At 37.9% G+C, this 57671-nt stretch carries 58 protein-coding genes, 4 tRNA genes and 1 pseudogene (2 of these 63 running past the window's edge); 25 read left to right on the top strand and 38 right to left on the bottom strand.

What is annotated here, in order from left to right:
* Positions 1-860 carry the 5' portion of an ornithine--oxo-acid transaminase gene (gene rocD, locus IPP61_07740; GenBank protein MBL0325055.1) on the bottom strand. The gene continues 382 nt to the left of window position 1, outside the view, so only the first 860 of its 1242 coding nucleotides appear in the window; it begins with the start codon at positions 858-860; the stop codon falls past the left edge of the window.
* Positions 861-982: 122 nt separating this feature from the next.
* Between rocD and IPP61_07735 the strand changes: the two genes are divergently transcribed.
* The 3 genes from IPP61_07735 (at position 983) to IPP61_07725 (ending at position 3095) form a co-directional block, all read left to right on the top strand.
* Positions 983-1435: an Lrp/AsnC ligand binding domain-containing protein gene (locus IPP61_07735; GenBank protein ID MBL0325054.1), complete on the top strand. Its 453-nt coding sequence runs from the start codon at positions 983-985 to the stop codon at positions 1433-1435.
* Between the two features lie 39 nt (positions 1436-1474).
* Positions 1475-2611 carry a cysteine desulfurase gene (locus IPP61_07730; GenBank protein ID MBL0325053.1) on the top strand — a complete coding sequence of 379 codons (1137 nt, stop codon included), beginning with the start codon at positions 1475-1477 and terminating at the stop codon, positions 2609-2611.
* 178 nt (positions 2612-2789) lie between these two features.
* Positions 2790-3095 carry an isoamylase early set domain-containing protein gene (locus IPP61_07725; protein MBL0325052.1) on the top strand — a complete coding sequence of 102 codons (306 nt, stop codon included), beginning with the start codon at positions 2790-2792 and terminating at the stop codon, positions 3093-3095.
* A gap of 115 nt (positions 3096-3210) precedes the next feature.
* Here IPP61_07725 and IPP61_07720 read toward each other — a convergent pair whose 3' ends face one another.
* The 3 genes from IPP61_07720 to IPP61_07710 all read right to left on the bottom strand — a co-directional run bounded on the left by IPP61_07720 (position 3211) and on the right by IPP61_07710 (position 6467).
* A complete protein-coding gene (locus IPP61_07720; protein ID MBL0325051.1) occupies positions 3211-4560 on the bottom strand; it encodes a deoxyguanosinetriphosphate triphosphohydrolase in 1350 nt (449 codons plus the stop codon).
* On the bottom strand, positions 4560-5225 hold the full coding sequence (locus IPP61_07715; GenBank protein ID MBL0325050.1) for a VTT domain-containing protein: 666 nt from the start codon (positions 5223-5225) through the stop codon (positions 4560-4562). Before IPP61_07715 ends, IPP61_07720 begins: the two co-directional genes overlap by 1 nt.
* 312 nt (positions 5226-5537) lie before the next feature.
* Positions 5538-6467 (bottom strand): GDP-L-fucose synthase, encoded by a 930-nt coding sequence (locus IPP61_07710; protein ID MBL0325049.1) that lies wholly within the window; start codon positions 6465-6467, stop codon positions 5538-5540.
* A 69-nt stretch (positions 6468-6536) separates the two neighbouring features.
* Between IPP61_07710 and IPP61_07705 the strand changes: the two genes are divergently transcribed.
* Complete coding sequence (locus tag IPP61_07705; GenBank protein MBL0325048.1) at positions 6537-7511, top strand: hypothetical protein; 975 nt, start codon at positions 6537-6539, stop codon at positions 7509-7511.
* Positions 7512-7764: 253 nt separating this feature from the next.
* Positions 7765-8964: a TlpA family protein disulfide reductase gene (locus IPP61_07700; GenBank protein ID MBL0325047.1), complete on the top strand. Its 1200-nt coding sequence runs from the start codon at positions 7765-7767 to the stop codon at positions 8962-8964.
* A 106-nt stretch (positions 8965-9070) separates the two neighbouring features.
* Here IPP61_07700 and IPP61_07695 read toward each other — a convergent pair whose 3' ends face one another.
* The 4 genes from IPP61_07695 to IPP61_07680 are packed head-to-tail and all read right to left on the bottom strand — an operon-like array spanning position 9071 to position 11684.
* Positions 9071-9607 carry a type VI secretion system tube protein Hcp gene (locus IPP61_07695; protein ID MBL0325046.1) on the bottom strand — a complete coding sequence of 179 codons (537 nt, stop codon included), beginning with the start codon at positions 9605-9607 and terminating at the stop codon, positions 9071-9073.
* 15 nt (positions 9608-9622) lie between these two features.
* Positions 9623-10201, bottom strand: a complete 579-nt coding sequence (locus IPP61_07690; protein MBL0325045.1) for a type VI secretion system tube protein Hcp — start codon at positions 10199-10201, stop codon at positions 9623-9625.
* 25 nt (positions 10202-10226) lie between these two features.
* A complete protein-coding gene (locus IPP61_07685) occupies positions 10227-11351 on the bottom strand; it encodes a hypothetical protein (protein ID MBL0325044.1) in 1125 nt (374 codons plus the stop codon).
* Positions 11352-11357: 6 nt separating this feature from the next.
* Positions 11358-11684, bottom strand: a complete 327-nt coding sequence (locus IPP61_07680) for a LytTR family transcriptional regulator (GenBank protein MBL0325043.1) — start codon at positions 11682-11684, stop codon at positions 11358-11360.
* Positions 11685-11838: 154 nt separating this feature from the next.
* On the opposite strand from IPP61_07680, the gene IPP61_07675 reads away from it, so the two are divergent.
* Together IPP61_07675 and IPP61_07670 are read left to right on the top strand one after the other, a co-directional pair.
* The gene (locus tag IPP61_07675) at positions 11839-13344 is read left to right on the top strand and encodes a hypothetical protein (GenBank protein MBL0325042.1); all 1506 of its coding nucleotides are present in this window, start codon (positions 11839-11841) and stop codon (positions 13342-13344) included.
* Between the two features lie 147 nt (positions 13345-13491).
* Entirely contained in the window at positions 13492-15291 is a 1800-nt protein-coding gene (locus IPP61_07670; protein ID MBL0325041.1) for an acyl-CoA dehydrogenase family protein, read from the top strand.
* 181 nt (positions 15292-15472) lie between these two features.
* Here IPP61_07670 and nusG read toward each other — a convergent pair whose 3' ends face one another.
* The 11 genes from nusG to IPP61_07615 form a co-directional block, all read right to left on the bottom strand.
* Positions 15473-16024: a transcription termination/antitermination factor NusG gene (gene nusG / locus IPP61_07665; GenBank protein MBL0325040.1), complete on the bottom strand. Its 552-nt coding sequence runs from the start codon at positions 16022-16024 to the stop codon at positions 15473-15475.
* A 17-nt stretch (positions 16025-16041) separates the two neighbouring features.
* Positions 16042-16233 carry a preprotein translocase subunit SecE gene (gene secE, locus IPP61_07660; GenBank protein ID MBL0325039.1) on the bottom strand — a complete coding sequence of 64 codons (192 nt, stop codon included), beginning with the start codon at positions 16231-16233 and terminating at the stop codon, positions 16042-16044.
* Between the two features lie 42 nt (positions 16234-16275).
* Positions 16276-16346 (bottom strand) — tRNA-Trp (locus tag IPP61_07655).
* Between the two features lie 50 nt (positions 16347-16396).
* On the bottom strand, positions 16397-17611 hold the full coding sequence (locus tag IPP61_07650; protein ID MBL0325038.1) for a TCR/Tet family MFS transporter: 1215 nt from the start codon (positions 17609-17611) through the stop codon (positions 16397-16399).
* Between the two features lie 139 nt (positions 17612-17750).
* A complete protein-coding gene (gene tuf / locus IPP61_07645; GenBank protein MBL0325037.1) occupies positions 17751-18938 on the bottom strand; it encodes an elongation factor Tu in 1188 nt (395 codons plus the stop codon).
* 102 nt (positions 18939-19040) lie between these two features.
* Positions 19041-19112: transfer RNA gene (locus IPP61_07640), tRNA-Thr, on the bottom strand.
* Between the two features lie 14 nt (positions 19113-19126).
* Positions 19127-19199: transfer RNA gene (locus IPP61_07635), tRNA-Gly, on the bottom strand.
* Positions 19200-19213: 14 nt separating this feature from the next.
* A tRNA-Tyr gene (locus IPP61_07630) sits at positions 19214-19296 on the bottom strand.
* Positions 19297-19506: 210 nt separating this feature from the next.
* Positions 19507-20565 (bottom strand): outer membrane beta-barrel protein, encoded by a 1059-nt coding sequence (locus IPP61_07625; GenBank protein MBL0325036.1) that lies wholly within the window; start codon positions 20563-20565, stop codon positions 19507-19509.
* Between the two features lie 101 nt (positions 20566-20666).
* Entirely contained in the window at positions 20667-21482 is an 816-nt protein-coding gene (locus IPP61_07620; protein MBL0325035.1) for a hypothetical protein, read from the bottom strand.
* A gap of 2 nt (positions 21483-21484) precedes the next feature.
* Positions 21485-22048, bottom strand: coding sequence for a sigma-70 family RNA polymerase sigma factor (locus IPP61_07615; GenBank protein MBL0325034.1), 564 nt, complete (start codon positions 22046-22048; stop codon positions 21485-21487).
* Positions 22049-22124: 76 nt separating this feature from the next.
* On the opposite strand from IPP61_07615, the gene IPP61_07610 reads away from it, so the two are divergent.
* The 7 genes from IPP61_07610 to IPP61_07580 all read left to right on the top strand — a co-directional run bounded on the left by IPP61_07610 (position 22125) and on the right by IPP61_07580 (position 27748).
* Complete coding sequence (locus tag IPP61_07610; GenBank protein ID MBL0325033.1) at positions 22125-22703, top strand: Crp/Fnr family transcriptional regulator; 579 nt, start codon at positions 22125-22127, stop codon at positions 22701-22703.
* Between the two features lie 24 nt (positions 22704-22727).
* A complete protein-coding gene (gene trpC / locus IPP61_07605) occupies positions 22728-23525 on the top strand; it encodes an indole-3-glycerol phosphate synthase TrpC (protein MBL0325032.1) in 798 nt (265 codons plus the stop codon).
* 29 nt (positions 23526-23554) lie between these two features.
* On the top strand, positions 23555-24163 hold the full coding sequence (locus IPP61_07600) for a phosphoribosylanthranilate isomerase (GenBank protein MBL0325031.1): 609 nt from the start codon (positions 23555-23557) through the stop codon (positions 24161-24163).
* A 24-nt stretch (positions 24164-24187) separates the two neighbouring features.
* Positions 24188-25375, top strand: coding sequence for a tryptophan synthase subunit beta (gene trpB / locus IPP61_07595; GenBank protein ID MBL0325030.1), 1188 nt, complete (start codon positions 24188-24190; stop codon positions 25373-25375).
* Between the two features lie 30 nt (positions 25376-25405).
* Positions 25406-25777, top strand: a complete 372-nt coding sequence (locus IPP61_07590) for a Dabb family protein (GenBank protein MBL0325029.1) — start codon at positions 25406-25408, stop codon at positions 25775-25777.
* 187 nt (positions 25778-25964) lie between these two features.
* Positions 25965-27158 (top strand): ATP-binding protein, encoded by a 1194-nt coding sequence (locus IPP61_07585; protein MBL0325028.1) that lies wholly within the window; start codon positions 25965-25967, stop codon positions 27156-27158.
* A gap of 5 nt (positions 27159-27163) precedes the next feature.
* Complete coding sequence (locus IPP61_07580) at positions 27164-27748, top strand: alpha-ketoglutarate-dependent dioxygenase AlkB (GenBank protein MBL0325027.1); 585 nt, start codon at positions 27164-27166, stop codon at positions 27746-27748.
* Here the strand turns inward: IPP61_07580 and IPP61_07575 are convergent.
* The 16 genes from IPP61_07575 to pyk form a co-directional block, all read right to left on the bottom strand.
* Positions 27743-28636, bottom strand: coding sequence for a DNA-3-methyladenine glycosylase 2 family protein (locus tag IPP61_07575; protein MBL0325026.1), 894 nt, complete (start codon positions 28634-28636; stop codon positions 27743-27745). The two genes, IPP61_07580 and IPP61_07575, sit on opposite strands and share 6 nt — an antisense overlap.
* Before the next feature lie 11 nt (positions 28637-28647).
* Entirely contained in the window at positions 28648-29082 is a 435-nt protein-coding gene (locus IPP61_07570; GenBank protein MBL0325025.1) for an NUDIX hydrolase, read from the bottom strand.
* Positions 29079-29519 (bottom strand): hypothetical protein, encoded by a 441-nt coding sequence (locus IPP61_07565; protein ID MBL0325024.1) that lies wholly within the window; start codon positions 29517-29519, stop codon positions 29079-29081. Before IPP61_07565 ends, IPP61_07570 begins: the two co-directional genes overlap by 4 nt.
* A gap of 6 nt (positions 29520-29525) precedes the next feature.
* The gene (locus tag IPP61_07560) at positions 29526-29996 is read right to left on the bottom strand and encodes a MarR family transcriptional regulator (GenBank protein ID MBL0325023.1); all 471 of its coding nucleotides are present in this window, start codon (positions 29994-29996) and stop codon (positions 29526-29528) included.
* 118 nt (positions 29997-30114) lie between these two features.
* Positions 30115-30594: a hypothetical protein gene (locus IPP61_07555; GenBank protein ID MBL0325022.1), complete on the bottom strand. Its 480-nt coding sequence runs from the start codon at positions 30592-30594 to the stop codon at positions 30115-30117.
* A gap of 8 nt (positions 30595-30602) precedes the next feature.
* Positions 30603-31934 (bottom strand): RIP metalloprotease RseP, encoded by a 1332-nt coding sequence (rseP, locus tag IPP61_07550; protein MBL0325021.1) that lies wholly within the window; start codon positions 31932-31934, stop codon positions 30603-30605.
* 273 nt (positions 31935-32207) lie between these two features.
* Positions 32208-32960 (bottom strand): succinate dehydrogenase/fumarate reductase iron-sulfur subunit, encoded by a 753-nt coding sequence (locus IPP61_07545; protein MBL0325020.1) that lies wholly within the window; start codon positions 32958-32960, stop codon positions 32208-32210.
* Positions 32961-33073: 113 nt separating this feature from the next.
* Positions 33074-35062, bottom strand: a complete 1989-nt coding sequence (locus IPP61_07540; protein ID MBL0325019.1) for a fumarate reductase/succinate dehydrogenase flavoprotein subunit — start codon at positions 35060-35062, stop codon at positions 33074-33076.
* Between the two features lie 21 nt (positions 35063-35083).
* On the bottom strand, positions 35084-35863 hold the full coding sequence (locus tag IPP61_07535) for a succinate dehydrogenase cytochrome b subunit (GenBank protein MBL0325018.1): 780 nt from the start codon (positions 35861-35863) through the stop codon (positions 35084-35086).
* A gap of 291 nt (positions 35864-36154) precedes the next feature.
* Positions 36155-37426, bottom strand: a complete 1272-nt coding sequence (gene serS / locus IPP61_07530) for a serine--tRNA ligase (protein ID MBL0325017.1) — start codon at positions 37424-37426, stop codon at positions 36155-36157.
* Positions 37426-37872, bottom strand: a complete 447-nt coding sequence (locus IPP61_07525; protein ID MBL0325016.1) for a DinB family protein — start codon at positions 37870-37872, stop codon at positions 37426-37428. Before IPP61_07525 ends, serS begins: the two co-directional genes overlap by 1 nt.
* A 3-nt stretch (positions 37873-37875) precedes the next feature.
* Entirely contained in the window at positions 37876-39204 is a 1329-nt protein-coding gene (locus IPP61_07520; GenBank protein ID MBL0325015.1) for an aspartate kinase, read from the bottom strand.
* Positions 39205-39345: 141 nt separating this feature from the next.
* Entirely contained in the window at positions 39346-39825 is a 480-nt protein-coding gene (locus IPP61_07515) for a 6,7-dimethyl-8-ribityllumazine synthase (protein MBL0325014.1), read from the bottom strand.
* Positions 39826-39907: 82 nt separating this feature from the next.
* The gene (locus IPP61_07510) at positions 39908-40603 is read right to left on the bottom strand and encodes a tetratricopeptide repeat protein (protein ID MBL0325013.1); all 696 of its coding nucleotides are present in this window, start codon (positions 40601-40603) and stop codon (positions 39908-39910) included.
* A 129-nt stretch (positions 40604-40732) separates the two neighbouring features.
* A complete protein-coding gene (pdhA, locus tag IPP61_07505; protein ID MBL0325012.1) occupies positions 40733-41752 on the bottom strand; it encodes a pyruvate dehydrogenase (acetyl-transferring) E1 component subunit alpha in 1020 nt (339 codons plus the stop codon).
* Positions 41753-41916: 164 nt separating this feature from the next.
* A complete protein-coding gene (gene pyk, locus IPP61_07500) occupies positions 41917-43374 on the bottom strand; it encodes a pyruvate kinase (GenBank protein ID MBL0325011.1) in 1458 nt (485 codons plus the stop codon).
* A 252-nt stretch (positions 43375-43626) separates the two neighbouring features.
* Between pyk and IPP61_07495 the strand changes: the two genes are divergently transcribed.
* The 6 genes from IPP61_07495 (at position 43627) to IPP61_07470 (ending at position 48723) form a co-directional block, all read left to right on the top strand.
* Positions 43627-44790: a 2-isopropylmalate synthase gene (locus IPP61_07495; protein ID MBL0325010.1), complete on the top strand. Its 1164-nt coding sequence runs from the start codon at positions 43627-43629 to the stop codon at positions 44788-44790.
* 140 nt (positions 44791-44930) lie between these two features.
* A complete protein-coding gene (locus IPP61_07490; protein MBL0325009.1) occupies positions 44931-45416 on the top strand; it encodes a hypothetical protein in 486 nt (161 codons plus the stop codon).
* A gap of 346 nt (positions 45417-45762) precedes the next feature.
* A complete protein-coding gene (gene rplM / locus IPP61_07485) occupies positions 45763-46209 on the top strand; it encodes a 50S ribosomal protein L13 (GenBank protein ID MBL0325008.1) in 447 nt (148 codons plus the stop codon).
* Positions 46210-46234: 25 nt separating this feature from the next.
* Entirely contained in the window at positions 46235-46621 is a 387-nt protein-coding gene (gene rpsI, locus IPP61_07480; protein ID MBL0325007.1) for a 30S ribosomal protein S9, read from the top strand.
* Between the two features lie 215 nt (positions 46622-46836).
* Positions 46837-47784, top strand: a complete 948-nt coding sequence (gene rpsB / locus IPP61_07475; GenBank protein ID MBL0325006.1) for a 30S ribosomal protein S2 — start codon at positions 46837-46839, stop codon at positions 47782-47784.
* Between the two features lie 105 nt (positions 47785-47889).
* A complete protein-coding gene (locus IPP61_07470) occupies positions 47890-48723 on the top strand; it encodes an elongation factor Ts (GenBank protein MBL0325005.1) in 834 nt (277 codons plus the stop codon).
* A gap of 59 nt (positions 48724-48782) precedes the next feature.
* Here IPP61_07470 and IPP61_07465 read toward each other — a convergent pair whose 3' ends face one another.
* Positions 48783-49754 carry a DUF4382 domain-containing protein gene (locus tag IPP61_07465; GenBank protein MBL0325004.1) on the bottom strand — a complete coding sequence of 324 codons (972 nt, stop codon included), beginning with the start codon at positions 49752-49754 and terminating at the stop codon, positions 48783-48785.
* Positions 49755-50037: 283 nt separating this feature from the next.
* Between IPP61_07465 and IPP61_07460 the strand changes: the two genes are divergently transcribed.
* Positions 50038-51615, top strand: coding sequence for an amidohydrolase family protein (locus IPP61_07460; GenBank protein ID MBL0325003.1), 1578 nt, complete (start codon positions 50038-50040; stop codon positions 51613-51615).
* A 31-nt stretch (positions 51616-51646) separates the two neighbouring features.
* On the opposite strand, the gene IPP61_07455 is transcribed toward IPP61_07460, so the two are convergent.
* Together IPP61_07455 and IPP61_07450 are read right to left on the bottom strand one after the other, a co-directional pair.
* Positions 51647-52189, bottom strand: coding sequence for a T9SS type A sorting domain-containing protein (locus tag IPP61_07455; protein ID MBL0325002.1), 543 nt, complete (start codon positions 52187-52189; stop codon positions 51647-51649).
* A gap of 39 nt (positions 52190-52228) precedes the next feature.
* Entirely contained in the window at positions 52229-54694 is a 2466-nt protein-coding gene (locus tag IPP61_07450; protein ID MBL0325001.1) for a hypothetical protein, read from the bottom strand.
* 189 nt (positions 54695-54883) lie between these two features.
* On the opposite strand from IPP61_07450, the gene IPP61_07445 reads away from it, so the two are divergent.
* From IPP61_07445 to IPP61_07430, 4 genes and pseudogenes are all read left to right on the top strand, one after another.
* Positions 54884-55075: a hypothetical protein gene (locus tag IPP61_07445; protein MBL0325000.1), complete on the top strand. Its 192-nt coding sequence runs from the start codon at positions 54884-54886 to the stop codon at positions 55073-55075.
* The gene (locus tag IPP61_07440; protein ID MBL0324999.1) at positions 55072-55521 is read left to right on the top strand and encodes a hypothetical protein; all 450 of its coding nucleotides are present in this window, start codon (positions 55072-55074) and stop codon (positions 55519-55521) included. The genes IPP61_07445 and IPP61_07440 overlap by 4 nt, the downstream gene beginning before the upstream one ends.
* 93 nt (positions 55522-55614) lie before the next feature.
* Positions 55615-56480, top strand: a pseudogene (locus IPP61_07435) (helix-turn-helix transcriptional regulator).
* A 281-nt stretch (positions 56481-56761) separates the two neighbouring features.
* Positions 56762-57671, top strand: the 5' portion of a protein-coding gene (locus IPP61_07430) for a TolC family protein (GenBank protein MBL0324998.1). 551 nt of this gene lie beyond the right edge of the window; the window shows 910 of its 1461 coding nt (coding positions 1-910); its start codon is at positions 56762-56764; the stop codon falls past the right edge of the window.

Raw genomic sequence — 57671 nt, 5'->3', positions numbered from 1 at the left:
TGACCGGGTTTGATGCATAGCATGATGGGGTCGTTGGCCAGTACTGCCGATACCGGTAATACTCCTCCCGAAAGTGCTTTACCCAATATCAAAATGTCAGGTTTTACATTTTCATGATCGACACAAAGCATCTTGCCAGTGCGGGCTATCCCGGTCTGAATCTCGTCGGCGATAAACAGCACATTGGCGGCTTTGCAAAGTTTGGCCACTTCTTTCAGATAGCCCTCATGTGGCACTTTTACCCCCGCTTCACCCTGGATGGGCTCTACAATAAAACCCGCCACAAAAGGATCTTCAAGCAGAACATTTTCAAGAGCTTCTATGTCATCATAGGCAATCACCTCGATTCCCGGTAAAAATGGCCCAAAACCATTTGTACTGCTGCTGTCAGTGGATGCCGAAATCACACCCAAAGTTCTTCCATGAAAATTTTCACTGGCAAAAATGATCTTGGCTTTTCCTTCCGGTACACCTTTCTTTTCGTAGGCCCATTTGCGGCATATTTTGAGTGCTGTCTCCACGGCTTCTACGCCGGTATTCATCATCAGGACTTTATCATATCCAAAAAGATCGGTGATAAACTGCTCAAACCTTCCCAATGCCGCACTATGAAAAGCCCTGGAAGTTAGAGTCAGTTTCTGAGCTTGTTCGGTAAGTTTTGCGATGATTCTCGGATGACAATGCCCTTGATTTACCGCAGAATATGCTGACAAAAAGTCAAAATATTCTTTGCCTTCCATGTCCCACACTTTGGCTCCCCGGCCTTTTTCCAGCACCACAGGCAGTGGGTGGTAATTGTGAGCACCATGTTTTTCTTCTAGTTCAATATAATGTTCTGAAAGGCTAAGGGTCTGATTCATAAATAGTAAAGATTTGTTCAAAAAAACTTTATATTTCTTTTTTTAACAATAATTAAGTGAATATTTTTATATTTAATAATATTTAAGAAAATAATAAGGTTTATTTATAAAAAAAAGAAAATATGGATTTGGACGAATACGATATTCTGATTTTGAAAGAGCTGGAAAAAGACGGCAGAAAACCTTATTCTGAAATCTCGAAAAAACTGGAAATATCCAATACTATGGTTAACCAGCGGGTCAACCGCATGAAAGAGGCCGGTTTAATCAAAAAAATGGCTCTGGAACTCGACGAACGCAAGATGGGCTATGAATGGAGTGCTTTTACAGGAATTATCCTGAAAGAAGATTCCAATTCGGAACATATCATTGAGCTTTTGAAAGAAATCCCCGAAGTAGTAGAATGCTATTATATTACCGGCCAATATACATTATATATAAGGATAGTGGCCAAAAACAGTGAGCACATGCGTAGGATTCTTTATGAAAAGATAGACCATATTCCGGGAGTGCTCAAAACCGAGTCGCTGATTGACTTCGGAAGGGCATTTAAGCGAAATGTGCCTATAGAATGAGGGATTTTTTGTAATTTTGCATTCTTATTTTGAAAAAAAATGCCAGAAAGAATTTATCTCGACAATGCCGCCACCACACCACTTGACCCAGAAGTGCTACAGGCTATGTTGCCTTATATGACAGAGTTTTATGGTAATCCATCCTCTATTCATGCTCAGGGGCGAAAAACCAAATCGGCAATCGAGATGGCCCGTAAAAGCATTGCGTCTTTGTTGGGGACCTCACCGGGAGAAATATTCTTTACATCATGCGGCACCGAAGCCGACAACATGGCACTGATCAAATCGGTCGAAAATCTGGGTGTAAAACATATCATTTCCAGCCCCCTGGAGCATCATGCTATATTGCATACACTTGAATATCTGAAAGAGAGGTTTGGAATTAAAATTACTTTCTTAGAGCACGACCGAAATGGGGTTCTGAATCTGGAGCAATTGGAGGGCCTTTTGGAAAACGCTGAAGACACGCTGGTAAGTCTGATGCATGGCAACAATGAGATTGGAAATTTGCTGGATATAGATCAGGTAGCCGAAAAGTGTGCTGCCCATAAAGTTCTTTTTCATTCAGATACGGTGCAGACCATGGGTCATCATATATTTGATTTGAAAAACAGCCCCATTGACTTTATAGTAGGTTCAGCCCATAAATTTCACGGACCAAAAGGCACAGGCTTTATTTACATCAATGCCAAAAACCGTCTGCATCCTCTGATTCATGGCGGTGCTCAGGAGCGAAACATGCGTGGAGGCACCGAAAATCTTTATGGTATCGTGGGCATGGCCAGGGCTTTGGAGATGGCTTATCAGAATTTTGAGCAGGACAAGAACCATATTTTAGGTTTAAAGGAATATCTGAAAGATGAATTGATGAAGAAAATTCCCGGGGTAAGTTTCAATGGGGTATCCGGGGAATTGGAAAAAAGTCTTTATACAGTATTAAATGTGAGTTTCCCTCCTCATCCCGACAACGAAATGATTCTTTTCAAACTCGATATTGAGGGAATCTCCTGCTCGGGTGGCAGTGCCTGTGCCAGTGGAACCAATCTGGGTTCACATGTTTTGAATGCCCTTCAGATTCCGGAAGAAAGAGCCAATGTACGGTTTTCTTTCAGCAAGTTTAACACCCGGGCCGAAGTCGATAAAACGATTGCCACGCTATTGCAGGTTTTTGGATAATTGAAAACAAATAAATCAGTGTTTTTGGTAAAAAATTGAATCTAAAACTGAGTAGTTTTGAATTCAACTACCGAATTATTGTATTTTTTCAAGAATTTTAATATTTAAGGGTTTAATTTACATGGACTTACGAATCATGTAATAGTAAATTTGCAATGTAATCAAACGAAATACTTTAATGGCATTAGCAAAACAGTTTTTGAAATCAAAGCCGGTATGTAAAGTTACCTTCGAACTTTCGGCTGATCAGGTGCAAGGAAAAGAGGTTTCTCTTTTGGGAGATTTTAACAATTGGAATTCGACTGACACGCAGTTGAAAAAACAAAAAGGTGGTACATTTAAAACTACGATTGAATTGCCGGTTGGGCAAGAGCTTCAGTTCAGATATCTGATTGACGGAGCCAACTGGATCAACGATGAGGCAGCAGACAAATATGTTCCTTCGGGAGTTTCTGCCGAACAAAACAGCGTAGTGGTTTTATAAAGATTTTTTATTTAAGGTTGAATAGATTTTAAAAATAGCGGTCAATTGATCGCTATTTTTTTTTTGCTTTTTTCACTCTGTATGAAAATTTATACCCTAAGAAATAATCAGCCTCTCAAAATCCGGGCGACTGAATCCCTCTGATTTTTCGGAAAAGATCGAGAGCATAGACGTCTGTCATGCCTGAAATGAAGTCCACCACCTGGAGGAAATTATGATAGGTGTTTTCAGAAAGGGTAAATTGGTATTCTTCGGGTATCAACTTCCGGATTTTCTGAGAACGAGCTCCTTCGGGCATGGTAATGGCCCCAATGAAATCTTCCAAAAGGCCGTTGATTACATGATACCCCGCCAACTCTTTCTCAATAACAGAAGAATGATTATAAATTTTATCAAAAGAAAACCGGTCGATTTGTTTCAGCACTCCGATAGAATGTTCATCAATCAAATCAATCAGGGATTTATTGAGTTGACCGCTCAATAGCTCCGCCTCATGGGCAATGAATGCATCGGTGCATTTTTGGGTTAGCAGATTAATCAACATTGCCCTTAATAGGGAAAGTTTTCTGCCTTCATCGGCAATTTGTGGTAGCTTGCCAACAATATATGCTTTACTGGTGTCATGCTCAAACAAGGGCAGCAAAAGATTTTCGGCCTCCTGATAACTGATCACGTTGAGCCTGAATGCATCCTCCAGGTCAATAATCCGGTAGCAAATATCATCCGCAGCCTCCACCAAATATACAAACGGATGTCTTGAATAAACTTCCTTCCCGGCGTCTTCTTTTAGCAAACCCAGTTCCTGAACGATATTTCTGAAATGCTCAATTTCCGCATCAAAAAACCCGGATTTTTTGGTCTTCAATTGTTTTTTATCAAAACCCGAAACCGAATCTGATGGATATTTAATGATTGAAACCAGGGAAGTATAAGTAAGCTTTAAGCCCGATTGCAAAAAAATGTTGGTCAATATTCTGAAAGCATTGGCGTTACCTTCAAATTTTGTCAGATCATATTTTTGTCTTTCCTTAAAATCTACCGCACTATTGTCTTCAAAATATTTCTTAAAAAAAGCTCTGATGGCTTCCTCTCCGAAATGCCCGAAAGGCGGATTTCCAATGTCATGGGCCAGGCAGGCGGTTTGAATCACATCTGAAAGCTCAAATCTATAAAAATCGGCAACATTTTCCGTAAATAAACTTTTATGCATTTTTGCCAATTTCTCTCCTACTGCTTTTCCAAGCGAACGACCCACTGAGGCCACTTCGAGACTGTGCGTCAATCGGTTATGTACAAAAACTGCCCCGGGAAGGGGAAAGACCTGTGTTTTGTTTTGTAGTTTTCTAAACTGCGAACTAAACACCACCCTGTCATAATCACGCATATAATCTCCACGGATTTCATCCCGGGGAGTGGTGTTTTGAGCACCCAGACGTTTGTTGGAATAGAGGGTCTGCCAGTTCATCATGAGGGTTTGAAATATTTTTTCAGTACAAAAATAAGCCCAAAAACTGAAACTATTACCAATCCGAACACTATCACTTGAGCGGTAAGGTCACCTGTTGGGTTTTTAATGATTTCGCTAAATTCTCTGGCCTGAGTGCCGGTATAAATTGCTAAAAGTGTACGTGGGAGCATTCCGAGGAATCCTCCGAGAATAATATGTTTGATAGAAGCCCCCGAAACCGCAAAGGTGAGGTTAGTTAAGGCAAAGGGTAATACAGGAGAGAGCTTTGCAAAAAAAATGATTTTGAGCTCGTCCTTTTTTATGTTTTGTAAAAGGTTTTGCACTTTTTGGTGTTTTTGCAGATAGTTATCTACCCAGCTAAAATCCAGATATTTATACAAAACATAAACCAGATAGATGGCCCCGAAGTTGATAAAAAGCAAAAAAGGGATGGAAATAAACCCTAAAAAATATCCGAATATCACTGCCAGGAAGGTTGGAGGACTCAAAGCAATTGCGGAAGTAAAAGTGAAAAGTATTGTAATCAAAATCCATTGAACGCGACCAAAGCTTTGGATTAGCTCCTGATTATTTATCAAAAAATAACTTAAAACAGAAGTACTAAACAGCGGCAACACCGTAAAAGCCAGAAAACTGAGCATGGAAGAAATCGGGTATTTCATTTATTTCTGAACTTCAAAATTTCAGTTTAACAGGTTAAAATTAGTTTAGATAAAAAGCAATTAGAGGGGTTGCTAACGATACTTCAAGGTAAAATTTCTTAATTTTCTTAATGCCTTAATGCCCTTCATGTAAAAATTTTACTCCTATTTTTTTCTTAAACAATAAGATAGATTAAGATATGAAGAGCATTAAGATGGGATGCTAATGATTTTTCCAGGTAAAATTCCTTAATGTCCTTCATGTTTAAAATTAAACTCCAATTTTTCTTAACCTTAAAGAATACAGGACATTAATATTTTCCGGGAAATCTATTATGCATGCAAAGCTTTGTATTCCTGGTACACCGTCGCAATACCTTCTTTCAGATCAATAGTATGCTTCCAGCCCAAAGAATGAAGTTTATCTACGTTCATCAATTTTCTCGGGGTGCCATCAGGTTTATCGGTGTTCCAGTTGATTTGCCCTTCAAATCCTACTGTAGCTTTTATGGTCTCGGCTAATTCTTTTATGGTCACATCCACTCCTGTTCCGATATTCACAAACTCTTTTTGATCGTATGTTTTCATCAGATAAACACAGGCATCTGCCAGATCATTTGCATGTAAAAACTCCCGCATAGGTGAGCCCGTACCCCATAGTTCCACCGCAGGTTTACCTTCCATTTTTGCCTCATGAAATTTCCTGATCATAGCCGGCAAAACATGGCTGGTATTTAAGTCATAGTTATCATTTGGACCATAGAGGTTGGTAGGCATCACCGAAATAAAATTGCTGCCATACTGATCCCGATAAGCCTCACACATTTTTATACCGGCAATCTTTGCAATTGCATAGGGCTCATTGGTAGGCTCCAATAGTCCGGTCAAAAGATACTCCTCTTTCAAGGGTTGAGGAGCCATTTTTGGATAAATACATGATGACCCCAAAAACATCAGTTTCTTAACGCCATTGACATGAGAGGCATGAATAATATTGTTCTGAATCTGCAGATTTTCGTAGATAAACTGTCCGCGGTAGGTGTCGTTAGCGATGATACCTCCCACTTTGGCTGCAGCTAAAAATACGAAATCCGGCTTTTCATTTTCAAAAAAATCAAACACCGCCTTTTGGTCTCTGAGGTCAAGTTCTTTGGATGTTCTTTCTATTATATTTTCGTAACCTTCACTTTTTAGTTTGCGAACAATGGCCGATCCAACCATCCCCCGATGCCCGGCTACATATATTTTGTCGGATAATTCCAATTTTTTACTGAAATTTACGTTTTAAAAAATTAATTAAGAAATACAAAAGTACTACAGAAGGCCCGATAAATGAAAAGAATCGCCATCATATTGCTCCTCACATTTAGCCCATTACTCTTTACTTATGCTCAGGATGTGGTGCCAAAAGCCAAAACCAAAGCAGAGAAAAAAGCGGAAAGAAAAAACATGACTTTAGAGCAAAAAATAGAAAGTACTTTGCCGGTAGATGTTAATCTTCCAACGGCCAAAGGATCAGTAAAAGTTGGTGACCAGGAGATAAATTCTATAGCTGATGCCAAAAAGTTTTTGAATGAGACCCTGCCGAGTGTAAGTGAAAATGCCAAAAAGAAATCAAAAAAAGCTAAAAAGGAGATTGCCAAAGCTAAAGCAGCCATTTTTGATGGTAAATCTTATGAAAAAATAGCCATTGAAAAGAAAATTTGGAAAAGAGGATCCGGAGCAAGATTGGAATACAAAGAATTTTATCTGCTTAAAAATCATCAAAAACCAAATCCATATCTGAGAAGCTACACCTGGTTTGATAAAAAAACCAATAAAATAGTGGAAGCACTCACACGTGACACACGCACCAATGTGCTGCTTCATGGTCCTTACAAAGAATATCGAGGAGAAAACCTGATGGCCGAAGGATATTATTATCTGGGAGCAAAAGATGGTCGCTGGCTCACTTATGATAAAGATTTTAATCTGCTGGACAAGGTTTATTACAAAAGAGGTTTTTTGCAGGAAGCGGAAATATCTTATTTTGCCGACAGTGTAAAAATCAAAGAGATTTTGCCTAAGCAATATGGCAAGGTTGCGGGGAATTATTACAGGTTCTTTGAAGACGGCACACTGGCAGAAGAAGGCAAGTATGATGAAGGAAAAAAAATAGGGAAATGGATTGAGTATTACCCGGGCAACCGCCGCAAGAAAGAAACTCTTTTTACCAATGATCCATTTGTCGAGACCCAACCCGTAGTCCTTACCGAATTTGATGACAAAGGCAAAATAATCTACCAGGCACCTGCAGCGAAGAATTGAATGATTAAATTTTTTGTTGACGTAAATTTCGTTTTTTGAAACATTTAGATTTGAAGAAAATTAAGAAGGCAGAAACAGGAAATCTTAAAAATAACAATCCTTAATAATCTTAATATCTAAATGGACTTAATGGTTAATTTTTTTATTTTAAATATCATAAAAAACAGGCTATGAACTTTCAAATACTGTAAATGGTTTTGCCCTTGAGTTTATTCCCAATAAATTTGCTAAAAATAGTTTGAAACCAAAGAATATGAAAAAGATATTGCTACTTGTATTTATAAGCCTAAATGCTTTCGCTCAGGACATTACCGGAGTTTGGCGGGGGGAATTCCCAACGGTGATTGGTCAAATGCCCTTCAATCTGAAATTTGAAAAAAACAGTGGTAAGTTGATGGCTTATTCGCTCAATGCCGAAGAAAAAATTCCATTTGATGAAGCCCGCATTTCGGGGGATTCTTTATTTCTCAGAATGGAATTGTATGATGCTGAAATTCACGCCAAAATAGAAGGTGATAAAATGACGGGCTATTTCAAGAAAAAACCTTACAATGCACCGCTTCGTCAGGCCAATTTTGTGGCTCAGAAAAATGATTCAAGAAGATTCATAAACCCCTCCCCTTCTAAAAAGAATATTTCAGGAAAATATCTGGTGAAGTTTTTTGATGGAAAAAGCACCGACGAAGTTTTGGGAGTTTTTGAACAAAAAGGCACAGAAGTTACAGGCTCTATCCTCACTCCTACCGGTGATTACCGATTTTTGCAAGGAAATACCAGAAACGACAGCCTGCTACTTTCAGCTCTTGACGGCAATCATGTATATCTTTTTTCTGCCAAAATTAAAGGTGATAGCCTGGTGGGCGGACGTTTCTGCTCTTCGTTTACCGTAACCGAAGACTGGAATGCAGTGCTAGACCCCAAAGCCGAGCTGCCCGATGCAGAAAAACTCACTTACCTGAAACCCGGCTTTACTTCTGTTGATTTTTCTTTTAAAGATACCAAAGGAAATGTAGTTGCCTCGACCGACGAAAGATTTAAAAACAAGGTTTTGGTGCTGCAAATCATGGGTAGCTGGTGCCCCAACTGCATGGATGAGACCCAATTTATGACGCAGTTCTACAAAAAATACAACAAAAAAGGCTTTGAAGTGGTGGGTTTAAGCTTTGAAAGGACCGAAGACCCTGCAATTGCACATCCAAAAATCAACCGCATGGTGGAGCGTTTCAAAATCCAGTACCCGGTGGTATTGGCCGGAAAAACAACCGACAATGACCCCTCCAAAAAACTCCCGATGCTCAACAAAGTGATGGGTTTCCCGACTACTATCATTATCGACAAAAAAGGAGTTGTCAGGAAAATCCATACCGGCTTCAGCGGGCCGGGAACGGGCGTTTATTATGAGAAATACATTGCCGGGTTTGAGAATTTTATCAATAAACTAATCAAAGAATAGCAGCAGGTATTTCAGATTTTGTTGAAATCCTCCTGCCTTCTAAGCTAAATTATATTGTCCTTATTTGAAACCGCCTTTTGTACTGTTAAAACAAGTTTTTGAAACCTCAATTATTTGCTGTATTGGTTAAATAATCCCAGCCTTTTACCACATTGGGCTGAGCTTGACTAAAGTTATTGTACGGGGTATATGTAAATTTGATTCTTGGGGAATAAATCTGTATTTTTTCTTGATATTGACTTACACTTTGTATGGAGGTTATTATTGCATCTTCTAATTCTATTAGAAAATATTCCAACAATGGGTTATTTCCTTTGGTCATCCTGATTTCAATTTTATTAAATTCTGTACCTCTGAAAAATTCGGCTCCCACTGCAGGGCTTGATTTCTCTATTAAATTATAAAAAGTTATCAAACCCGGGCTGGATGGCTGACTTACTATCGGGCCAGCACCAAATGAATTTTGATTGACGACATTATAGATATTATAGGATAGATTTAAGATTTCTACCTGACCAGCATACCCCGAGACCACTGAACTACCAACTATATCGGGACCTGTGTATTTTAAAAAAATGCGACCTTGGGCAAATAATCCAAAGTTAATGATTGTCAAAAAGAATAAAATTAAATATTTTTTCATAAAAATTTGAATTTATCAGTCAACGCTATTAGTATCATAATTGAAATTGAAGTTTCCTGTGTCAATTAACACATTATAGTTATCACGCAAAGCAAACGACCTTTTAATTTTCTCAAAAGTAATGGTCATACTAAAAACCGGTGCACTTTCTTCTGAGGACTGCATAGAGATGCTTTTTATAAAAACATCAGTGAGTTCGGTTTTGATAAACTCATCCTGATTTAGTCCGTTGTTATACAGGCGGTCAGTATAGATTTTGATACTAGAAATGAGTTGCCTCTGCCACATTTTCTCCAGCAACAATGGCGTAGCCTTATCCAAAATGAAAGAAATTTCCATTTCTCTAATCAAATTAGGATTTCCAGGCTCCATGGTATTATTATTCTTAGCAATTGTGCGGCTTTCAATAAAGTCACTTGATAATATAGCAATGGTTTGTGCATTTGGAGCAGGTGTAAAAACACTTGCCCTATTTGGGTTGGTGACGTATTCGCCGGGTATTCCGTCCACATCCATAAACATTTCAAAATCCTGAGCTTGTATTTTAAACCCCGTCAGAATTACCAAAAATATCAGTTTGAAAATTTTTTTCATAAGAATTAAGTTTAATAATTTTTTATTAATGAGCTATTTTCTTTGCATTCAAAACACCTCTGTTAGCAGGAAGATCATAAGCTTCAGGATGAAGGTAATATCCCTTTTCGTCATCAGGTTTTTCCACTTCTGTTTTAATCCGGTTTTTTTCAGCATAAGCATCTTTTCGCACTCCGGTTACTTGCCAGCTGACCTCCACATTGGGCTTTTGGGTTTGAATTTTAAATTGATTCTTTTTTACTTTTTCCGCCACAATCGCCTGGCTAAAAGCACCTATTACGGTCAGCTGATACCGGAAATCCATATTCAAAGCTTCAAAGTAATCAGGCAATTTGATAGTTGCGTACCCTTTTGAGTCCGTTATAATGTTGCCATTATAGATATTCATCATGTCGGGGCTTTCTACAAAACTATGTAGGAGATATTTGTTCTCAGGATCCTGCGGATGATCGATTTTGAATGTCCCACTTCCTTTGCTTAGATTACCGCCTACGGTGAGATTACCAGACACAGCGGAAGAACCCGCTACATTCATGTTCCCTGTAATACTAACAGCAGAAGGAAACACCGAAAGGGTGTTCTGAACTTCCAGCAAGCCATTGAGTCTGGTTGAGCCATTTACATTGAGAGCATGACCTCCACCAGTATTAAAAGCGTCTATATATACCCCGTTGGGAAATCCACTGCTGCTGACCACCAATTTGGCGATATTTGAATTTGTAATACCTATCTGCACATTGGCAGTATCTGATGTTTCGGTCAAAATCGTACTTCCATTAACCTGAAAAAAGCGGCTTGGTGTAACGGTATTTATTCCTATGTATCCATTATTCAGAATACTTAATCTATCGCCGCCATTCACTTTAAAATTCATGAAATGAGGATTTACTGACTCAAATTGCAATCTGTCGTCAAATGTACTTATCCTTCCTACTTCTGTACCGGTCAATCCAATGCCATTTGACGGCTCGCTTCTCCTGAAAAATAAATCTGCACCACCGGAGGAGGTAGTTGAAATATTCCCATAAACAAACTGGGGGCTTTTAATGAGTAAATTACCGTTACTACTATTAGGCTGAATGGTAATTGACTGTGCCAGTAATTGGCCGGAAGTAATAATAAGGAATAGGGCTGTATATACTTTTCTCATATTTTTTCAATATTTTACTTTAAACAAATTGGGATAATTTTCTTTGAGCTTAGCTATTCTTCGACGAGAAACTATCACTTCCTTACCATTTGAAAGTCTAAACATCCAGTTTTTATCAATCAACATAGCGTTTTTGATTGATTTTACATTAATCAGGTCAGAGCGGTTCACCTTAATAAAATCGTCCAAACACAATTCCTCAAAGACTTTAATATTATATCCAGATATATAAGACTTCCCATTTTCAAGATGCAAAACGGTGTAATTGATGTCAGACCTAAAATGGCAGATTCTGGCTTCTTCCGAAACCTTAAGTATTTTTGGAGTTTTCATGGTAAATTAAGTTTTAGGCCAATCAGTAAGCTAATTAAGGAAAATCTTGATGTATTTTTTTTGCAAAAGTGATTTTGCAAAATCAAAAAACTTTTGCAAAATGATTTGCAAATCAATATATTTAAGACATTATCCTGAAAACTAAGAATTTACAATGCATTTACAGCTACAAAACCAGCTCTTTCTCACGGAGCTCAGAGAACAGTTTTTTCAAAAAATAATAGACAATTGGCAGGCATTAGGACTGGATATTTTTGGTGAACTTGAGTCTTTTGATGCCATAAAAAATAAGAATGGATTCCTCGAAACCCTGATACAGGGTATTGAGGCAGATATAAAATCAAAAGTCGGCAATCAAAGCTCCAGGTATCTTTTCAGTAAGGACTTTTTGAGAAGGTATATTTTTGAGCATAATCTTAAGTCGGTACGAATTCAATCCCACACCCGCACTGCTATTGTTTTGTTTTTGGGATATGATAGCTGGGAAGATTTTTTGGAACAAAATAAAGATCTTGAAAACTCCAATGTACAGGTCAATTATTTCAATGTTTCAGAAAGCTTGCTTCCGTCACTACGAAATACCGAAATCGTTCAGATAAATGAACCTACCTATTTAAAATTTAAGGTGATTTCATCATTAAAAAAGAGATACAAAATTGCCGGACTTATTCTGGGTTTTATTTTGCTCATTTGGGGTGCAAAATATTGGTGGACCAACCTACCATTTTCAGAAAGAGCATTGGAAACTATCGAATTTAGAGTGATCAAGACTGTGGGTCAATATCCGCAATCAGTTCGTATTGCGTATGATATTTCCAAATTACGAAATGTCAAAAAAGTAGAAGTTGAATTAGGTGTTGGAAAAATCCTTTCTTTAAGCTCCAACCAATCCTATTTTTTTTCATCTTCAAAAACCAAAGACACGATTTCACAAACATACTTTTATCCGGGAATCTACCGGCTTAAACTCATTGTCAACGATCAGATTATCAAAACTATTTATCATACGGTATTTTCCAAACCCAACCATTGGGTAGCATGGGGTTATGGAATCTTCAATGACAACAACTGGATAACCAATATATCTGAAGAGAAAAATTATTTCCAAAACGGCAGTTTTCATTTCAATCCGGCTGACCTTCCTGATGAAATCAAAGATGAAAACGATATCCGGAATACGGTGGCAGTTTTGACTCAAATTTTCCCGGTCACTTTAGACAGCTTAATGTTTGAAGCCAGAATCAAAAACCCGGAAGCCAGTGGTGGCGAAACCTGCTATGACATGAGTTTTAACATTTTTGATGAAGAATTCAATATTTTAGAAAGCAATTTTGTAATGAAAGGTTGTACCGACTATGCCAAGTTGGTCATTGGCAAAACTATTTTCAGAAGACCCCATGCACCCACTAGTTTAGATGTTGATCTGGACTTATTTGGCATAGATCAAAACCAATGGAATGATATAAAAATAATAACCAAAACTGGAAAAATATCTGTTTTTGTCAATGAAAATCAGGTTTTCTCAGGAAAGTATAATCCCATATTAAGTGGCAAAAAAATAACGGATATCAGATACATGACCAAAGGAACCGGATGGCTAGACAGGGTTAAAGTTTCAAATTCCTACACAAAGAATGTCATCTACGAAACCGATTTTTGAATACAGATTGCCCTTTTTTATCTTCTTTTAATACAGTTTTACCAAAAAATAATATTAGTATGCTTGCATAACATTATTTTTCTTTTTTAATTTGCAAAATGGTATGCTTGCATACTGTTAATTCATCTTTTAAATTTCGTACAAAAAATGTCAACCGTAGCTGAAAAATCATCCCTTAAAGGTGGCGAATTCTTAATCAAAGAAACCACTGCTGATCAGGTATTTGTGAGAGAAGAATTTAACGAGGAGCAGCAAATGATAGCCGATACCTGCCGTGATTTTCTTCGAACTGAAGTACATCCGATTTTGTATGAAATAGATCATGCCAAGTCACCCGATTTGATTTCATCATTGATGGACAAGGCCGGAGAACTTGGTTTATTGGGAACGGCAGTTCCGGAAGCTTACGGTGGTTTTGGGATGAATTTCAATACTTCTATGTTGGTTGCAGAAGTTTTGGGTGCGGGTTATTCATTTTCTGTGGCTCAGTCGGCACATACGGGAATCGGCACGCTACCCATTTTATATTATGGAAACGAAGAACAAAAACAAAAATATCTTCCCAACCTGGCTTCTGGTGTTTGGAAAGCCGCTTATTGCTTAACCGAACCTGATTCCGGTTCTGACGCCAACAGTGGTAAAACCAAAGCCGAACTCACTGCCGACGGTAAATTCTATAAAATCACTGGTCAGAAAATGTGGATCACCAATGGTGGCTTTGCTGATGTTTTTATAGTTTTTGCAAAAATCGAAGACGACAAAAACCTTACAGCATTTATTGTTGAAAAATCTCATGGAGGCATCACAATGAATGAACCTGAGCATAAAATGGGAATAAAAGGCTCAGATACCCGTCAGATTTTCTTCAACGACTGCATGGTTCCTGTTGAAAATATGCTTTCTGACAGAGAAAATGGTTTCAAAATAGCGGTTAATATCCTGAATATTGGTCGTATTAAATTGGGAATCGCAGCCATTGGCGGATCAAAAGGTGTGTTGAATCACGCCGTAAACTATGCCAACGAACGCAAACAATTTGGTATTTCTATTGGTAGATTCGGTGCTATTAAACATAAACTGGGACAAATGGCCATAAAAATATGGGCATCGGAGTCAGCTTGTTATCGTGCGGGACAAAATATTGATGATCTGATTGATACCTTTATTTCGGAAGGAATGACTGATGCCAAGGCTAAGCTCAAAGCTCTGGAACAATACGCTATCGAATGTGCAATTTTGAAAGTTCATGGCTCTGAGGCCCTTGATCTGGTAACTGATGAGGGTGTTCAGATTTACGGTGGAATGGGCTATTCGGCCGATGCCCCAATGGATCGTGCTTACCGAGATTCCAGAATCAACAGGATATTTGAAGGCACCAACGAAATCAACAGACTTTTGATACTCGACATGTATCTTAAGCGTGCCATGAAAGGTGAACTCGACCTTTTGGGACCGGCCACGTCTGTAGGAAAAGAGATTCTTTCAATTCCTGATTTCAGTCTTAATGATGATGATGTGGTTTTTGCAGCTGAGAAAAAAGTATTGAAAAATCTTAAAAAAGCTGCTTTGATGATCGCCGGAGCTGCCGTTCAGAAATTTATGATGAAGCTGTCGCATGAGCAGGAAATCCTGATGCATACTGCAGACATGATAATTGAAATATATGTTGCCGAATCGGCACTTTTGAGAGCGGAGAAACTTATTGCCATGAAAGGAGAATCGGCCGTTGCTCTTCAGAAAGAGATGGCTGTGGTAAATCTTCACGATGCTGTTGCAATTTGTCAGGCATCGGGAAGAGAGGCCATTCAGGCCTTTGCTGAAGGTGATGAGTTGAGGGTTATGTTGATGGGTCTGAAAAGGTTTACAAAAATAGACCCTATCAATACCAAAGATGCCCGTCGCAGAATAGCTGATGCAATGCTCAATGAGAGTAAATACGTTTTTTAAATATCCCTTTTCGGGAAATTATTGAAGATTTTGGCTTAGAATCAACAATTAAAAATCAACAAACCGGCTTCATATATTTTGAGGTCGGTTTTTTTGTGCTTCTTGGATAATACTCTTTAAACACAAAAAAAGGCCGATTCGTATTGAATCAGCCCTTGAAGAATTGTTTTTGAGAATATTATTAAACTTTCTCAACTTGCAAATAACCCAGTTCTACAGGGGTACTTCTGCCAAATATTTTTACACTTACACTGAGTTTTTTCTTGTCTTCATACACTACTTCAACGTTGCCTTCAAAGCCATTAAATGGTCCGTCAACCACTTTTACAGATTCACCAACAACAAATGAAACAGCCGAATCGATTGATTCTTCAGAAATTTCATCCTGTACGCCCAAAATACGATTTACTTCAGACTGACGTAATGGCTCAGGCTCAATAGATGCTCCACCGTTTTTTCCTAAAAACCCAATTACGCCGGGAATACTTTTGATAAGGTGTAATACTTCACCATTATTAAGATCTGCATTCACTAGGATATATCCAGGAAAATAATTTTTTTCACGAACCGTTTTCTTTCCGTTTTTAACAGTTACTATTTTCTCCGATGGAATAAGAATCTCAGGAATAAAGTCAGTTAATTTTCTTCTAACTGCCTCATTCTCAATATAATTCTTGATTTTTTTTTCTTGTTGTGATACAGCTCTTACCACATACCAGTTAAACTCGCTCATATTTTGTGAGTGATTAATTAGATGGATTTGAATAATAGTACCAAGCCATTATCAATTAAAAAATCTATACTACCTACTACCAAAGCAAAAATGATAGAAGCAATAAGAACAAGTGTGGCACTACCTTGTAACTCATTCATTTTTGGCCAATGTACCTCTTTGGTTACTTCGTGCCAAGACTCTTTAACAAATTGAACAATTTTATTCATAATTGCGTATTTCTTTAATCCCAAAAAAAATGGTTTAAAATGCACAGGTACTAGGACTCGAACCCAGACCGACGGTTTTGGAGACCGCAGTTCTACCTTTAAACTATACCTGTGTGTGCTTTATCGGGCTGCAAATTTAGCTTATTTTTTTTGTCCTTACAATTTAAACTTTGATTTTTTCTTTATTTATGGTCCTAATAGTGAAAAATAAACTTACTAAAGTGAGAATGGCAGCCAACAAAAATGGTGCACCGGGAAAATATAAATGAGTTTCCTCTTTTGTAAAATGCCGGAACAGTCCAAGCATCAATGGCTGACCAATAATAGTGGCAACACTCATAAGGCTGGTTAATCCACCTTGAAGTTCACCTTGCTCATTTACAGCAACATGACTTGAGATAATACCTTGAAATGCCGGGCCGGCAAGTCCGCCAAAAGCAAATGGAACCATAATGGCGTACATCATCCAGGAATTTGTCGCAAAAGCAAAGCCTAGTTGACCTATCGCATTGATAACCAACCCATAATACAAAGATTTCTCCTGTCCAAATTTGGGAATAATAACTCTGATTAGCCCCCCCTGAACGATAGCAACCATCAAACCCACAAAACCCAGCGAAAGTCCCACTTCCATTTTAGTCCAACCAAACTTTTCTATTGTATAAAATGACCAGGTACCTTCGGTGGCGAAACGGGCGATATTCACCAAAAACAAGGATAATACTAAAGCAAATACATAAGGAAATTTCTTCAGGTTCATTAAACTACCCACAGGATTTGCCCTCTTGATATCAAATTTCCTTCTGTTTTCTTTTTTTAGAGATTCAGGCAAAATAAAATACCCATACAACCAGTTAAGCAAAGTCAAACCAGCAGAAACCCAAAATGGTATTCTGTTGCCGTATTCACCAAGTATCCCTCCCAGCGACGGGCCTATTATAAAGCCAATTCCAAATGCCGCCCCTATCATTCCAAAGCTCTGAGCTCGCTTTTCGGGTTCAGTGATATCTGCAATGTAGGCATTTGCAGTACTAAAGCTCGCTCCGGCAATACCTGCAAGAGTCCTGCCGACAAAAAGCCAAACGATACTTGGAGCCAAAGCCAGAAACACATAGTCAAGCCCAAAAGCAAAAAGTGAAAATAACAAAACAGGCCTTCTGCCAAACTGATCACTTAATCCACCAATGATCGGAGAAAAAATAAACTGCATAAGTGCATATAAAAATACCAGATAAGCCGAATATTGTGAAGCCTCACTCACAGACCCACCGGTGAGCTCCTGATAAAGACTTGGCATTATTGGTATGATTATTCCGATTCCAATAACGTCAATTAGTACGGTTATGAGAATAAAGAAAATTCCTTTTTGATCTTTCACTTTTATACTTTTTGAGAACAATTTACTCTTCCGATATTACAAAATTATGCTAAAACGACTCATTTTGGATATGAAGATAGGGCTAAACATAAAAAAAGCACTCCTTTCGAAGTGCTTTTTTTTATAGAAAAATGATCTATTACTCGATGATTTCAGTTACCTGACCAGCACCTACTGTACGACCACCTTCACGAATCGCAAAACGAAGACCTTTGTCCATCGCAATAGCGTTGATCAAGTTTACAGTAATAGTGATGTTATCACCAGGCATTACCATCTCTACGTTTTCAGGAAGGAAAATCTCACCTGTAACGTCTGTGGTTCTGAAATAGAACTGAGGACGGTATTTGTTAAAGAATGGAGTGTGACGACCACCTTCTTCTTTTGAAAGAACGTAAACCTCAGCTTTGAATTTAGTGTGAGGTTTCACAGAACCTGGCTTACAAATAACCATACCACGACGGATTTGGTCTTTGTCAATACCTCTCAATAGAAGACCTACGTTGTCACCAGCTTCACCTCTGTCAAGGATTTTACGGAACATCTCAACACCAGTAACAACTGATTTAAGACCTTCAGCACCCATACCAAGGATATCAACTGACTCACCAGAGTTGATGATACCAGTTTCAATACGACCGGTAGCAACAGTACCACGACCAGTGATCGAGAATACGTCTTCTACAGGCATAAGGAATGGCTTGTCAGTAGCACGAGCAGGAAGTGGAATCCAGTTATCAACTGCATCCATCAACTCTTCGATTTTAGCTACCCACTCAGGCTCTCCATTCAAACCACCCAAAGCAGAACCTTGAATAACCGGAATGTTATCACCGTCAAATTTATAGAATGACAATAGCTCTCTGATTTCCATTTCTACTAGTTCAAGTAGTTCGGGATCATCAACTAAGTCAACTTTGTTCATAAATACAACCAACTGAGGAACACCTACCTGACGAGCAAGAAGGATGTGCTCACGAGTTTGTGGCATAGGACCGTCAGTAGCAGCTACCACGATTATCGCACCGTCCATTTGGGCAGCACCAGTAACCATGTTTTTAACGTAGTCAGCGTGACCTGGACAGTCAACGTGTGCATAGTGACGATTGTCTGTCTGATACTCAACGTGAGAAGTATTAATGGTGATACCACGCTCTTTCTCTTCAGGAGCATTGTCAATAGACGAGAAGTCTCTAACAGCTGCAAGACCTTTTTTCGCCAAAACTGTAGTGATGGCGGCTGTCAATGTAGTTTTACCGTGGTCAACGTGACCTATAGTACCAATATTTACGTGAGGTTTACTACGGTCAAAATTCTCTTTTGCCATTTTATTTAATAGAATTTATTTTGTTCAAAATTATTTTCAGAAAAAAATGAGTAATTAGAAATCCTGATTACCCGGGCGATTCCTACATTTAAACTCTAATAGAGCCTTTGAGCAGGATTGAACTGCCGACCTCTTCCTTACCAAGGAAGTGCTCTACCACTGAGCTACAAAGGCTTTATGGAATCAAGAGCGGGAGACGGGGCTCGAACCCGCCACCTATAGCTTGGAAGGCTATCGCTCTACCAAATGAGCTACTCCCGCTAGTACTTTTTTTGTGGGGGCGGATGGATTCGAACCACCGTAAGCGTAAGCTAGCAGATTTACAGTCTGCCCCATTTGGCCACTCTGGTACACCCCCAAAATTTTATCAAAGAACGTCCCTTTCTCAAAAGGAGTTGCAAAAGTAGAAGGTTTTTTTGAATTTGTCAATTTTAATTTCAAAAATTCTCTCATTTTTTTTGTCTGGTTCTATTTTCATCAAGAAAAATGAGTTTTTTCGATTCTAAAATAATAAAAACGCTGCATCCCTATTTGAAAGAGATGCAGCATAAATTTAAAAATTAAAATATCAGAATCTTAACCCAACACTGAAAGCTTGAGTATCCAGACTATTGACCTGATTTTCTTTGAATAATTTATTTAGATCATACCTTCCAAAAAGTGTAAGTCCGTTTTTCTTTCCGATTTCAGCGGTAAGTCCATAAATAAAATCATTGAAACCAAAATCGTCCTGCACTTTGTTTTTCCCTCCGCTGGTGTATTTTTCTTTTGTATAGCCTCCAACCCTGTAACCGGCATAACCTCCAAATCCAATTTTGAATTTTTCTTCTTTAAAGCCAAAATTAAACATCACAGGAAAGTTTAAATAAGGCATTACTAATTTTGACTTTTCGGTTTCTTTAGTGTTTTTTACAAATACTACCTGATTGTTCTTCATATCAGCGATATTGCTGTTTTTGAACATAAAATTGTACCATGCAATCTCTGGACCATAGCTTAGAGCCCAATCTACTTTTTCGCCTCTTACAAGTGTAGCATTTTTTCTAAAAGACAGTGCCACATATCTGGAAGATAAATTCCTTAATCCCATAAGCCTTTCAGGACTTTCTGAGGTGTATTTTGTGAAATTATTTAATCCAACATATAAACCAAAATCACTTTTTGCGAAAAACTTCTTGGGTTTTTTAGGTTCATCTGGTTTTTCATCATGTTTTCTTTTGTAAGCTTTTTCAGAAGAGTAGTCTTCATCAAATGTCCTTATTTCATCATTTTCAGAATCTTTTTTGTCATTTATTAAAGTATCTTTTTTTGAAACCATTTCCTTGGTTACTATTTTAATTTTTTGACCTTCTCTGGAGATTACCAAAAGTGTATCATTTGTGGCTTTACCTTTAGAAATAAGGACAATAGCTTTTTCTCTTTCTGAGGAATCAACCCCAAGAGTTTTTAATACATTGTCGAGATTAAGCGACTTTGGAAATTCAAAAGTTTTTTTGTCGTTGGTTATAACCTTAACCTTACTTTTTGCGGTCTTGTCGTCAAACTCAATAATAGTGGTGTCTTTGGGCACGAATGCAAAACTTGCCTTAAAACCCAGAATTGCTGCTATAAAAATTAACTTTTTCATATTTTGTAAATAATTTAAATCTTGTATTTGTTTGTATAATTTGCCGGCCAGACAATATTTTTTTGAGAAAAATTTGATGTTAAGAAATTAATATAAAAAATCTATTTACTACTAAGAAAAGTTTTAATACGAGTATATCTTTCTTTAAACTCTCTTGTTTCAGATGCAATAAATCCATCTTCGTCTTTTGACCACTCTTCTAATGGCCTGATTCCTAATTTATTAAAATCAACTTTCTCTCCTTTTTTAATGTTTTTAACTTCTTCAGCCATTCTCACAAAGAGTGATTTATCATCGGTAAAATACCCCTGTTCTTGAGTTACGGTCTGAGTTTTGGGTGCCTGGATAGCTTGTGCTATCGTTTCAGGATTAATACTTAAAAGTGGGCTTAAAATCACCAATGTTTCGAAATTTTCTTTTTCAGATATATTCAAATCTGTTTTTGTGATGGCATTTTGAGAATCCATTATTCTGGCAATTGGCATTTCTTGAGTCGCACTTCCTGTATTCGCATTTATTGGGTCAGACGTTGATTCAGATTGGAAAATATTTTTTGAAATTTTCTTCTCTGTTAAAAAATGCTTTTGACCAAAAACCGAATTGTCACTAATTTTCTCTTTGAACAAACCAGATTTAGCTTCTTCTATATTACTAAGCTGAGACTTTTCGATTTCACTATTAAATACCGAAGTACTTGAGGCGACTGTATCCTGTTTTTTATTGGTTTTCAGAAAAAGACTTAAAGTAATCACCCCAAACAAACTCAATGATGCTGCCATACCAAAATAAAACCACCCTTTGCGTTTCCGGTTGTTTTTTTGAGCTAATCTGCTTTCAAACAGTTTATTGGCTCTTTCTGAAGGGCTAATTTCCAGATTTTTTAAACTTTTTTCGAACAACTCATCTATTTTTTCCATTTCTATAAATGATTATAATTTATAGTGTTGTTTTTCATCACTTTTTGTTGCAAAATTACTCTTGCTCTGCTCAACTGCGATTTGGATGTGCCTTCTGAAATATTGAGCAATTGGCTAATCTCAGTATGGCTGTATCCTTCAATTGCATAAAGGTTAAAAACCGTTTTATAGCCTTCCGGCAATGAGTTTACAATTTCCAACAAGTCTTCCGTTTCCAAATTTCCAGCTTCTTGAATTTCCGGTTCGTCAAAATACTGATCATCATATTCTACGTTCATGCTTTTTCTTTTTCTTAAAAACATCAGTGCTTCATTTACAACTATTCTTTTTGACCAACCTTCAAAACTTCCCGAAAAATTAAACTGGTTTACTTTTTCAAAAATTTTCATCATACTTTCCACCATTACATCTTCGGCTTCCATCCTGTCACTTATATAACGGCAACAAATCCCCAAAAACTTCCCGGAATACTTTTCGTAAAAATACCTCTGAGCCCTTTCATCTTTATTGATAAGAGATTTGGCTAATTGGTATTCTGTACCGAACAATTGTAAAATTTTTGTCATATAACCGGGTTTCAAATACAAGATGCAATTTAATATTCTAACGGTTGCATTATATTTGTGAAAATTATTAGAAAATATGGTAACTCCTTTTGTTGACGCAATCCGAGCTATTTCTCCACTCAACAAGGAAACCGAAAAGCTTTTAAAGAAAAGGTTAAGTAAAACTACTGGTAAAGCAGGTGATATTATCTTGAAAGCCGGGGATGTAAATGACAAACTCTATTTTATTGAAAAAGGAATGGTGAGGTCATTTTATACACTTGAAGACGACCATGGAATTAAATCAGATATTACTTCATGGTTTGTGGGGGAATTTGGTTTTATTTATGTGCCTCATAGTTTCATTCCGCAAATGCCAAGTGTTGAATCCATCGAGCTTTTGGAAGATTCAGAGCTTATTTCTATTTCTTATCGTGGATTAAGTGAACTGTACGACCTGGTCCCTGAGGCAAATTACATTGTGAGAGTTCTTACCGAAATGTACCTTGTTATGTATGATGAAAGAGTGCGATTCCTCAGAATGATGAGTGCTCATAAAAGAAATGAGGCTTTTCAAAACATGTTTCCTGATTTGTATGATCGTGCACCCAAAAAGCACGTAGCTTCGTTTTTGGGTCTAACTCCCGAAACACTAAGTCGTGTGAGAAAAAAATAATTTATATCCAATTAATTTTCAGAAATGACTATTCTTGACGAAATCGTAGTAAACAAAAGAATTGAAATAGAAGATTCAAAAAAAATGGTTTCGTTGGGTCAATTGATGGGAAGTGAGTTTTTTCTCCGAAAAAAAAACAGCCTGGCAGAATCAATCAGAAAAACCAATGGCAACGGAATAATCGCTGAATTCAAACGAAAATCACCCTCTAAGGGGATGTTTGGGGAGCATTTTGATGTCGAAAAAACTACCACCGGCTATACAAAAGGTGGTGCGGCAGGAATAAGTGTACTTACTGATTACAACTATTTCGGAGGGGCAAAAGAGGATTTGATTTCGGCCAGAAAATACAACCCTTCTACTCCATTGCTCAGAAAAGACTTCATGATCGATGAATATCAACTTTACGAAGCAAAAGCATGGGGAGCCGACGTGATTTTACTCATTGCAGCTCAGCTCAAAGCTGAAGAAATCCTGAATCTGAGCAAAAAAGCCCATGAATTAGACCTGGAGGTGTTGCTCGAAGTTCATGACGAAGAAGAAATTGCAAAAAGTCCCTTTGACTATATTGATATTGTGGGAGTAAATAACCGCAACCTTAAAAACTTCGCCGAAAACAACGTTAATGCTTCTTTGAGATTGATTGAACTTCTGCCAAAAGATATAATCAAGATTTCCGAAAGCTGTATTTCTCAACCCGAAACTGTAAAGCAACTCAAAAAAGTAGGTTATGAGGGTTTTTTGATGGGTGAAAATTTCATGAAAACCATTGATCCCTCAAAAGCTTTGGCAGATTTTGTAAAGCAAATAAATGAAGATTGAAAAATAAGCTCAAAATAAAGGTGTGTGGAATGGGCGACTCTGAAAACATCGGGGAAGTAGCCAAACTAATGCCTGACTATCTGGGTTTTATTTTTTATGAAAAATCTCCAAGGTATGTTGGAAAATTTGACAATTTATTAACGGCAAAAAATCTACCGGAAATAATAAAGAAAGTGGGGGTATTTGTAAATGCTGATTTTGACGAAATAAAACAAAGCGTTGTAGAATTCGGTTTGAAAGTAGTACAACTTCACGGAAACGAGGAACCGGAATTGTGCAAAAAAATAAAAGCTTCTGGATTGGAAGTTTGGAAGGCTTTTTCTGTTGACCAGAGTTTTGATTTTTCTGTTACTGAAAAATACTTGAATACTGTTGATGCTTTTTTGTTTGATTCCAAAGGAGCAGGTTATGGCGGTCATGGAGTAGCCTTTAACTGGGATTTACTAGAGAATTATAAGCTTGAAATTCCTTTCTTTTTAGCCGGGGGTATTTCGCCCGAAAATATTGATAGCGTTTTTACAATAAAAAATCCAGCGTTTTTTGGAGTCGATGTAAACAGTAAATTTGAGACTTGTCCGGGAATAAAAAATATTGAAACCTTAAAGCCTCTTTTTAGTAAAATCAGAGGGAATCATTAATTTTGACCAAGAAAAAAACATTTGATGAAAAGTAAGTCGGCCTTTGAAGTAGATGAAAGAGGATATTACGGCAATTTTGGCGGAGCCTTTATTCCCGAAATGCTGTACCCAAATGTAGAGGAACTTAGACTGAATTACCGGCAAATTATGGAGTCTCCCGACTTTATTGAGGAATTTGAACGGCTGTTGATAGATTATGTTGGCCGGCCCACCCCACTTTTTTTGGCACAAAGACTTTCAGAAAAATATAATGCCGAAATCTATCTCAAAAGAGAAGACCTTTGTCACACAGGGGCACATAAGGTCAACAATACTCTGGGGCAGATTATTTTGGCAAAAAAACTGGGGAAACACAAAATCGTTGCGGAAACCGGTGCTGGTCAGCATGGTGTAGCCACAGCAACTATGTGTGCTTTGATGGGGCTGGAGTGCATCGTTTACATGGGTGAAATCGACATGGAACGGCAGGCACCCAATGTAGCCCGTATGAAAATGCTCGGAGCAGAAGTGAGACCGGCAAAAAGTGGCTCAAAAACTTTAAAAGATGCCACCAATGAAGCCCTTAGACACTGGATTAACAACCCTGTTGACACCCATTATATTATTGGGTCGGTAGTGGGGCCACATCCTTACCCCGATATGGTGGCGAGGTTTCAGTCGGTAATTTCGAAGGAAGTAAGAAAACAACTTTTTGAAAAAACCGGGAATGAAAATCCAGATTATGTGATTGCATGTGTAGGTGGCGGGTCAAATGCAGCCGGTGTTTTTTATCATTTTCTGGATGAACCCGAAGTAAAAATAATCGCTGCTGAAGCCGCCGGTCTGGGCATAGAATCTGGAAAAACAGCCGCGACTACCTTCAAAGGCAAACCCGGGATTCTGCATGGCAGCAAAAGCTTATTGATGCAAACCGACGACGGCCAGGTGGTAGAGCCCCACAGTATTTCAGCTGGGTTAGATTACCCTGGTATTGGGCCGCTTCATGCTCATCTTTGGGAAAGTGGAAGGGCTCAGTTTCTGGGAATAACTGACCAGGAATCTATCGATGCCGGCTTTGAGTTAACCCGACTCGAAGGCATCATTCCGGCCATAGAATCATCACATGCTCTGGGAGCCCTTAAATATTTGCCTTTACAGCCATCTGATACCGTTGTTATCGGACTTTCAGGCCGTGGAGACAAGGATTTGGCCACTTACATGAAGTATCTGTAAACATTTTACAAAATATTCAACCTTTTCAAAATGAAAAAATTAGCATTAATCTTAATCGCAATTCTGGGAATTATGGGAACAGCCTCAGCACAAAAAAAGGAACTTCGCCATGTGGTGATGTTTAAGTTTAAAGAAGGCACCAGTGCTACCGATATTAAAAAAGTAGAAGATGCTTTCAGAGAATTACCCAACAAAATCAAGGAAATAAAAGGCTACGAATGGGGAATCAACAACAGCCCCGAAAAACTCGACAATGGTTTCACACATGTATTTTTACTAACTTTTGATAGTGAGGAAGGCCGTTCAGCTTATCTTCCCCATCCTGACCATAAAGCTTTCGGAAAGGTATTAGGGCCTTTTCTCGACAAAGTAATGGTGCTCGACTATTGGGCTGGGAAGTAATTTCACCAAACAACCATTAATTTATTTGACAAATATCAAATATTTAAATACTTGATATACAGTACAAAAGCAAATAAAAATGTTATTTATATTTAACATTTTTAAATTATATTTTTTATATTTATCACATTTTATTTTTGTTATTTATATTTAACATTATACATTTGTGTTAAATTATTTATACAAAATGCATTCTCTCGAAAAAATATCGGAAAGGCTTCTGGCTGTTACTGAAACAGATATCAGGAGATATTTGTATCCTGAGATCAACTTTGATGCCCGCCTTATTGTTATCACAGGTTGCAGAGGCGTGGGAAAAACCACATTGCTCAAGCAATATTTAAAAGAAAACTCCAACACCAAAACCGCCATATATTTCAGTCTTGACCATCTGTATTTCAGTAAAAATACACTGCTCGAAACCGTGGAGGAGCTTTATGACCGAGGATACCGGAGATTTGGCATAGATGAAGTACACAAATACGAAGGCTGGTCGAGGGAATTGAAAAATATTTATGACAGCCTTCCCGATGTAAAAGTATTGGTGACCTCTTCTTCGGCGTTGGATGTGATGGAAGGTGTGGGTGATTTGAGTCGCAGAGCCGACGTGTACAATCTTAAAGGACTGAGCTTTAGAGAATTTTTAATTTTTGAAGGAATGGAATCATTCCCCGTAATTTCTATCGATGAGCTCACCGTCAATCACACCGAAATAGCTCAGGAATTATTGACGAAGCACCCTGAATTGACTAAAAAATTCAAAAATTACCTTCGAAACGGTTACTATCCGTTCTATAAAGAAGCCGGAAGAAAATACAACGACCGCCTGCAAGCCATGATCAATCAGGTGATTGAGGTAGATTTACCACCAATATTCAATATCGACTACTCTTCGGTAAGGCAAATCAAAAAGCTATTGGGTTTATTGTCGGAATTGGTGCCGTATAGTCCAAATATTCAGAAAATATCGGACCAGCTCAACATTCCAAGACAAAGAGTGTTGGTTTTTTTGGATTATCTTGACCGGGCCGATGTGCTCAACGCCTTAAAAGCACCCCAAAAATCAGACAGTGCACTCACCAAGCCGGACAAGGTTTTTCTGGAAAACTCTAACCTAATACATGCACTGGCCATGACAGAGCCCAACACTGGTACCGAAAGAGAAACCTTCTTTATGAATGCGGTAGGTGCCAAAAACACGCTGAGCTTCCCAGTAAGAGGTGACTTTATGGTCAATGACAAATATGTATTTGAAGTGGGTGGAAAAAACAAATCGATGCACCAGATATATGGTATGCCCAATGCATTTCTGGCTAAAGATGGCATAGATGAAGGTTACGGCAGCACCATTCCATTATGGTTATTTGGTTTTGGATACTGAAAAATATGGTAATGAATCTCTTCGAAAATCAAAACCTTTTGCCTTTTGAGGGAGAATTGCTTTATTATCCCGACTTTGTTTCGAATGATTTTTTTGAAACAATAAAAAACGAAACCCACTGGAAGCAGGAAGGCATGAAAATCTACGGTAAAGAAGTGTTGTTTCCTCGGTTAACAGCCTGGTATGCAGCAGAAGGTAAAACTTACAAATACTCAGGCCTGGTCAACATTCCTGTAGCGTTTTCAGATACCTTATTGATTTTAAAGAAATTAATTGAACAAAAAACCGGACACCATTTTAACTCTGCATTGCTCAATTACTACCGAAACGGCAACGACTCTATGGGCTGGCATGCCGATGACGAGCCGGAGCTAGGCAAAAATCCGGTGATTGCCTCATTGAACCTCGGTGCAGCCAGAAAATTTCAGATAAAACACAAAGTTCAACAAAATAGTACCAGAAGTTTATTGCTTGAAAGTGGGAGCTTGCTCATGATGCAGGGTGAAATGCAGGACCACTGGCTGCATCAGATTCCTAAAGTCAAAGAAGTAGGTGAGAGAATCAATATCACATTCAGAAAGATTTTATGACTGAGGCCTGGCACTCAGGCTCCTCCAAAGATAGAAAACGAGGTAGGCTTCCCAGCCTTTAAACTGTTCAATAATTTGTTCTTGCAACTGCCTGGAATCTTTCTTGGGAATTTTTTTGAGATTAAAGAGTGCCTGATTGAGACCTGCATCACCATAAGCTACCGCTTCCATAGCCGGTAAAGACTTCATCAAAGCATATTGAGCCGTCCACTCTCCAACTCCTTTTATCTGAGTCAAAAAAGCTAATCTATCTTTATGATTATCAACATTTTGCAAAGCTATTTTAGAAATAATTTTTTGTAAAAAAGCCTCTGAAATATTCCTGATATACGCTATTTTTTGTCTCGAAAACTTCATTTCTCTGAATACAACATCATCAATTATTAGGATATCCTGGGGAGATGGAAAAAGGTAATATTTTATACCTTCATATTCCACAAAATCGCCACAATACTCAACCAAAGCTCTTTTGATTTTATAAGCAAAAGTGAGATTAATCTGCTGCCCGATGATACTCCAACACAGAGCTTCAAACAAATTAGGTATGGTGATTAACCTTAATCCAAAATATTTTTCAGTAAAAAAACTTAGGTCCACATCATGAGAAAGTAATGTATAAAACGGTGACAAATCCCTTTCCAGATCAAACCACTTGATTATTTGTTTCTTAATATTTTCTAAGTCAGCGGTTTGGGTATTCAGAATTTCACAGATTAAAATTTCATTTTCTGAACTGATTTCAACCAGAACATTTTGGATTTCAGACTTAAATACTTTTCTGACTTTCTTATCTGAAATGGTATGCAAACATTCGTCATAACCCCGGTCTAGAAACCAGAGACATTCATTAAAATCGAAAATCTTGGGGGTAGGGATTGTAAATTTCAAATGATTGGAATTTAATACCAGGGTTGATCTATTTTTCCTAAAAATAAACCGTAAGGGTTTTCACCATTCAAAACCGACAAAATCAAATCCGGTATTTTTGGATATAAATTAACTTCAGTAATTTGGTCTTTTTTAAGCCACACCACCGAATTGGCAGTAGTTTCTTGAGGGTTTATTTTAGGTTCACCGGAAATAATTTTTCCTAAAAAAAAGAAATGTACCCCATGCTGTTTTTCATTGATGATTTCGGCTGTACCACAAAAATCCAACAGGCTTATTTCAAGATTTAGTTCTTCTTTCAACTCTCTGACTACCGTTTCAGAAAGGCTTTCACCAAATTCAAGGTTTCCACCCGGAATGGCATAGACTTCAGTACTTCCGTATAAATATTTAAGCGTCAATACCTTATCGTCTTTAACGATGATTACAGAAGGCCTTATTTTCATTTTTTTCCTGAGAAATTATACCCCAAACCTAGAAAAGTACGCATCAAACCGATATCCATCTTACGTGTCACATAAGGCGACACTTCAAATGCTACATGAAATCGCTTAAACTTGTCAACCGGCATAATTCTGACTCCGGTATTGAGCATAAAACCTTCCAGAATATTGTTGTTTTCAATGGCATTTAAATAGTTAAGTTTAAACCCTCCTCCTGCATAGTACAATGCTCTGTTGGTTTTTTTGAAAGTAAATTCAGGCGTAATCTCCGTACTCAAAGAAGAAAAATAAGAATTGGTTTGTAGTTTCAAATCTACCCATACGGTTTTTTCAGGATTACTACTGATTCCAAAAAGCGAATTGAACGGATAATAGACTACACTTTGCGAAAAACCTTCTACTGATGAAATAAATAAAACTAAAATAAAGATTTTCTTCATCTAAAATTAAATTTGATCTAAGGATAGTACTTCATGTTGGTGATTTTCCTGAGAAATATCCTCTAATAACCCATTGATTTGCTTCATTACTTTGAAATAAACATCTAAGTCGGCCGGAGAGATTTTCTCCTGAATTCTTTTGTTAAATTCTATGACCCCTTCTCGTGCAAATTTACGCTTTTTTTTGCCTAAGTCGGTTAGAAATACATTTACAAATCGCTTATCTGTGGGATCGGTTTCGCGGTAAATCCAGCCTTTTTCTTCCAATGTTTTCAACATTCTGGTAAGGCTTCTGGCCTCCATTCCTATACTGGGGCCTATTTTTGTTGCAGGGGTACCTTTTTCCAAATCAATATTTAGCAACACAAAGCCTATCGACATGGTCATGTCTTCGGCCGCAGCATTGATGTTGTACATCCTGGAAATCGCATGCCAGGCCCATTTTATATAAAAATCAATAGTATGCTCTTTTTTCATAAAATAAAATCAATGAAGCATTTAGCCCAAAAAACTTTACAAAAGTAAAGATTTCAGATGTTATGCAAGCATACTATTCGGATATTTTTATTGATATTTTTCTAAAATTTTTCTTTGGTCAAAAAGGCCATTCGTGGATACGCACTTCGGAATCAAACACAAGTGTTTTTTTCTTGCCGGGGTATAAAATATTAACCAGATTGGTCTGATCTTTAAACATTTCCTGCATTATGGCATTGTAAAGGGTGAAGTCCTTAATTTTTTCGCATTCAAAGACCTCAAAATAAAGCCAGGTGGCATCAGATTCCTGTTCCTTGCCATAAAATTTGGCAAATTTCACTTCTTTATTTGGAGAAATAATTGCAATGTTTCGCCGAAAGTATTGCTCTATCAAAGGGTCTGTTTTTTGAACAGGGTCTTCAATTTTGACCAACTGACCCTTATTAAAGTTGGTAAGGGCAAGTTCAAGGTCATCGGTGAAAACCCTAACAGAAAGCTCCAAAGACCTGGACTGAGAGTTGTAATTTATTTCGGTCAAAGAAGTATGAAAATCATGAAAAGAAAGCATCAGAAATAAACCCAATATCAAACTTTTCATGAAAGTAATTAAAATAGTAGTTTAACTGTATCGTTAAACAGTACATACGCCATCAATGCCAAAAGTATAAATGTACCGATCTGTTGGGTACGCTCCATAAAAAGCTCGGAAGGTTTACGACGGGAGATCATTTCATATAATAAAACTATCACATGCCCACCATCCAAAGCCGGTATAGGAAGTGCATTCATAAAAGCCAAAGCCATTGACAATAAGCCTGTTAATCTCCAGAACCTTTCCCAATCCCAACGACCACCAAACATTTGTGAAAGACCCACGGGCCCACTTAAAGCGTTTGAAGCTGAAATATGACCTTTGAAAATTCTAGCAAAACCATTGATTTGTTGAGGAATCACACTCAGGGCTTCGTTAGTACCTTCTTTTACAGATTCCCAAAGTCCAAACTTGGTTTCTACGGTTGCTAGTGTAAATTTCGGATTAAATCCTATCGCTGAATCAGCAGTTACCACCGGACTAATACTTAGCTTAGTCCCTTTTCTTTCAATATCCAAAGTGATTTTTTTACCTGCATTGCTTCTGATTAAAGGCTGGAGCTCCTGATAATAATTTATTTTTTTTCCATTTATTGCCAGAATTTTATCACCTTCTCTGAGTCCGGCTTTGTCAGCGGGCATTCCTTTTGAAACAATTCTAACTTCAAACGGAAATATAGGACTCACAAAGTCTTCTTTCTTTGCAATGTTTTCAATCAATTGATTGGGAACAGGCACTTCTATGGTCTGACTGTCTCTTTCAACCAGAAAACTTGTGTTTTCGTTGGCAACAGCACTTAGTACTTCACTAAAAACAGTGTAATCTTTACCATTAATTTTAAGTATCTTATCTCCAGTTTTTAGTCCAATTTTCTCGGCTAAAGGATGTGCATAAATCCCTCTTTTATTTACCTCTTCTCGTGCAAAATCCTCTTCTCCCCAGGTATATTTAACACCTGAATAAATCAATACTCCCAGAATTATATTTACGATTATCCCTCCTAACATTACAAAAAGTCGTTGCCATGCCGGTTTAGATCTAAATTCCCAGGGTTCCGGGGTAGATGAAAGCTGTGAAGCATCTTTAGTTTCGTCAATCATACCGGCTATATCCACATAACCACCCAAAGGAAACCAACCGAGACCGTATTCAGTATCACCTTTTTTCTTTTTCCAAAGAGCAAAATTCAAAACATTGGGTAAAGGGAATAAGAAATCAAAGAAAATGTAAAATTTGTTGACCCTGATTTTAAAGATGCGGGCAAAAATAAAGTGTCCGAATTCGTGTAAACCAACCAAAATGGTGAGTGCCAGCAAAAGCTGAGCTGCCATTATCAATCCTTCCATATATATAAATTAATGATAATCTACCCGATTACCGTCTGTTTTAGCTTGTTTTTAATATAAAACACAAAAATCGTTATAAAATTCAGATACTGAAAGCAATATTGGATAAAATCAATCCTCTGATGCTATTTATTAGATTTTAGCCATAAAAAAACACACACATCGGAAACCGACGTGTGTGTCCCGTTACTAAATCCACACAACTTTGATACAAATATAAATTGAATATTTGTCAAGTCAAGACTTAGGAATATTTTTTTATTTAGTGGTCAATCAAACTTCAGGATTAGCCACACTGGCACTCAAAAACTCGCGGTTTAGTCTGGCGATGTTGTCAAGTGATATTTCTTTAGGACATTCAGCGGCACAAGCTCCGGTATTGGTACAGGCACCAAATCCTTCAGCATCCATCTGTGCTACCATGTTCAATGCTCTTTTTTCACGTTCAGGCTCACCCTGAGGCAATAGTGCCAGCTGAGAAACTTTTGCCGACACAAAAAGCATAGCTGAGGCATTTTTACAGGCTGCAACACATGCACCACATCCGATACAGGCGGCAGCGGCAAATGATTTGTCGGCCAGATCTTTACCTATCGGAAGATTGTTGGCGTCCTGAGCGTTTCCTGTATTTACCGAAACAAAACCACCTGAGGCAATGATACGATCAAATGCTGTACGGTCAACCACCAAGTCTTTGAGTACCGGAAAAGCCAAAGCTCTCCATGGTTCGACAACTATAGTATCGCCATCTTTAAAGCTACGCATGTGAAGCTGACAAGTGGTAACGCCTTCCAAAGGACCATGAGGGCGGCCGTCGATGTACATAGAACACGTACCACAAATACCTTCACGGCAGTCGTGGTCAAAGGCTATGGGCTCGATGTCTTCCGTAACTAATCTTTCGTTTAATACGTCAAACATCTCCAGAAAAGACATGTCAGGCGAAACATCACTTACTTTATAAGTTTCCAATGCTCCTTTGGCGTTTTGGTTTTTTTGACGCCATACTTTCAACGTAATATTCATGATATTGAAATTTTCTCTATTGACCTTTGCTGGTCTTATTGATTGAGTTTTTTATTTTACCCATTTCTGGGATTTTTATTTGATATGATATACAAAATTATGGGTGTCAGCAATTATTTATAATTACGCTGAGCAATCTTGATATTTTCGTAAATCAAATCTTCTTTTATGAGCGACCAATCGCTCTCTTTATTATATTCCCATGCCGACACATACATAAAGTTCTCATCGTCACGCAAAGCTTCTCCACCATCTTCCTGATATTCCTCACGGAAATGCCCTCCACAAGATTCTTTACGATCGAGAGCATCAATACACATCAGTTCGCCCAATTCAAGGAAGTCGGCTACCCTACCGGCTTTATCAAGTTCAGGATTAAATCCGTCACCATCGCCCACCACTTTAAGGTCAGACCAGAATTCTTTTCTTAACTCCCTGATTTCCTGAATCGCTTCAGTTAAGCCTTTTTCGTTACGGGCCATACCACATTTTTCCCACATGATTTTACCCAAACGTTTGTGGAATGATTCGGGCGATTGTTTACCTTTTATCGATAACAAAGTATCAATTCTTTCTTTTACATGTTTTTCTGTTTCAACAAAAGCTTCATGGTCAGTAGATATTGCTTTAGTTTTGATGTCAGAAGAAAGATAAGCACCTATAGTATAAGGTATTACGAAATACCCATCAGAAAGCCCCTGCATTAAAGCTGATGCACCTAATCGGTTGGCTCCATGGTCAGAGAAATTGGCTTCACCCAAACAATACAAACCAGGCACGGTAGTCATTAAATTATAATCGACCCAAAGCCCACCCATAGTGTAATGCACCGCAGGGTATATCATCATTGGCACTTCGTAAGGATCTTCACCGGTGATCTGTTTGTACATGTCAAACAAGTTTCCGTACTCTTCTTTTACTACTTCTTTACCCAATTTTACCAAAGTGTCATAATCCGGATTTTCTATTCCCAGTTTGTTGGCCTCGGCTTTTCCATATTTATTGACAAGATTATGCTTAAAGTCAAGATATACCGCCATCTTAGTTACCCCAACACCATACCCTGCATCACATCTTTCTTTGGCAGCCCTTGACGCAATGTCTCTAGGTACCAGGTTTCCAAATGCAGGATAACGACGTTCCAGGTAATAATCTCTGTCTTCCTCAGGGATATCGTTGGCAGCACGTTTTTCATCTTTATTTTTTGGAACCCAAATACGACCATCATTTCTCAATGACTCTGACATCAAAGTTAGTTTTGATTGGTGGTCACCTGAAACCGGAATACAAGTAGGGTGAATCTGAGTAAAACATGGGTTACCAAAAACTGCACCTTGTTTGTGGGCTTTCCAAATGGCAGTGGTGTTTGAACCCATTGCATTGGTCGAAAGGTAAAATACGTTTCCGTATCCACCGGTACAAAGCAATACTGCATGCCCAAAATGACGCTCAAGCTCACCTGTAACAAGGTTTCTGGCTATGATACCTCTGGCTTTGCCATCGATTTTTACCACTTCAAGCATTTCATGGCGTGAGTACATCTGTACGGCACCTATTCCCACTTGTCTTTCAAGTGCCGAGTAAGCACCAAGAAGCAACTGTTGACCGGTTTGACCGGCTGCATAAAAAGTCCGCTGAACCTGGGTTCCACCAAAAGAGCGGTTACGTAGCATACCGCCGTAATCACGTGCAAAAGGTACGCCCTGAGCCACACATTGATCTATGATATTACCTGATACCTCAGCCAGACGGTGCACATTGGCCTCACGGGCACGGTAGTCGCCTCCTTTGATAGTATCATAAAAAAGTCGGAATGTTGAGTCGCCATCATTCTGATAGTTTTTTGCAGCGTTGATACCTCCCTGAGCAGCAATAGAGTGTGCACGGCGAGGAGAGTCCTGAAAACAGAATGCCTTAACTTTGTACCCCATTTCGGCCAGGGCTGCAGCCGCAGAAGCTCCTGCAAGGCCAGTACCTACAACGATTATTTCGAGGTTACGTTTATTAGCCGGGTTAACCAGCGGAACAGTCGATCTATATTTTGTCCATTTTTCAGCTATCGGACCCTCAGGAACCTTAGCGTCAAGTTTAATTGTAGCCATTGTATATTAATTAAGCTGAAATTACTTTAGAAAATAAAAATAAAGTGGCATAGCCGCGTATCCAATCGGAATCAATATGGCAAATATCCATATACCCAAATTCTTAATAAAGGGTGAATATTTGGGGTGATTGATACCCAGAGTCTGAAATGCACTCTGGAATCCATGAATTAGGTGGAATGAAACCGCAAACATTGAAAGTACATAAAACAGTACCAAAAGGATATTCTGGAATGCAAAACCTACCACTTTGTAAAGATCTTTTACGATAATGATTTTTGTTCCTGATACTGCATCAGCAATTTCAAGTTTTTTTACTAATTGTGTATAACCTTCATCCATTGCAGTTGTGGAAATTTCACCAGTACTGATATTTTCAGTGTATTTCACATATGGCAAATGCTCGTAGTGATATCTGTACCAGAAATCGCTCATATGAACTACCAGATAGACCAATAGAATCAAGCCTAATATTGCCATACTGCGACTAAAAATACTTGAAGAATTTTTGTTGACAGCATAAGCAACTGGTCTTGCCTGACGGTTTTTATAAGTGATGTAAATCCCCCAAAAAGCGTGGAATAAAATCAAAGCATAGTTAACGTAGGAAACTACTTTAATTACAGGAAATGTGGTCATGAAAACCGCATAAGTGTTAAAAGCATAGCCGCCGTCAGACTTGAATAGCTGCATGTTACCGATAAAATGCACTACCAAAAAAGTACACAAAAACAAGCCGGTAAGTGCCATAAGGACTTTTTTCCCAATTGAGCTTGTCAGTGTTTTTGTAAGCCAACCCATATTGTTATTTTTAGATTAATTTGTTTTCTTTTTACTTAGAAAAATCCAATTTGTTTTCAATACTCAAATCTAATTCAGAAACACTTTAGAATCAAAATAAATAATGATTTTCTATATATTTTTTACTAAATATAGACAAAAAAATACCACTTTCATCTGCCTGAGGTTTGATTAAATATTAAAAAAATAATGTTTTTCATTTATCATTTTTTATAAAACTTTATAGAGAAAAATTTGTTCTATTTTTCTTGAAACAAAAAAAAGACCGGAAGAACCGGCCCTTTGTAAATCTCAATTAATTATATCAAATCCGCAGAATGGAACGAGTACATCTGGTACTTTAATTCCCTCTGGAGTCTGGTTGTTTTCCAGAATCGCAGCAAGGATTCGTGGCAAGGCCAAAGCTGAACCATTCAAGGTATGAAGCAAGCGGGTTTTACCATCTATTTTATATCTCAATTTCAGGCGATTGGCCTGATAAGATTCAAAATTAGATACTGAGCTCACCTCTAGCCATCTTTCCTGAGCTGCGGAAAATACTTCAAAATCAAATGTTAAGGCAGAAGTAAAACTCATATCGCCTCCACAAAGCCGAAGAATTCTGAAAGGTAAATTAAGTTTTTGCAAAAGTCCTTTTACATGTTCCAGCATTTCTTCCAAAGCCTGATAGGATTCTTCCGGTTTCCTGATTTGCACGATTTCGACTTTATCAAATTGATGCAGGCGGTTTAAACCACGTACATGAGCACCCCAACTGCCGGCTTCGCGTCTGAAACATGGCGTGTATGCCACATTTTTGGCAGGCAATTCGGCATCAGATAGGATTACATCGCGATAAATATTGGTAACGGGCACCTCGGCGGTTGGAATCAAATACAAATCATCGGCTGCAGCATAATACATCTGACCTTCTTTGTCGGGCAACTGACCTGTACCAAAACCCGAAGCCGCATTGATTACAATTGGTGGCTGTACTTCGAAATATCCGGCAGCTTCGGCTTCGTTTAGAAAAAAGTTGATTAAGGCACGCTGAATTTTAGCTCCTTTACCTTTATAAAAAGGAAATCCGGCACCCGACACTTTATTTCCTAATTCGAAATCGATGATATCGTACTTTTTGATCAATTCCCAATGGGGCTGGGCGTTGGCATGCAAAGATGGAATTGTTCCTGCTTCAAAAATATTTAGATTTTCTTCGGGGGTACGTCCTTCGGGTACTGACTCATGTGGAAGATTCGGAATGGTCACCATAATCTCCTGCAAGCTATTTTCGAGCTCTTTTAGCTTTTCTTCCAGAGCTTTTGATTTTTCTTTTAGCTCGGCAGTTTGTGACTTCGCTTTTTCTGCTTCTTCTTTTTTGCCTTCTTTCATCAGCCCACCGATTTGTTTGGCCAGCTGATTTCCTTTTGCCAAAGCGTCGTCCAACTCTTTCTGAGTATTGCGGCGGTTGTCATCGATTTCGATTACTGAATCAACAACCTCAGCAGCATTTTTGAAATATTTTCTCTCCAGACCCTTGATAGTCAGCTCCTTGTTTTCTCTTATAAATGTTAATTGAAGCATTATTTTATATTTTTAATCAGCCTTCTGTGATAATTTATTTGTCCTAAATGATAATTAAGATGCCCATGCAAATGTACCAAAAAATAACCGGTTGTCATCGGATAACCCAAGTCCTGGGTTGGATATTCCAGATTTAATCCCGAATCTGATAAGGTTGCAAAAGTGGCTCTAATCATATTTAAAGTCTCTTTTAATCCATTCAGAATTTGTTCTTTGGAACTGATATCTGAAAACTCCGCTGGCCTGTTTCTGACATATCCGGTATTTCCCAAATTTTTACCCATGTAGGTATTTAAGTTACCAATCAAATGTAAGGCCAAATTTCCGGCAGGATTACTGATTCCTTCAACTCTTTTCCAAAGCAATTCTTCTGAATCATAGGCTTCAATTTCCTGTGATACTTTCTCTAAATCGCGAACAAAAAGGCTTTCTAATGAATCAAGCATATTTTATTCAAAAGTAAAAAGTCCTTCGTTCAAGGCATTAAGTGAGGCATTTTTGTCTTTGGAATCAACCAAAAGCGACACATTATGCTCAGAAGCACCATAAGAAATCATCCTGATCGGAATTTCTTTCATAGCTTCCAGAATTTTGATGGCAATACCCGACTTATCGGCTTTGAAATCTCCTACAATACAAATGATACTTTGATTGCGGTCATGCTCTTCGAGGTCAGCAAATTGGCTCAACTCAGCAGTGATTTTATCCAGATTATCTGAATTGTCAATGGTAACAGCCACCGATACTTCAGAAGTGGTAATCATGTCAACCGGAGTTTTGTATTTTTCAAAAATCTCAAAAACTCTTCTTAAAAACCCATAGGCATTGAGCATACGGGTAGAATGTACATAAATTGCCGTGATGTTATCTTTGGCTGCAATCGCCTTAATATCAGCCTCTACGGTATTGTTTGCGGTAATTAATGTACCGGGGGCTGATGGTTCCATAGTGTTTTTAAGCCTTACGGGCACGCCTTTCATTTTAGCTGGTGTGATGGTGGATGGATGAAGTATTTTTGCACCAAAATAAGCCAATTCGGCTGCTTCTTCAAAACTCAACTCTCTCACCGGGAAAGTACGTTTAACAATCCGCGGATCATTGTTATGCATGCCATCAATATCGGTCCATATCTGGATTTCTTCTGCCACAACGGCACCTCCAATCAGTGAAGCGGTATAGTCAGAACCACCTCTTTTGAGGTTATCAACCTCTCCGGCAGGGTTTCGGCAAATGAAGCCTTGGGTTATAATTATTTGCTTTTCTGAACAAGTACTCAGTTTATCTGCTAATAATTTTTCTATCAAAGCAAATTCTGGTTCACCATCAGCATCAATTCTCATGTAATCGAGGGCAGGAATCAAAACCACGCTATCGCCACGTTCTTCAAGATAGGCTGAAAACATTTGGGTAGAAAGAATTTCGCCCTGAGCTACCAATTCCTTATCTTGTTTCAGTCCAAAGTCAGCCACCTGGCTAAGAGACACAATAAAAGAAAACTCTTTTTCCACAATCGCTTTCCCTTTGGCCAAACCATCAGGCGTACTGTACAATTCAGTAATAAATTTGTCGTAATGGGCTCTTAGAGAAATAATGATCTCCGTGGCTTTTCCACTTTTTGATTTTACAGCCTCTCCAATTTCTATCAGGCTATTGGTAGTGCCCGAAAGAGCTGATAGTACTACTATTTTTTGTCCTTTATCTTCCGTTACAAGGTTACGGATCGACTGCATTCTTTCGGGTTTCCCTACTGATGTACCCCCAAATTTCCAAACTTGCATTTTTATATGTTATATTTTTTTATTTCTAAAAAGGTTTTATCAAAAATTACGATTTTGATTTGTTCAATCCTGATTTTTTTTAAACAATACTATTTAGAAAAATCGTAAATCAAATCAATCGTAAATCGAATCCATCATAAATCAACTTATTCCCAACATTTTAATAGCTGTTATTGCTGCTTCATCGCCTTTGTTTCCATGTTTACCACCTGCTCTATCCACTGCTTGCTGGTGGGTATTGGGCGTGAGCACTCCAAAAACCACAGGCTTGTTGTATTTTAATGATACTTCGGTAAGACCATTGGCCACAGCGTGATTGATGTAGTCGTTGTGTTTGGTTTCGCCTTGTATCACACAACCAATAGCTATAACCGCATCCACATCTTCTTTTTGTGCAAAAACCTGTGCACCAAAACTCAACTCATAAGTACCGGGCACGTACACTTTTTTAATATGAGTTTCTTTTGCCCCATATTTTAATAATGTGTCGACTGCACCCTGTGCCAAGGGCTCTGTGATGTCGTCATTCCATTCGGCAACTAATACAACAAACTTTTTCCAGCTAATATCCGGAAGGTTGTCATCTTTAAAAATACTTAGGTTTTTATGAACTGATGCCATTGAAATTTTTGATTTTTTTACATAAAAAAAGGATAAACCAGACTGGCTTATCCTTGATTATTTAATTTTTTCTTAATCGCGGTTACTCGCCAATCTCGGTTTCTAATCTCGATTTATACTTCTTAGCCAATAAAGCTTCCGTAACTGTTGGAAATTGATTGATTAAATCAGTATAAACTTCAATAGCAGACTTGGCATTTTTTGATTCAGCATAGGCATTGGCCAGTTTCATCATATATCCGGGAGTAGAAAACTTACTTGGCTGATAGTCAACAGCTTTTTGATAGTATTTTATGGCGTCATCCACTTTTTTTGTTTCCATGTAGCAATCACCAATCAAGCTGTAAGCTTTGGCTTGCAAAACCTGATCACCGGCCGAAAATTTTTCCAACTGAGGAATTGCATCGGCAAATTTGCTTTGGTTCATCAAAGCAATACCTGCATAAAGCCCAGCCAGCTGACCAGCTTTAGTTCCAGAATAATCATCAGCCACTGCCAAAAGACCTTCGTTACCTCCCTGACCTTTCAGAGCTTTTGATAATGAATCAGCCTCAAAGGAAAACACAGCATCGTACAAGGCTGTCTGAGCGTCTTTCTCTTTGGTTTCTGAATAATATTTGTATCCGAAATAACCGGCAACTATAGCTAAAATCACTCCACCAATGATGTAAAGTGTTTTTTGGTTTTTTTCGAGAAGATGTTCGTATTTGAAAAATTCTTTTTTCAATTCTTCGGCATTTTCAATTATTTCGATGCCGTGATTGTCTTTTTTAGCCATTTTGTATGCGTTCTAAAAATTTTAAGAGTGCAAATTTAGGAAAAACCTCCTGATAATATTAATTTTTATAAATAAAAAATTGAAAACAGGGATTGTCGATCCAAAATCTAATTCTTTAAAATCAATGATTTATTCTTTTAAGAAAGGGTAATCAGACTGTACATATATATCTTCAAACGCCTCTTCGGGTTTTGGCCATGGTGATTCTTCTGCAAAGTTGACCGCCTGATCAACCTGACCTTTGATTTTCACATCAATGGCATCGAGTTCTTCGACAGTTACAATTTTGTTTTTCAACATCCTGTCTTTTATCAACTCAATTGGATCTCTCATTTTCCACTCAGCTACCTCTTCTTTGGTACGGTATTTTTGCGGGTCTGACATCGAATGACCTCTGTAGCGATAAGTTTTGAACTCCAGAAAAGTAGGACCCTCTCCTTTTCTTGCTCTTTCAGCAGCTCTCTGAACGGCTTCATGAACAATTTCAACGTCCATGCCGTCAACAGGCTCAGCTGGCATATCGTAAGCTTCGGCCAAGGTATAAAGCTCACGTACATTGGAAGTACGCTCTACAGAAGTACCCATGGCGTAACCATTGTTTTCAACTACAAAAATTGTAGGAATCTTCCAGGTCATGGCCATATTGAACGCCTCGTGCAAAGCACCCTGACGAGTGGCTCCATCACCAAAATAACAGATACATACTTTACCTGTGTTGAGGTATTTCTCAGCAAACCCTATTCCGGCCCCCATTGGTATTTGAGCACCTACGATACCGTGTCCACCTATAAAACCTACTTCTTTGTCGAAAATGTGCATAGAGCCACCTTTACCCTTAGTTGTACCTGTGACCTTACCATAAAGCTCAGCCATAATTTTGTTGGGGTCGGTACCCAAAGCCAAGGGATGACCGTGGTCACGATAGGCTGTGATATATTTATCGCCTTTGGTAAGTGCAGAAACTGAACCTGAAGAGCAGGCTTCCTGTCCAATATATAAATGGCAAAAACCTCTGATTTTTTGCTGGCCATAAAGCTGACCGGCCTTTTCTTCAAATTTGCGTTGAAGCTGCATTGATTCATACCAATACATGTATTGCTCTTTTGAGTACTTTACTTTCGCTGCTTCTTTCTTTTTTGTCGCTGCCATAGTCTGTTTATTGGCTTAATAATTTTTGGACTGCAAAAATAAGGATTAAAAATTTATGTATAAAAATTATTGTTAAAAACTGTTGCTATTAAGATTTCAAGCCAGGGGTTAAAACAAAAACGCCCGGAAAATATTAACCGGGCGAAATTCATTTTGTTTAATGCTTATTCCACAATACTCAATCTCACGGTATTGGTGCGATTATCTCTCATCAATGGCACCGAAAGGGTGTTGATATATTTGTCCCCTTTTTGCATCAGCCCTTTTTCTACTAAAAACCTGTTGGCTTTATCGATTAATTCAGATTCATTTTTTGCTTCCAGGGCAATTACATTAAATGCCACCACACCCCAGAAAAGGCTGAGCTGGGTAAGTAGTTTTTCATTATTTGTAAAAATATAAATATTGGCTTTTGGTCTGTGGTGAGACAACCGATACGCTGTAAAGCCCGATGAAGTAACCCCTATGATGGCTTTTACATTAAGATCTCGTGCCAGACGACAACCCATCATGATTACGTTATCATTGTCTTTGTTTACAGACTCATAATAGTCTTTACTTACTCTTGTATGATGACGGGCATAAAGCCTGGCCGGATCGCCATTTTCCTCAACATACATGATGGTTTTGGCCATTGTCTCGACTGAAAGCAATGGATATTTGCCTGAAGCACTCTCTGCACTAAGCATTACTGCATCGGCACCATCCAAAACTGCATTGGCTACATCACCTACCTCAGCCCTTGTAGGCGTAGGGCTTTCTATCATACTTTCTAGCATTTGTGTAGCCACAATTACAGGCTTAGCTGCCAGATGACAGGCGTGTATCAGTTTTTTCTGGATAATAGGTACTTCTTCTGATGGAATTTCAACCCCAAGATCACCCCGGGCTACCATAACGGCATCGGTAGCTTCAACGATTGCATCCATATTCTGGATAGCTTCGGGCTTTTCTACTTTAGCGATTACTTTTGCCTGCGATCCCTTTGATTTTATATAATTCTTAATTTCTATGATTTCCTCGGCTGTTCTTACAAATGAAAGTGCAATCCAGTCAACGTCATTGGCCAATCCAAAATCAAGGTCTTTCCAGTCTTTTTCAGTAACCGATGGCTGTGAGATGGCAGTATTGGGAAGATTAACACCTTTCTTTTGTTTTAACAATCCACCAAAAATAATCTCAGTGATTACCTCCTGTTTTTCTTTGTCGATATCAACAACCTTAACTTCGAGTTTTCCGTCGTCCATCAAAATTCTGTCACCGATGGTAACATCACGGTACATTCCTTTATATGGAGTACTTGCTCTTTCTGCATTACCGACTACATCCTGATTGGTAAAAATAAATTTTTGACCAGCCACCAGCATTACTCCGGCATTACCGCCCTCCATTTCTCCAACCCTGATCTTAGGTCCCTGCAAATCCTGAAGAATGGCACAGTTGAAGCCATGCTCGGCATTTATCTTTCTGATTTTATCAATTCTTTCTTTGTGATCAACGTGTGTTCCGTGTGAAAAATTTAACCTGAATACATTTACTCCGGCTTTTGCCAGTTCCAAAAGCATTTCTTCACTCTCTGATACAGGCCCTACCGTAGCAACAATTTTTGTTCTTTTATTCATAAACTAAAGGTTATTTTTCTGCAAAATGGCTTATTATTTCCCAAACAACAGTTTTTTGTTCTTATATGATTTCCAATTAAGGTGCAAAAATAAAAATATATGTTTACACTTACAGAATAAAATTTCAGAATGTTGTAAATAGTATAGCATATTATTCCTAATTTGAGTAATACGCCACTTAATAATTTTTCAGATTTCCTTTTTTCTTTACTTTTGCTTCGCGTTTTTTAAAACATTTTACAAAAATATAACATGAGCCAGAAAATCTTTGTCTTTGATACTACATTAAGAGATGGTGAACAAGTGCCGGGATGTCAATTAAATATTGAAGAAAAATTGATGATTGCACGTGAACTCGACCTGCTAGGAGTAGATATCATTGAAGCCGGTTTCCCGATTTCGAGCCCGGGCGATTTTAAAGCTGTGGAAGCAATATCGAAAGTAGTGCAGAACGCAACCGTGTGTGGTCTAACCCGTGCCGTAAAAAAAGATATAGAAGTGGCTGCCGAAGCCCTGAAACCTGCAAAAAGGTCAAGAATACATACGGGAATTGGATCTTCTGACATTCATATTCAATATAAATTTAACAGCAATCGTGACGAGATTTTACAAAGAGGAGTTGATGCTGTAAAATATGCGAGGCAATTTACCGACGACGTGGAGTTTTATGCCGAAGATGCTGGCCGTGCAGATATCGAATTTTTAGCCAGACTCACTGAAGCTGTTATAAAAGCTGGTGCTACTGTGGTCAATCTTCCTGACACTACCGGGTATTTGCTGCCCAATCAAACATTTGAGCGTATCAGTTATCTTGTAAATAATGTTCCCAATGTGGACAAAGCCATATTGTCAATGCACAACCACAATGACCTGGGTATGGCCACTGCCAATACTATCGCCGGGATTCAGGCGGGTGCAAGGCAAGTGGAAGTAACCATCAACGGAATTGGTGAAAGAGCAGGCAATACATCATTGGAAGAAGTAGTGATGACCCTCAAAGTACATAAGGACTTGGGGTTATACACCAACATCAAAACCGAAAACCTTGCTCCTTTGAGCCATTTGGTATCAAAAACGATGCGTATGCCCGTGCAGGCCAACAAAGCCATAGTGGGTAGAAATGCTTTTGCACATTCTTCGGGTATTCACCAGGATGGCTTCCTGAAACATAGCCTCAACTATGAAATTATGACGCCTCAGGAAGTTGGCGTGGATAAGTCAGACATAGTTTTGACTGCAAGAAGTGGACGCCATGCCATCAAACACCGGATGGAATTACTTGGATTTAAAGCCACTAAAGAAAAGCTTGACGAAATTTATGATGAATTCCTGATTTTGGCTGACAAAATAAAAGAAGTAAATGATAAGGATTTGGTAGGATTGGTAAGACCAATGCTCGAAGAAGTAGAACAATAAAATCTGTTAAACCTTAAGCTTAAGCCCGGCCTTGAAAGAGTGCCGGGCTTATTGTTTTATTTCCAACCGTAAAATAATTATTTGTTGCTTACTATAATATTCATACATATTTTTAACAAATAATTAAATATAAACAACTTATGAAATCAAATCCGAAAATAAAATCACATATTTTTTTCGCCTCTTTTGTGTTAATCATTTCTCTATCTTGTTCTGAAGATAAGAAAATACTCAAAGAATTTTCTATATGTGATCCGGAAAATCCCGTGGTGCTGGTTACAGTAAAAAATGGGGAATATTGGATAAGCGGAGATGATGAAACAAAAGCCTATGAATTGTCATTGCGAGATACCCTAAATTGGTCAGAAAAGTCTTCAAGAGTTTCATTTAGCATTCCAGGATATAAAGAAAAACGTGGATTATGTTGTTTTAGGCCTTGTAATTTACCTGCAAATCTTAAAAGCAATACATTAGTGAGGGTTAGTGGAAATACATATATTTCAAAAGATAATTTCGAAAAACTCAAAAACACCTGGGACAAACCGGAAGAACCAACCAATACTCCAGTATCTTATGACAGTGCTTTACCATTTCGAATAACTGAAATTGAAGTAATTAATAAATAAATGCTGATAGTAAAAATCTTTTAAGCCCGGCCTTGAAAGAGTGCCGGGCTTAATGTTTTATTACCAAATGATTATGTCCTGAAATTTTCTTAAGAATTTTAGAGTGATTATTTGTAATAAGAAAACATTTTTCTATCTTTGCAGCCCCAAATACCGCCTTCTTGGTGCTGCCCGCTCCAAAAAGGCTATGTAAGTTATAAGAAATGAGGAAGTTCCGATCCTGATTTTTGTGTTTTTTAAGCACCTTATAATTAGAAAAGAAAACATAAAAAGTCGAAAGCTATTTGGGTATGCCCGGCGAATTGTGTTTTTAAATTGATTAATTAACGTATAAAAAATTGCAATCGTGGATCAATTAAGTTATAGAACGATTTCGGCTAATGCCAAGACCGTCGAGAAAAAGTGGGTAGTAGTAGATGCCTCAAATAAAATTTTGGGTCGTTTGTCTAGTCAGGTGGCCAACATCCTGCAAGGAAAAAACAAAACATCATACACACCAAACGTTGACTGTGGAGATAACGTAATCATCATCAATGCCGAGAAGATCAGACTTACCGGTAAAAAAATGACTGATAAAGTTTATACTCGTCACACAGGTCATCCGGGTGGACAGCGTTTCGCGTCTCCTAAAGAGCTTATGGCTAAGGATGGTAGAAAAGTAGTGGAGATGGCAGTGAAAGGTATGCTTCCAAAAAACAGATTGGGCAGCAAACTTTACACCAACCTTTATGTATATGAAGGCGGTGAGCACCCTCATCAGGCTCAACAACCAACCACTCTCGAAATCAATTAATTAGAATTTTAAAAATTAAAATAAAATGCAGGTAATTAATACCGTAGGTAGAAGAAAAACAGCCGTTGCCCGTGTTTACATGAAACCTGGTACAGGTGACGTGAAGGTAAACGGTCGTGAATTGTCAAACTACTTCCCTACCGAAGTACTTCAGATTATTTTCAATCAGGCATTTGATACAGTAAATGCTACAGGAAAATTTGATTTGAAAGTAAACGTAAGAGGTGGTGGTATTGCAGGTCAGGCTGAAGCCATAAGAATGGCAATCGCACGTGCATTGTGCGAAGCAGACACTGAAAACCGCCCTCCGTTGAAAAAAGAAGGATTCTTAACCCGTGATTCGCGTATGGTTGAGCGTAAAAAATACGGTCGCCGCAAAGCACGTAAGAGATTCCAGTTCTCGAAACGTTAATATTATTAATGTGCTAATGTGGCAATGCGGTAATGTGCTAATTTTCTTGAATGAGGCACATTGCTCTAATTAACTAAAAACCAAAAGGTTGTAAATTTAATTAGCACATTAACAAATTAGCCCATTATTAATTATATCCGTCCAGACAGTACTTATCGTGCCCGATGTGCTGTGCTGCAAATTCAATAAATTTTTTTACAATTAAAACAAACGAAATGGCACAAATTCAGTACAAAGACCTCTTAGATGCAGGCGTACACTTTGGTCACCTGACCCGTAAATGGGATCCAAGAATGGCTCCTTATATCTTCATGGAGAAAAACGGGATTCACATCATTGACCTCAATCAATCATTGGAAGCCATCGCTGCCGCTCAGGCATTCGTTAAAAGCGTAGTTCGCTCAGGACGTAAAGTGATGTTTGTAGCTACCAAAAAACAAGCTCAGGAAATAGTATCAGAAGAAGCTAACCGTCTTAAAATGCCTTTCGTAACTGAAAGATGGTTGGGTGGTATGTTGACCAACTTCACTACTATCAAGAAATCATTGAAGAAGATGAACAACATCGACAAAATGCTTTCTGACGAGGCCACTGCCGGCAACATCGCAAAACGCGAAAAGTTGATGCTGGGTCGTGAAAAAGCCAAATTGGAAAAATTGTTGGGTGGTGTAGCTGACCTTTCAAGACTTCCTGCTGCCATATTTGTAGTAGATATCAAACGTGAGCACCTTGCTATAGCAGAAGCCAAAAGATTGGGTATTCCTGTTGTTGCCATGTGCGATACCAATTCAAATCCTGAAATCGTTGACTTTGCTATACCATCTAACGATGATGCTTACAAATCGATTTCATTGATTACACTTGCTATCGGTAAGGCTATCGAAGAAGGTATTCTTGAAAGAAAAACTGACAAAGAAAATGCCGCTCTTCAGGAAGAAGAAGATGCTAAAAGAGCCGTTGATACTGCCAGAGAAGTAGTAAACAGAGGTGAAGAATCTTCAGAAGGTGGTAAAAGAAAAAGAGTAAAAACTGCTGATGCAGCTCCTGAAGCTGAAGCGGCCCCGGTTGTAGAAGAAGTTGTAGTTGAAGCTGCTCCAGTAGCAGAAGAAGCCGCTCCTGAAGCTCCTGCAGCTGAAGCCTCAACAGAGGAAGCAGAAGCATAAGAAAATATTTCGCTTCGAAATAATACTTGAATAGCCCGAAGCGTCGCTTTGGGCTGTTCGTTTTAAACAAGACATAAAATTTATTTACATAAAAATAATATAAAAATGAATATTACTGCAGCTGACGTAAACAAACTACGTCAATTAACAGGAGCCGGAATGATGGATTGCAAAAAAGCCCTTACTGAAGCTGAGGGTGATTTTGAAAAAGCCGTTGAAATATTGCGTAAAGCAGGTCAGAAAGTGGCTGCCAAACGTGCAGATAATGAAACTTCGGAAGGAGTGGTATTGGTAGATGTAAGTGATAGCGGAAAAAGTGCCAAAGTATTGGCTTTTGCATGTGAAACTGAGCCGGTATCAAACGTTGAAGACTTCAAAAACCTTGCTGCTGAAATCTTGCAAGCTGGTGTAAAACACCATGCAAAAGACGCAGAGACACTTTTAGGTCTTAATCTGGAAAACGGCAAATCAGTTCAGGAAAATATCACTGAATTGGTTGGTAAAATCGGTGAGAAAATAGTAGTATCTGCTTTCCACCATGTTGAAGGCGAGCAAGTTGTGGCTTATATTCATAGCAACAAAAAAGCAGCCGGAATTGTAGCTTTCGAAAACATTGGCGGTGCTGATGTACATGATCTTGGAAAAGACGTTGCGATGCAAATCGTTGCTATGAAGCCTGTTGGTCTTGACAAAGGTGATGTTGATCCTGCTATTGTAGAAAAAGAAATCGAAATTGGTAAAGATCAGGCTCGTCAGGAAGGAAAACCTGAAGCTATGCTTGAGAAAATCGCAATGGGTAAACTGAACAAATTCTACAAAGAGCAAACATTGTTGAACCAGGAGTTTGTAAAAGATCCTTCTTTGACTATTGCTGCTTTGGTTGAGAAAACCGTAAAAGGTGCGAAAATCGCTTCATTTAAGAGAGTTGTGATTGGGTAATTCCTATCCAATAAATATTAAAAAGAGGAGCCAAAACTCCTCTTTTTTTTTATTTAAAATCAATCAAAACCCAAAATACCACCTAATTTTACAGAAAGCGATACGTTAGTTTGGGCATTGGCATTTACGGCAAGGGCTTTTAAATTTGTATCACTTGTCAACTCCAAAAGCGTATTAACTCCTAATCCCAGGCCTGTTGACTGCGGTTTTTCCACATAAATCTCATATTCTCCGGCAGGTAGAAATGCCAGCGTAAAGTTTCCTCCGCCATCGGCCACAGCACTCGATACGGCATTGGAAAATTTGATATCACTACTACCCTGCCCGTTGATTTCAGCATTTCCATTAAAAGTACCTTTCTGATAGGCATAAACGATTACTTTAGACCCAATAGCCCCGTAATTGTCAATTTTTCCTTTCAGAGTGCCTGTCTGTGCTTTTACTTCTGCTCTCACTCCCGATTTCAACTCTCCGAGTGTTACAAATGCGTAATCATTATTTTTTGACTTAATTGATTTTCTTAAATCAAAATCTACAATAATCTCTGTATTACCATTTTCGGTAACCTCAAAGTTTTTTGGCTTTAGCTCAATCTCCGTTTTGCCATTTCCCGAAAGTTCCAGTTTTTCTTTGGTGCCATTAGCCAGGGTAATGTAACTTCCGGGAGCAACACCGTTTGCGTCTGTTTCAGAATTAATCTCCAAAGTAAGCTTGGAATATTGGTCTGCAGCAACTGATTGGGTGCCCAGATTAAGCGAGTTACCATTTTGAAGAGCCAACAAGTTAACCGTTTGAGGTCCTTTAAAACCAGAAAGTGCTTTTCCGTCCACTTTAACACTGGTAATAGTCACAAATGCACCTGTCACTTCGGCCTGATCAATGGGGGCATCAGTAATAGCAACCGATAGATTTCCCTGTGGTTTGCTTGTATCGTTAATGTCACCTTTAGGCCCAAAAACGCCATTTTCGCATGAAAATAATGCAAGACTAACACACAATGTGATGATTGAATTTGATCTGTTAGCTTTCATAATTTTTCCAATTAGTGTTTAAAAATTTGTTTAAAGAACTTACCACAAAGGTTTCCTGACTGCCTTAAACTGGAGTTAATGTCAGCTTAAATCTTAATTAAAAAACAATTTTGACGAGGCATAGATAAAATGAAATAATTATAAATATTTGTTATTCAATAGTTTACAGAAAATAAACTATTAATTTATGCAGATAATTTGTCTTTTCTAACCAAGAAAATCAGTTTAAGCATCAGGTTTCCGATTATTTATTCAGATATTTAAACTTTCTTATTCCGAAAAAATGAAAAAAATACTATTTGTCATTCTTCTGTTAAATCTCAAGGTTTTTGCTCAAATCAAAGACGCACCAAAACGATCAGAAGGTGATGGTCCTTATAAAAAACTGATAATTCGGGGCGTGACCCTGATTAATTCTACAGGAGCACCACCTTTGGGGCCAATTGATATTGTGGTGGAGCAAAACCGGATTAAAGAAATCAGACAGGTGGGCTACCCAGGCGTACCCATTGATGGTAAGCGAAGGCCTAAAGTTGAAGCAGGTGACAAAGAGCTGGATTGCACAGGCATGTACCTTATGCCGGGATTTATAGATATGCACGGGCATATTGGTGGTAAGGAACAAGGCACGCCATCGGAATATGTTTTTAAACTTTGGCTGGCTCATGGCGTAACTACGGTGAGGGAACCCGGCTCGGGCAATGGTATTGACTGGACTTTGGCACACAAACAAAAAAGCCTGAACAACGAAATAGTCGCACCCAGGATTTACGCATATACATTTTTCGGTAGTGGGTCCGATAAACCCATAACCACACCTGAAGCCGCCAGAGAATGGGTAAAAAATAATGCAAATAAAGGTGCTGACGGCATCAAGTTTTTCGGAGCCGAACCCAATGTTTTCAGGGCGGCTCTGGAAGAAAACAAAAATCTGGGTTTACGGTCTGCGTGCCATCATGCCCAGCTGGAAGTAGCCCGAATGAATGTTTTAGCCACAGCCAAAGCCGGCTTAACCTCCATGGAGCATTGGTATGGGCTGCCCGAGGCACTATTTGATGACCGCACTTTGCAAAATTATCCGGCGGATTATAATTACAATAACGAACAAAACCGCTTTGAAGAAGCCGGAAAGCTCTGGAAACAAGCAGCAGCACCCGGCTCAGAAAAATGGTATAAAGTAATGGACGAGCTGCTGAAAATTGATTTCACGCTTGACCCCACATTTAATATTTATGAAGCCAACCGCGACTTTATGCGGGCACGCAGGGCTGAATGGCACGAAGACTATACACTGCCGGCTCTTTGGCGTTTTTATGGCCCAAGTCGTATTTCTCATGGCAGCTATTGGCTCAATTGGGGCACAGAGCAGGAAATTCAGTGGAAAGAAAACTATAGAATCTGGATGCGGTTTGTAAATGAATACAAAAACAAAGGTGGTAGGGTGACCACTGGCTCTGACTCGGGGTATATATATCAACTCTATGGCTTTGCCTATATCCGTGAGTTGGAATTGCTGCGAGAAGCAGGCTTTCATCCACTGGAAGTAATCAGGTCAGCAACCATCAAAGGAGCAGAGGCTTTGGGTGTTGATAAAGAAATTGGATCTGTGGAAGTAGGCAAATTGGCTGATTTTGTGATTACGGAAGAAAATCCTCTGGCAAATTTCTCTTCTCTTTACGGCACCGGGGCTATAAAGGTGACCGAAAACAATGAAGTTATAAGAGCTGGAGGCGTAAAATATACTATTAAAGACGGCATAGTTTACGATGCCAAAAAGCTCCTGGAAGATGTAAAAAACATCGTTAAAAAAGCCAAAGAGCAGGAAAAGTTTGAGATTTTGCAACCGGGGGTGAAGAAGTAGATTACTCTTTTAGACCCCAAAACTCTGACAATTATTTCATTATTAATATTTTCTGTAAGAATTGCCCATCCTCACTTTTCAAAAAATATAATCCAGACGGAATATCACTTGCGTCAAAATTTTGGCCATTTTTATAAAATTTCTCTTTTTTATAAATTTTGCCATTACTATCGAAAATATTAAAATGAAATTCCTTACCAACTTTATTGATATAAATTGAAAATGCATTTCCCATGGGGTTAGGAAAAACTATAATTTTTGGTTCTTCCTTTTCCAGTTTCTGGTCGCTATTCAGTTCCCAAATCTGTACGCCGGAAGGATTACCAGTTGCTAAAGCGTACAGTTTTCCATCATTTTCAAATATTTGTTGAGGAGAGGAGCTATTTTTACCAGAAAAAATATCTGAAAAAATTCTGGTTCCTGCCGAAGTACCATCTGAAGTCCAGATTTCAGTTCCAAAAAATGGATCTGAGTTAATAAAATATTTTTTGCCCTGAAAGCTGATAATAGGATTTTGAGTGATGTACGAATATTCACCAGTACTTTCAGAAATCACTTCTAAATTTTCATTCAAAATCAAGTTCTTTTGATTTGAATCATTTGTGAATCTTAACTAATAAATATTTCCCATTTTTTTTGATAAATATTGATTAAAACCAAACCCAGAAAGATTGAGTTTATGCCTGACAATTTTTCCCGTTTTAATATCAAAAATTAAAAATTCTGATTTATCAGAAAAAAGATAAAGTGACCCAAAATTTGACTGAATGCAATTTTCATCTAAATCCAATGGTGATAATTTCAAATCATTTTCCAAAAGATTAATTGAATAAACCTCTTTGTCAATCCTAACCAGTGCAAATGTATCATTGCTTGCAATAAGACTCGTTTCAATGGGGTATTTTGGTAAATCTATTGACTTTTTGGATTGCGTTTTCAGATTTAGAATATTAAGCTTACTTATGTTGTTTTTAACAAAAAATAGAAAATTTCCTTCAATGACTTTATAAGGCATATACTCTTTCTCAAAATTATAAACCTGAGCCGTTTGATTGACAATTATCTTATAATCAAAACTATAGTAATCTCCAATAAGTCTATAATTACTCGTTGACATCACATCAAAAAAATTATTCGGAAATGAATAGCTCACAGTCAAAGCTCCTGAGGAAGGGATAAATTGCATAATTTTCCTTCCGGCTTTATATAATACTTTATTTTTTTCAATACTTAATATTTCTGTATAGCCATCAGAAAGTTTTAAATCCTTTTTATTATCATTGGAGAAATAATTCAAGGAAGTATCAGTGGAATAAAGCACATCGTTGTTTTCAAAAATGTTTAAAACTTTGGGGTAACCGGAAAAATTTCTTAAAATATTTACATGAAGATTTTCATCAATTGACAATAATTGGGAATTACGCTGAAACCAAAATTTATCATAATATTTGCCTACCTCTGCAAAGTAATTTCCATTTCCGATATTTATTTCTGTTAATAGATTTTTCTGGTTATCGTATTCAAATCCTTTAATCTCCTGACCTATTTGAAATACTAAAAAATTTCGAAATTTATCAATCTTCCAGTCGGCATATAAGTTAAATCCATTTGAGAATACATTAGTATTAAGTAAAATATGTGGCTTATTATCTTTTATAGTTGCCAAAAAACTTGATTTATCAGGCTTTTCTACTAAAAATATAAGATCGTCAGCCACTTTAAAATGCTTTTTAATTCCAGATTCCCATTTGCTTATATTCTCATTTAAAAACGTATTTTTTGTTATGGCCGATAGGTCATATTCCACAATAGTCTCCCCTTCTTTAACCAAAAAAGAAGCCTCATTTTGGTTGATACTTCCTACATAGTTTTGAGTTTTAATATCTGATTTTACTAATTCTTTTTTTGTTAAGTCATATAATGCTAGTGGTAGAGGTGAGCTATTAGAAAATATAACAAGCTGATTACCAATATTGACCAAAGATCCTATTTGCTGTTTTCCATGGTAAGATTGAGATTTGAAAAGTGAATCAGAAATTTTATAGCTTTTAATCTTAAATTGTTCATGATCTAAAACTTTAAGAAACAAGCCATTGCTGGAAGAATTACCATAATTGAATGATAAGAAATAAACTTCGGAGCCAATCGAAAGGAAATTAGAAACTTTCTTAAAATTAGTAGGTCCTCCATCAATAGAAAGCTCTCCTCTCGTAACATAGCCGCTATCATTTAAAACCATCAATCTATCCTCAGAAATAAATGATTTACTTACAATAAAGTTAGGCTCGATGGTGTAATAATTATGGAGTTTAAATTTATACCCTACTGATATAATGTAATTCTTATCAGTGAATACTTTGAAATAAGCATTTTTAGGCTTTTCATAAAAGTTTACTTTTTTCTTAGTAATAATATTGAAAAAATTATCGCAAATCACGATTTCCTCCGGAGAGTAAAAAATCAATTGCTCATTTTCAAAGGAAAACCCATTAAATTGGACCCCTGGATTTAGTGTTTTTTCTGCCAGATTGCTACCCACAATTCCAACTGAGTAATCATCATATTTTATAAGAATCTGATTGTCATTCAGTTTTTGAATTAATTTATATTCATTTTTAAAAATTTTGAATTGGTACAAATATTTAACTTTCTCCAACAAGAATAACCTTCTATTCTTTGTAAAAAACAATTTATCTGCCAGCGAATAAACCTGATCAGTGTTGTCAGGCAATTTGATTTTTTCAAATCCAGAGTTATCAGAATTGAGTTTTAGAATGTGTCTTTGGTCTGAATCGAAAACTGAGATATATTTCGTTTTACCAGAAAAATCAAAGCTGTTTATCCACTCTTCGTTCTTCAGATTATAGAAAACTTTGAATTTATCACCTGAAATATCCTTGACCAAAATTTCATCCGCTCCTTCGGGTTTATCTGCCCAAACAAATATTTTGTTGCCAGATTTTCCCAAAATTTTGAAATCAATTGGAGACTTGCTAATGGTCTGGAAATCAGTTACCTGAGTTTGGGCAAGCAAAAATGTGGGAAGAATAAAAAACAAAATGGTGAATAATTTCTTCATTTCGGAATTTAGTTGGTTTTTGAAGTAGTAAATTTAACTTAAAATCAAATATCTTATACACCATAGAGTTATTTTGAAATAAAATCTAATATGCTCCGTGTACCCTCAGAAATAAAAGCCGACCAGTTTGAGCTATTTTTTTAAGAAGAAAATGTAAATTTGTTTAGTTTGAGGTTCTAGTTCAAAAATATGGATAGAAAAATAATTTTAGAAGGAAGGAGTTTATCCTTAAAAAGCGATCAAGAATCATTGGATTTTGATTATTGGCAAGGAAAAACAAAGAAAGAAAGGCTTGAATCTTTATTTATTTTGATAAAACAAAATGTAAATTCAGGCCAGAAAATGGATAAAACTTATACAAAAACTTTTCATATGAAATGACTTTAGAAAAGGATTTTGAAGACTTCATATCTTTACTAAATCAATTCTCTGTCGAATATTTAGTTGTGGGTGGCTATGCCATGGCTTTTCACGGCAGACCTAGATATACAGGTGATTTAGACATCTGGATTGGAATCTCTGAGTCTAATTCAGAAAAAATGTTACTAGTTTTAAGAGATTTTGGTTTTGCTTCTTTACCATTTCAAAAACAAGATTTTTTAAAAGAAAATATTATTAACCAAATTGGTTATCCTCCACTTAGAATAGACATTTTAACTTCTGTAGATGGTATTGACTTTAAGGAAGCCTATGACAATAAAGAGACCATCGCTGTTGAAGGTTTAAATATCAATTTTGTTAATTTAAAGCATTTGATTGCAAACAAAAAAGCTTCTGGAAGGCCTCAAGACAAAATTGACATTAAGAATCTCAGTAAAAAGAATTAGGCTCAAATTAAATCACCCTATTTCTAATCTCCCTAAAAAAGAAAATTCAAATTTTTTATTTTTCAGTTTTAAAAAATAATAATCCTACTTTCTATGCTCCGTGTACCCTCTGAAATAAAAGCCGACCAATTTGAGTCCCTGAAGATTCAGGAGAGCACTTTTGTGGCTTACAGGAGCAATATTTATCCTTCCAAAAACGATGTGTTTTTTGAAGAAAATGCTGTACTGTACATACTTGAAGGAGACAAGATTTTCAGTAGCTCCAATTCTGAGGTGCGGGTAAAAAAAGGCGATGTGCTTTTTGTAAAGCGGGGCTACTATCTGATGTCGGAGTCTATCAACGAATCTTATAAAAGCCTGGTGTTTTTTTTCGAAGAAAAGCTCCTCAAGGAATTTGTAAGTCAACATCTGGAAATATTTCAGACCCATACACAGCCTGCCGCAACTCAAAACTCCTGGTTGCTGGTGCTGCAATCCAATGAGGCATTCGGGAAATATATAGACTCACTCCTGCCCTATTTCAAAACCCAGAGCCGGTATCATAATCAGATTTTAAAACTAAAACTACAGGAGCTATTATTACATCTTTTGGAATTTGACAAAAATCAGCAACTCAGGCAATTGCTTTTCTCGATATATGCCGGACAAAAAGCCGATCTGGACTATATTGTGGACACATTTGCCGTAAAACCCTCAACATCAACGAGCTGGCGAGACTTTCTGGCCGAAGCCTTTCGTCGTTTAAAAGAGATTTTATTGAAAAATTTAGCCAGTCCCCAGGGAAATATATCAAAGACAAAAAACTGGAACATGCGGCTTTTATGTTGAAAAACAAGCTGGGCAATGTAGAGCAGGTTTCGGAAAGTATCGGTTATGAAAGCGTATCACATTTTATCAAAGGCTACAAGGAGAAATTTGGACAAACGCCTTTTCAGTCGGTGAAAGAGAAAGAATCATAATGCCTGTAAGAAAACGAAACTCGCAGCAGGGATAGAGCCATTGTTGGAGCTCCCACGCCAAAGCATGGAGCAACGTCCACACTAAGGCGTGGCTGGCCGCCGCCCAAATTATCAGGAATAGTTCGCAACCAGTAAAAAGATTAGAGAAATCTGCCTCCTGAAATTTTCACCAAAACACCTCATTCACGGTTTATTGCAGTTTTTTGCCGTTTAAATAAATTCACTTAAGCCTTAGTTTTATAGTTCTTAAAATTGTAATCAAAAAACAGCTCGCTATAGATATGAATTTCAATTTTAAAATAGCCGCATTGATTTTGGTTTCCTCGGTGTATGCCATGGGCCAAACCAAAGTTTCGGGATCTTCGGGTCAGGCACAGGTGCTTTCGTTGAGAGAGTGCGTGGACTATGCCCTGAAAAATAACCTGAACATGCAACAAACACAGGTGGCGGTAGAATCAGGAATGGTCACGCTGGATCAGGCTAAAATGGCCAAATATCCAACGGCCAACGGTCAATTTAACCTCAACGGCAATGCAGGTCGTAACGTGGATCCTTTTACCAACGGAATCGTAACTCAAACTATCGGAACCAATAATGTAGGGGTAGGGCTAAATATGCCTGTTTACGATGGTTTCAGGAACAAAAACACGGTAGAAAGAGCAAAATTGACGCTTGAAGCCCTGCTAATGGACGTGAATACCATGAGAAACAACGTTTCACTTCAGGTGGCCTTGGCATACCTCAATGCCCTTTCGACAGAAGACCTGATAGAAGTGGCTCAAAAACAACTGGATGTGACCAATTTTCAGTTTGAAAGAATGGAAAAATTGGTACGGTCGGGTACCGTTCCCGAAACCAATCTTTTTGACCTGGAAGCACAGCGTGCCAACGATGAGCTGAGCCTCCTCAATGCCAAAAACAATCACGAGTCGGCACTTTTGACGCTAAAACAAGCCATGAATGCTCCAACAGAAATGGTAATAAAAGCTGAAAGAATTAATGTGCCTGACCCGAATTTAATACAATATGGTGAAACTGCCAATCAGGTGTATGAAAATGCACTGGGCTACTTGCCTGAAATTAAAGCCGGAGAAATAAGAATGAAGGTTGCGGACAGGAATATTGCGATTGCCAAGAGCTTGGGGCTACCAACACTTTCTGCCTCCACAAGCTGGGGTACGGCATATTCTT

Source organism: Cytophagaceae bacterium, from assembly GCA_016722655.1.
Lineage (GTDB): Bacteria > Bacteroidota > Bacteroidia > Cytophagales > Spirosomataceae > Leadbetterella.
Note: the sequence above shows the minus strand (reverse complement) of the source record. Positions and strands in the feature narration are given on the sequence as shown.

Coding starts and splice junctions, on each gene's coding strand:
- IPP61_07735 (MBL0325054.1), top strand. CDS start 983: ATGGATTTGGACGAATACGATATTCTGATTTTGAAAGAGCTGGAAAAA.
- IPP61_07730 (MBL0325053.1), top strand. CDS start 1,475: ATGCCAGAAAGAATTTATCTCGACAATGCCGCCACCACACCACTTGAC.
- IPP61_07725 (MBL0325052.1), top strand. CDS start 2,790: ATGGCATTAGCAAAACAGTTTTTGAAATCAAAGCCGGTATGTAAAGTT.
- IPP61_07720 (MBL0325051.1), bottom strand. CDS start 4,560: ATGAACTGGCAGACCCTCTATTCCAACAAACGTCTGGGTGCTCAAAAC.
- IPP61_07715 (MBL0325050.1), bottom strand. CDS start 5,225: ATGAAATACCCGATTTCTTCCATGCTCAGTTTTCTGGCTTTTACGGTG.
- IPP61_07705 (MBL0325048.1), top strand. CDS start 6,537: ATGAAAAGAATCGCCATCATATTGCTCCTCACATTTAGCCCATTACTC.
- IPP61_07700 (MBL0325047.1), top strand. CDS start 7,765: ATGAAAAAGATATTGCTACTTGTATTTATAAGCCTAAATGCTTTCGCT.
- IPP61_07695 (MBL0325046.1), bottom strand. CDS start 9,607: ATGAAAAAATATTTAATTTTATTCTTTTTGACAATCATTAACTTTGGA.
- IPP61_07690 (MBL0325045.1), bottom strand. CDS start 10,201: ATGAAAAAAATTTTCAAACTGATATTTTTGGTAATTCTGACGGGGTTT.
- IPP61_07685 (MBL0325044.1), bottom strand. CDS start 11,351: ATGAGAAAAGTATATACAGCCCTATTCCTTATTATTACTTCCGGCCAA.
- IPP61_07680 (MBL0325043.1), bottom strand. CDS start 11,684: ATGAAAACTCCAAAAATACTTAAGGTTTCGGAAGAAGCCAGAATCTGC.
- IPP61_07675 (MBL0325042.1), top strand. CDS start 11,839: ATGCATTTACAGCTACAAAACCAGCTCTTTCTCACGGAGCTCAGAGAA.
- IPP61_07670 (MBL0325041.1), top strand. CDS start 13,492: ATGTCAACCGTAGCTGAAAAATCATCCCTTAAAGGTGGCGAATTCTTA.
- nusG (MBL0325040.1), bottom strand. CDS start 16,024: ATGAGCGAGTTTAACTGGTATGTGGTAAGAGCTGTATCACAACAAGAA.
- secE (MBL0325039.1), bottom strand. CDS start 16,233: ATGAATAAAATTGTTCAATTTGTTAAAGAGTCTTGGCACGAAGTAACC.
- tuf (MBL0325037.1), bottom strand. CDS start 18,938: ATGGCAAAAGAGAATTTTGACCGTAGTAAACCTCACGTAAATATTGGT.
- IPP61_07625 (MBL0325036.1), bottom strand. CDS start 20,565: ATGAAAAAGTTAATTTTTATAGCAGCAATTCTGGGTTTTAAGGCAAGT.
- IPP61_07620 (MBL0325035.1), bottom strand. CDS start 21,482: ATGGAAAAAATAGATGAGTTGTTCGAAAAAAGTTTAAAAAATCTGGAA.
- IPP61_07615 (MBL0325034.1), bottom strand. CDS start 22,048: ATGACAAAAATTTTACAATTGTTCGGTACAGAATACCAATTAGCCAAA.
- IPP61_07610 (MBL0325033.1), top strand. CDS start 22,125: ATGGTAACTCCTTTTGTTGACGCAATCCGAGCTATTTCTCCACTCAAC.
- trpC (MBL0325032.1), top strand. CDS start 22,728: ATGACTATTCTTGACGAAATCGTAGTAAACAAAAGAATTGAAATAGAA.
- IPP61_07600 (MBL0325031.1), top strand. CDS start 23,555: ATGGGCGACTCTGAAAACATCGGGGAAGTAGCCAAACTAATGCCTGAC.
- trpB (MBL0325030.1), top strand. CDS start 24,188: ATGAAAAGTAAGTCGGCCTTTGAAGTAGATGAAAGAGGATATTACGGC.
- IPP61_07590 (MBL0325029.1), top strand. CDS start 25,406: ATGAAAAAATTAGCATTAATCTTAATCGCAATTCTGGGAATTATGGGA.
- IPP61_07585 (MBL0325028.1), top strand. CDS start 25,965: ATGCATTCTCTCGAAAAAATATCGGAAAGGCTTCTGGCTGTTACTGAA.
- IPP61_07580 (MBL0325027.1), top strand. CDS start 27,164: ATGGTAATGAATCTCTTCGAAAATCAAAACCTTTTGCCTTTTGAGGGA.
- IPP61_07570 (MBL0325025.1), bottom strand. CDS start 29,082: ATGAAAATAAGGCCTTCTGTAATCATCGTTAAAGACGATAAGGTATTG.
- IPP61_07565 (MBL0325024.1), bottom strand. CDS start 29,519: ATGAAGAAAATCTTTATTTTAGTTTTATTTATTTCATCAGTAGAAGGT.
- IPP61_07560 (MBL0325023.1), bottom strand. CDS start 29,996: ATGAAAAAAGAGCATACTATTGATTTTTATATAAAATGGGCCTGGCAT.
- IPP61_07555 (MBL0325022.1), bottom strand. CDS start 30,594: ATGAAAAGTTTGATATTGGGTTTATTTCTGATGCTTTCTTTTCATGAT.
- rseP (MBL0325021.1), bottom strand. CDS start 31,934: ATGGAAGGATTGATAATGGCAGCTCAGCTTTTGCTGGCACTCACCATT.
- IPP61_07545 (MBL0325020.1), bottom strand. CDS start 32,960: ATGAATATTACGTTGAAAGTATGGCGTCAAAAAAACCAAAACGCCAAA.
- IPP61_07540 (MBL0325019.1), bottom strand. CDS start 35,062: ATGGCTACAATTAAACTTGACGCTAAGGTTCCTGAGGGTCCGATAGCT.
- IPP61_07535 (MBL0325018.1), bottom strand. CDS start 35,863: ATGGGTTGGCTTACAAAAACACTGACAAGCTCAATTGGGAAAAAAGTC.
- serS (MBL0325017.1), bottom strand. CDS start 37,426: ATGCTTCAATTAACATTTATAAGAGAAAACAAGGAGCTGACTATCAAG.
- IPP61_07525 (MBL0325016.1), bottom strand. CDS start 37,872: ATGCTTGATTCATTAGAAAGCCTTTTTGTTCGCGATTTAGAGAAAGTA.
- IPP61_07520 (MBL0325015.1), bottom strand. CDS start 39,204: ATGCAAGTTTGGAAATTTGGGGGTACATCAGTAGGGAAACCCGAAAGA.
- IPP61_07515 (MBL0325014.1), bottom strand. CDS start 39,825: ATGGCATCAGTTCATAAAAACCTAAGTATTTTTAAAGATGACAACCTT.
- IPP61_07510 (MBL0325013.1), bottom strand. CDS start 40,603: ATGGCTAAAAAAGACAATCACGGCATCGAAATAATTGAAAATGCCGAA.
- pdhA (MBL0325012.1), bottom strand. CDS start 41,752: ATGGCAGCGACAAAAAAGAAAGAAGCAGCGAAAGTAAAGTACTCAAAA.
- pyk (MBL0325011.1), bottom strand. CDS start 43,374: ATGAATAAAAGAACAAAAATTGTTGCTACGGTAGGGCCTGTATCAGAG.
- IPP61_07495 (MBL0325010.1), top strand. CDS start 43,627: ATGAGCCAGAAAATCTTTGTCTTTGATACTACATTAAGAGATGGTGAA.
- IPP61_07490 (MBL0325009.1), top strand. CDS start 44,931: ATGAAATCAAATCCGAAAATAAAATCACATATTTTTTTCGCCTCTTTT.
- rpsI (MBL0325007.1), top strand. CDS start 46,235: ATGCAGGTAATTAATACCGTAGGTAGAAGAAAAACAGCCGTTGCCCGT.
- rpsB (MBL0325006.1), top strand. CDS start 46,837: ATGGCACAAATTCAGTACAAAGACCTCTTAGATGCAGGCGTACACTTT.
- IPP61_07470 (MBL0325005.1), top strand. CDS start 47,890: ATGAATATTACTGCAGCTGACGTAAACAAACTACGTCAATTAACAGGA.
- IPP61_07465 (MBL0325004.1), bottom strand. CDS start 49,754: ATGAAAGCTAACAGATCAAATTCAATCATCACATTGTGTGTTAGTCTT.
- IPP61_07460 (MBL0325003.1), top strand. CDS start 50,038: ATGAAAAAAATACTATTTGTCATTCTTCTGTTAAATCTCAAGGTTTTT.
- IPP61_07450 (MBL0325001.1), bottom strand. CDS start 54,694: ATGAAGAAATTATTCACCATTTTGTTTTTTATTCTTCCCACATTTTTG.
- IPP61_07445 (MBL0325000.1), top strand. CDS start 54,884: ATGGATAGAAAAATAATTTTAGAAGGAAGGAGTTTATCCTTAAAAAGC.
- IPP61_07440 (MBL0324999.1), top strand. CDS start 55,072: ATGACTTTAGAAAAGGATTTTGAAGACTTCATATCTTTACTAAATCAA.